54 protein-coding genes and 1 tRNA gene (2 of these 55 cut by a window edge) are annotated in these 57,671 nt (G+C 48.5%); 37 read left to right on the top strand and 18 right to left on the bottom strand.

The window, feature by feature from the left end; genetic code table 11:
* On the bottom strand, window positions 1-295 hold the start of the coding sequence (locus PHG53_00530; protein MDD5380112.1) for a glycine--tRNA ligase. Its footprint begins 1,184 nt before the window's first position; the window shows 295 of its 1,479 coding nt (coding positions 1-295); its start codon is at window positions 293-295; its stop codon lies beyond the left edge, outside the window.
* Window positions 296-387: 92 nt separating this feature from the next.
* On the opposite strand from PHG53_00530, the gene PHG53_00525 reads away from it, so the two are divergent.
* The gene (locus tag PHG53_00525) at window positions 388-1,617 is read left to right on the top strand and encodes an NAD(P)/FAD-dependent oxidoreductase (protein MDD5380111.1); all 1,230 of its coding nucleotides are present in this window, start codon (window positions 388-390) and stop codon (window positions 1,615-1,617) included.
* Window positions 1,618-1,620: 3 nt separating this feature from the next.
* On the opposite strand, the gene PHG53_00520 is transcribed toward PHG53_00525, so the two are convergent.
* On the bottom strand, window positions 1,621-1,920 hold the full coding sequence (locus PHG53_00520; protein ID MDD5380110.1) for a hypothetical protein: 300 nt from the start codon (window positions 1,918-1,920) through the stop codon (window positions 1,621-1,623).
* A 438-nt stretch (window positions 1,921-2,358) separates the two neighbouring features.
* On the opposite strand from PHG53_00520, the gene PHG53_00515 reads away from it, so the two are divergent.
* The gene (locus PHG53_00515) at window positions 2,359-4,608 is read left to right on the top strand and encodes a hypothetical protein (GenBank protein MDD5380109.1); all 2,250 of its coding nucleotides are present in this window, start codon (window positions 2,359-2,361) and stop codon (window positions 4,606-4,608) included.
* A gap of 45 nt (window positions 4,609-4,653) precedes the next feature.
* On the opposite strand, the gene PHG53_00510 is transcribed toward PHG53_00515, so the two are convergent.
* The 8 genes from PHG53_00510 to PHG53_00475 all read right to left on the bottom strand — a co-directional run bounded on the left by PHG53_00510 (window position 4,654) and on the right by PHG53_00475 (window position 12,587).
* The gene (locus tag PHG53_00510; protein MDD5380108.1) at window positions 4,654-4,875 is read right to left on the bottom strand and encodes a hypothetical protein; all 222 of its coding nucleotides are present in this window, start codon (window positions 4,873-4,875) and stop codon (window positions 4,654-4,656) included.
* A complete protein-coding gene (locus PHG53_00505) occupies window positions 4,850-5,095 on the bottom strand; it encodes a hypothetical protein (GenBank protein ID MDD5380107.1) in 246 nt (81 codons plus the stop codon). The genes PHG53_00510 and PHG53_00505 overlap by 26 nt, the downstream gene beginning before the upstream one ends.
* Window positions 5,096-5,113: 18 nt before the next feature.
* On the bottom strand, window positions 5,114-7,744 hold the full coding sequence (gene mutS, locus PHG53_00500) for a DNA mismatch repair protein MutS (GenBank protein ID MDD5380106.1): 2,631 nt from the start codon (window positions 7,742-7,744) through the stop codon (window positions 5,114-5,116).
* 9 nt (window positions 7,745-7,753) lie between these two features.
* Entirely contained in the window at window positions 7,754-8,920 is a 1,167-nt protein-coding gene (locus tag PHG53_00495; protein MDD5380105.1) for a 50S ribosome-binding GTPase, read from the bottom strand.
* 666 nt (window positions 8,921-9,586) lie between these two features.
* Window positions 9,587-10,372, bottom strand: coding sequence for a type III pantothenate kinase (locus PHG53_00490; GenBank protein MDD5380104.1), 786 nt, complete (start codon window positions 10,370-10,372; stop codon window positions 9,587-9,589).
* A gap of 6 nt (window positions 10,373-10,378) precedes the next feature.
* Window positions 10,379-11,383 (bottom strand): GTPase ObgE, encoded by a 1,005-nt coding sequence (gene obgE, locus PHG53_00485; GenBank protein MDD5380103.1) that lies wholly within the window; start codon window positions 11,381-11,383, stop codon window positions 10,379-10,381.
* Window positions 11,384-11,455: 72 nt separating this feature from the next.
* Window positions 11,456-11,689, bottom strand: coding sequence for a 50S ribosomal protein L27 (gene rpmA / locus PHG53_00480; GenBank protein MDD5380102.1), 234 nt, complete (start codon window positions 11,687-11,689; stop codon window positions 11,456-11,458).
* 121 nt (window positions 11,690-11,810) lie between these two features.
* The gene (locus PHG53_00475; GenBank protein MDD5380101.1) at window positions 11,811-12,587 is read right to left on the bottom strand and encodes a TlpA disulfide reductase family protein; all 777 of its coding nucleotides are present in this window, start codon (window positions 12,585-12,587) and stop codon (window positions 11,811-11,813) included.
* A gap of 319 nt (window positions 12,588-12,906) precedes the next feature.
* Between PHG53_00475 and PHG53_00470 the strand changes: the two genes are divergently transcribed.
* From PHG53_00470 to PHG53_00445, 6 genes are all read left to right on the top strand, one after another.
* Window positions 12,907-13,833: a PTS sugar transporter subunit IIA gene (locus tag PHG53_00470; protein MDD5380100.1), complete on the top strand. Its 927-nt coding sequence runs from the start codon at window positions 12,907-12,909 to the stop codon at window positions 13,831-13,833.
* A gap of 3 nt (window positions 13,834-13,836) precedes the next feature.
* Window positions 13,837-15,396 carry an SLC13 family permease gene (locus PHG53_00465; GenBank protein ID MDD5380099.1) on the top strand — a complete coding sequence of 520 codons (1,560 nt, stop codon included), beginning with the start codon at window positions 13,837-13,839 and terminating at the stop codon, window positions 15,394-15,396.
* 139 nt (window positions 15,397-15,535) lie between these two features.
* Complete coding sequence (gene rnpA / locus PHG53_00460; GenBank protein MDD5380098.1) at window positions 15,536-15,964, top strand: ribonuclease P protein component; 429 nt, start codon at window positions 15,536-15,538, stop codon at window positions 15,962-15,964.
* A gap of 54 nt (window positions 15,965-16,018) precedes the next feature.
* Window positions 16,019-16,279, top strand: coding sequence for a helix-turn-helix domain-containing protein (locus PHG53_00455; protein MDD5380097.1), 261 nt, complete (start codon window positions 16,019-16,021; stop codon window positions 16,277-16,279).
* The gene (locus PHG53_00450; protein ID MDD5380096.1) at window positions 16,276-17,160 is read left to right on the top strand and encodes an MlaD family protein; all 885 of its coding nucleotides are present in this window, start codon (window positions 16,276-16,278) and stop codon (window positions 17,158-17,160) included. Before PHG53_00455 ends, PHG53_00450 begins: the two co-directional genes overlap by 4 nt.
* 536 nt (window positions 17,161-17,696) lie before the next feature.
* Window positions 17,697-19,484 carry a hypothetical protein gene (locus tag PHG53_00445; protein ID MDD5380095.1) on the top strand — a complete coding sequence of 596 codons (1,788 nt, stop codon included), beginning with the start codon at window positions 17,697-17,699 and terminating at the stop codon, window positions 19,482-19,484.
* Window positions 19,485-19,617: 133 nt separating this feature from the next.
* Here the strand turns inward: PHG53_00445 and PHG53_00440 are convergent, their stop codons facing one another.
* A complete protein-coding gene (locus PHG53_00440; protein ID MDD5380094.1) occupies window positions 19,618-19,758 on the bottom strand; it encodes a hypothetical protein in 141 nt (46 codons plus the stop codon).
* Window positions 19,759-19,766: 8 nt separating this feature from the next.
* Window positions 19,767-19,840, bottom strand: a tRNA-Arg gene (locus PHG53_00435).
* 322 nt (window positions 19,841-20,162) lie between these two features.
* Here PHG53_00435 and PHG53_00430 point away from each other — a divergent pair.
* From PHG53_00430 to PHG53_00320, 23 genes are all read left to right on the top strand, one after another.
* The gene (locus PHG53_00430; GenBank protein ID MDD5380093.1) at window positions 20,163-20,735 is read left to right on the top strand and encodes a rubrerythrin family protein; all 573 of its coding nucleotides are present in this window, start codon (window positions 20,163-20,165) and stop codon (window positions 20,733-20,735) included.
* Between the two features lie 126 nt (window positions 20,736-20,861).
* On the top strand, window positions 20,862-21,380 hold the full coding sequence (gene tpx / locus PHG53_00425) for a thiol peroxidase (GenBank protein MDD5380092.1): 519 nt from the start codon (window positions 20,862-20,864) through the stop codon (window positions 21,378-21,380).
* Window positions 21,377-22,555, top strand: a complete 1,179-nt coding sequence (locus PHG53_00420) for an FprA family A-type flavoprotein (protein MDD5380091.1) — start codon at window positions 21,377-21,379, stop codon at window positions 22,553-22,555. The genes tpx and PHG53_00420 overlap by 4 nt, the downstream gene beginning before the upstream one ends.
* Before the next feature lie 27 nt (window positions 22,556-22,582).
* A complete protein-coding gene (locus PHG53_00415; protein MDD5380090.1) occupies window positions 22,583-22,957 on the top strand; it encodes a desulfoferrodoxin in 375 nt (124 codons plus the stop codon).
* A 5-nt stretch (window positions 22,958-22,962) separates the two neighbouring features.
* Entirely contained in the window at window positions 22,963-23,484 is a 522-nt protein-coding gene (locus PHG53_00410) for a ferritin (GenBank protein MDD5380089.1), read from the top strand.
* On the top strand, window positions 23,481-23,972 hold the full coding sequence (locus tag PHG53_00405) for a ferritin family protein (protein MDD5380088.1): 492 nt from the start codon (window positions 23,481-23,483) through the stop codon (window positions 23,970-23,972). Before PHG53_00410 ends, PHG53_00405 begins: the two co-directional genes overlap by 4 nt.
* Window positions 23,973-24,032: 60 nt before the next feature.
* Entirely contained in the window at window positions 24,033-24,740 is a 708-nt protein-coding gene (locus PHG53_00400; GenBank protein MDD5380087.1) for a flavin reductase, read from the top strand.
* 83 nt (window positions 24,741-24,823) lie between these two features.
* A complete protein-coding gene (gene zwf / locus PHG53_00395) occupies window positions 24,824-26,374 on the top strand; it encodes a glucose-6-phosphate dehydrogenase (GenBank protein MDD5380086.1) in 1,551 nt (516 codons plus the stop codon).
* A 27-nt stretch (window positions 26,375-26,401) separates the two neighbouring features.
* Complete coding sequence (locus tag PHG53_00390; GenBank protein MDD5380085.1) at window positions 26,402-26,884, top strand: ferritin family protein; 483 nt, start codon at window positions 26,402-26,404, stop codon at window positions 26,882-26,884.
* A 26-nt stretch (window positions 26,885-26,910) separates the two neighbouring features.
* Window positions 26,911-27,426 (top strand): superoxide dismutase [Ni], encoded by a 516-nt coding sequence (locus PHG53_00385; GenBank protein MDD5380084.1) that lies wholly within the window; start codon window positions 26,911-26,913, stop codon window positions 27,424-27,426.
* Window positions 27,427-27,451: 25 nt separating this feature from the next.
* On the top strand, window positions 27,452-29,164 hold the full coding sequence (locus PHG53_00380) for a 2-oxoacid:acceptor oxidoreductase subunit alpha (protein MDD5380083.1): 1,713 nt from the start codon (window positions 27,452-27,454) through the stop codon (window positions 29,162-29,164).
* An 8-nt stretch (window positions 29,165-29,172) separates the two neighbouring features.
* On the top strand, window positions 29,173-30,042 hold the full coding sequence (locus tag PHG53_00375) for a thiamine pyrophosphate-dependent enzyme (GenBank protein ID MDD5380082.1): 870 nt from the start codon (window positions 29,173-29,175) through the stop codon (window positions 30,040-30,042).
* 12 nt (window positions 30,043-30,054) lie between these two features.
* Complete coding sequence (locus tag PHG53_00370) at window positions 30,055-30,948, top strand: TIGR02757 family protein (GenBank protein MDD5380081.1); 894 nt, start codon at window positions 30,055-30,057, stop codon at window positions 30,946-30,948.
* A 76-nt stretch (window positions 30,949-31,024) separates the two neighbouring features.
* A complete protein-coding gene (locus tag PHG53_00365; protein ID MDD5380080.1) occupies window positions 31,025-32,299 on the top strand; it encodes a TolC family protein in 1,275 nt (424 codons plus the stop codon).
* The gene (locus tag PHG53_00360; GenBank protein MDD5380079.1) at window positions 32,299-33,798 is read left to right on the top strand and encodes an efflux RND transporter periplasmic adaptor subunit; all 1,500 of its coding nucleotides are present in this window, start codon (window positions 32,299-32,301) and stop codon (window positions 33,796-33,798) included. Before PHG53_00365 ends, PHG53_00360 begins: the two co-directional genes overlap by 1 nt.
* A gap of 33 nt (window positions 33,799-33,831) precedes the next feature.
* Window positions 33,832-34,182 carry a YHS domain-containing protein gene (locus tag PHG53_00355; protein ID MDD5380078.1) on the top strand — a complete coding sequence of 117 codons (351 nt, stop codon included), beginning with the start codon at window positions 33,832-33,834 and terminating at the stop codon, window positions 34,180-34,182.
* A gap of 59 nt (window positions 34,183-34,241) precedes the next feature.
* Complete coding sequence (locus PHG53_00350) at window positions 34,242-37,934, top strand: efflux RND transporter permease subunit (protein MDD5380077.1); 3,693 nt, start codon at window positions 34,242-34,244, stop codon at window positions 37,932-37,934.
* A gap of 15 nt (window positions 37,935-37,949) precedes the next feature.
* Window positions 37,950-38,396, top strand: a complete 447-nt coding sequence (locus PHG53_00345) for an arsenate reductase ArsC (protein ID MDD5380076.1) — start codon at window positions 37,950-37,952, stop codon at window positions 38,394-38,396.
* The gene (locus tag PHG53_00340; protein MDD5380075.1) at window positions 38,375-40,117 is read left to right on the top strand and encodes a hypothetical protein; all 1,743 of its coding nucleotides are present in this window, start codon (window positions 38,375-38,377) and stop codon (window positions 40,115-40,117) included. The genes PHG53_00345 and PHG53_00340 overlap by 22 nt, the downstream gene beginning before the upstream one ends.
* Window positions 40,118-40,264: 147 nt before the next feature.
* On the top strand, window positions 40,265-40,690 hold the full coding sequence (locus tag PHG53_00335) for an Rrf2 family transcriptional regulator (GenBank protein MDD5380074.1): 426 nt from the start codon (window positions 40,265-40,267) through the stop codon (window positions 40,688-40,690).
* Between the two features lie 21 nt (window positions 40,691-40,711).
* Window positions 40,712-41,077, top strand: a complete 366-nt coding sequence (locus tag PHG53_00330; protein ID MDD5380073.1) for a cupin domain-containing protein — start codon at window positions 40,712-40,714, stop codon at window positions 41,075-41,077.
* A gap of 99 nt (window positions 41,078-41,176) precedes the next feature.
* Window positions 41,177-42,460 (top strand): hydroxylamine reductase, encoded by a 1,284-nt coding sequence (gene hcp / locus PHG53_00325; protein MDD5380072.1) that lies wholly within the window; start codon window positions 41,177-41,179, stop codon window positions 42,458-42,460.
* A 372-nt stretch (window positions 42,461-42,832) separates the two neighbouring features.
* On the top strand, window positions 42,833-42,997 hold the full coding sequence (locus PHG53_00320) for a hypothetical protein (GenBank protein MDD5380071.1): 165 nt from the start codon (window positions 42,833-42,835) through the stop codon (window positions 42,995-42,997).
* A gap of 87 nt (window positions 42,998-43,084) precedes the next feature.
* Here the strand turns inward: PHG53_00320 and PHG53_00315 are convergent, their stop codons facing one another.
* Window positions 43,085-43,261: a hypothetical protein gene (locus PHG53_00315; GenBank protein MDD5380070.1), complete on the bottom strand. Its 177-nt coding sequence runs from the start codon at window positions 43,259-43,261 to the stop codon at window positions 43,085-43,087.
* A gap of 63 nt (window positions 43,262-43,324) precedes the next feature.
* Complete coding sequence (locus PHG53_00310) at window positions 43,325-43,741, bottom strand: hypothetical protein (protein MDD5380069.1); 417 nt, start codon at window positions 43,739-43,741, stop codon at window positions 43,325-43,327.
* A gap of 575 nt (window positions 43,742-44,316) precedes the next feature.
* On the opposite strand from PHG53_00310, the gene PHG53_00305 reads away from it, so the two are divergent.
* The 5 genes from PHG53_00305 to PHG53_00285 all read left to right on the top strand — a co-directional run bounded on the left by PHG53_00305 (window position 44,317) and on the right by PHG53_00285 (window position 50,449).
* Window positions 44,317-45,267: a ParB/RepB/Spo0J family partition protein gene (locus PHG53_00305; GenBank protein ID MDD5380068.1), complete on the top strand. Its 951-nt coding sequence runs from the start codon at window positions 44,317-44,319 to the stop codon at window positions 45,265-45,267.
* Window positions 45,268-45,401: 134 nt separating this feature from the next.
* Window positions 45,402-46,010: a hypothetical protein gene (locus tag PHG53_00300; GenBank protein ID MDD5380067.1), complete on the top strand. Its 609-nt coding sequence runs from the start codon at window positions 45,402-45,404 to the stop codon at window positions 46,008-46,010.
* Between the two features lie 2 nt (window positions 46,011-46,012).
* Entirely contained in the window at window positions 46,013-46,459 is a 447-nt protein-coding gene (dtd, locus tag PHG53_00295) for a D-aminoacyl-tRNA deacylase (protein MDD5380066.1), read from the top strand.
* Window positions 46,460-46,581: 122 nt separating this feature from the next.
* Window positions 46,582-47,619, top strand: coding sequence for a zinc dependent phospholipase C family protein (locus PHG53_00290; protein ID MDD5380065.1), 1,038 nt, complete (start codon window positions 46,582-46,584; stop codon window positions 47,617-47,619).
* Between the two features lie 22 nt (window positions 47,620-47,641).
* Window positions 47,642-50,449: a pitrilysin family protein gene (locus PHG53_00285; GenBank protein MDD5380064.1), complete on the top strand. Its 2,808-nt coding sequence runs from the start codon at window positions 47,642-47,644 to the stop codon at window positions 50,447-50,449.
* Between the two features lie 40 nt (window positions 50,450-50,489).
* Here PHG53_00285 and PHG53_00280 read toward each other — a convergent pair whose 3' ends face one another.
* Window positions 50,490-51,896 carry an MBL fold metallo-hydrolase gene (locus PHG53_00280; protein ID MDD5380063.1) on the bottom strand — a complete coding sequence of 469 codons (1,407 nt, stop codon included), beginning with the start codon at window positions 51,894-51,896 and terminating at the stop codon, window positions 50,490-50,492.
* Between the two features lie 208 nt (window positions 51,897-52,104).
* Here PHG53_00280 and PHG53_00275 point away from each other — a divergent pair, with 208 nt between their 5' ends.
* Complete coding sequence (locus tag PHG53_00275; GenBank protein ID MDD5380062.1) at window positions 52,105-53,349, top strand: hypothetical protein; 1,245 nt, start codon at window positions 52,105-52,107, stop codon at window positions 53,347-53,349.
* 20 nt (window positions 53,350-53,369) lie between these two features.
* Here PHG53_00275 and PHG53_00270 read toward each other — a convergent pair whose 3' ends face one another.
* The 3 genes in view from PHG53_00270 to PHG53_00260 are tightly spaced (at most 56 nt apart) and all read right to left on the bottom strand, a layout consistent with a single transcriptional unit that may run on beyond the window.
* Window positions 53,370-55,346, bottom strand: a complete 1,977-nt coding sequence (locus PHG53_00270) for a helicase C-terminal domain-containing protein (GenBank protein MDD5380061.1) — start codon at window positions 55,344-55,346, stop codon at window positions 53,370-53,372.
* 35 nt (window positions 55,347-55,381) lie between these two features.
* Complete coding sequence (locus tag PHG53_00265; protein MDD5380060.1) at window positions 55,382-56,998, bottom strand: hypothetical protein; 1,617 nt, start codon at window positions 56,996-56,998, stop codon at window positions 55,382-55,384.
* A gap of 56 nt (window positions 56,999-57,054) precedes the next feature.
* A protein-coding gene (locus PHG53_00260; GenBank protein MDD5380059.1) for an NAD(+)/NADH kinase crosses the window boundary here: on the bottom strand, window positions 57,055-57,671 show its 3' portion. 256 nt of this gene lie beyond the right edge of the window; the window shows 617 of its 873 coding nt (coding positions 257-873); its start codon lies off the right edge, out of view — the gene reads right to left on this strand; it ends in the stop codon at window positions 57,055-57,057.

The following is a 57,671-nucleotide window of genomic DNA, read 5'->3' as shown; positions in this document are numbered from 1 at the left end:
TCCTGACATTGCACTTTTTGCACTCCGCTATCAAATCCGCGAATTTGTCCGCGTGGCCGGACGCCTTCCATACCAATGGGTGCATCAGAATGCTGCAGTCCAGCCCCACAACGTCATCGCGCATCTGTACGACCGCCTTCCACCACGCTTTCTTGACGTTATTTTTCAGCTCAACACCTAACGGCCCGTAGTCGTAACAGCTTGCTAATCCGCCGTATATCTCGCTGGACTGAAATATAAAGCCCCGCCGTTTGCACAAAGATACGATATCATCGAGCTTGGTGATTTTAGCCATATTTTACTCTCCAAAAAATTTGATAGCGGCTATTATATATGTAAAATTCGCTCTTGTCTATGTTTACCGGCGATTGTCTAAGGAGATTCGGTTTGGAACGAACGAAAGTTTGCATAATCGGAGCAGGCCCCGCGGGCCTTATGGCTTCTATCCACTGTGCGCTTGGTAAGGTCGAAACCGCCGTCTTCGAAACCAATACCACCGCTGGCAGAAAACTCCTCCTGACCGGCGGCGGCAGATGCAATCTTACCCATACGGGCAGTCCCGATGAAATTGTCCGCTCCTTCGGCCCGAAAGGCAGATTTCTTAGTTACTGTTTGCATAAATTCCCGCCCGAACAGGTTCGGCAGTTCTTCCGCGAATTGGGCTTGGAAAGTATTGTCGAGAAAGATGGCTGTGTATTCCCTGTCACCAACCGCGCCGAAGATGTAAGAGATTGTTTGATAAAACGCGCAAAAGACCTCAACGTGCGCTTCTTTTTCGATAAACCCGTCAAAAATATAACACGGCAGGAGAATTCTTTTGAAATCCATACAAGCCGCGACAGTTTCCTCGCTGAGAAAGTTATTATCGCGACCGGCGGATTGTCTTTCCCTCAGACCGGCTCAACCGGCGATGGTTTCAGATTCGCAAAAGAGCTGGGGCACACAATCGTCGAACCCAAAGCGTCGCTCGTGCCGCTTGTAACTCGCGAAAATTGGCCTGCTTATGTTGCGGGGACAGCCATCGAAAACGTAAAAATCTCCGCTCGCATAAATAACAAAAAAATTACCACCGCAGGTGCGCTTGTTTTTACCGATGACGGCATAGGCGGCCTCGCGGCGTGGGATATGAGCCGTCACCTCACTGACTATTTGCCTGCACAAAAGCCGCTCGAAATTACAATCGACTTTACCCCGGCGATGAATGATGCCGAATTTGATGAATGCCTGCTCGGCCTGTTTGCGAAATACCCGAAACGAACCATTATAAACGTGTTATTCGATATTGTACCCAAGAGGCTGGCGGGTTTTCTTTGTCGGCGGGCGGAGATTGCGGAGACAACCGGCAGCCAGTTAAAAAAAGAGGATAGAAGAAAAATCACTCAACTATTGAAAAAGCTGCCGCTTTCAATCGTAAAAACCCGCCCGATTGCGGAGGCGATAATCACACGCGGCGGCGTAAGTACTTCTGAAATAGACAGTAAAACGATGGAGTCGAAGATTTGCCCCGGCTTGTTTTTCGCAGGCGAGAGTTTAGATGCCGATGGCCCCTGCGGCGGCTACAGTCTCCAGATGTGCTGGTCAACCGGTGCATTAGCCGGAGCCGCCGCCGCGATTTAGTCGTTAGCGGCTGATAATTATTTGGAGAAATCCACCGAAGCCGGTTTGCCGTGACAAGCCGCCGATAATAATGGTTTGCTGCTGCGGACGATAGTCTCGCCGACCCCAGGCCGGCTCGCAATAATTGTAACGGGCAGGGGTTCTATATGAACCACGTCCATAATCGTTGCGTTGAGCAACATTAAAACCCTGATGCCCGCCGCGGTTAATGTTTGCCTGCGCTTTAGGCCGTGCCAAAGCCGCATTCGACAATCCAATCACCAAACCTGCCGCTGCTATTAATATGTATCTTGACGTTTTCATTTTTTTACCCTTCCTTTCTTTACTTTTCAGCCGTTTTGTTCACCTGTTCAGACGCTCTCTACCGGCCTTTTATTGCAGACAAAGCTTAAAAAGTTATATCATAAAAATGGCGAGGTAAACTGCGCTGCATAAAGTTGGGCGATTTGGGGGGCACAAAACGCGCAAATTCGTGGTTGCAAAGTGCTAAAAAGTGAGAAAAATTGCGAAAAATGTACGCAAAAATACTGCAAATATACGGGGAAATGCGAAGAATTTAGACAAATCGCTGACGATATTTTGAAATAAACTGAACGACTATATGGAAATGGCTGGGGACAGGGACGGCCAAAAAATTCCACGTGTTTCTTCGATATTACAAGGGGATTTTTCTTGACTTTTGGGGGACGTTGTGGTAGGGGGTATAATGTTATACGAAAACCAATTTAGGAGGACACGAAAATGAGGACGTCGGCATTTTTCACGATTCTGTTAGGGAATATCGTTCTATTCATAGGTTCTGCAACGGCTGTGGAACGGCATGTTCCGAGCGTATATTCAACGATTCAGGAGGCAATCAATGCCTGCAGTAACGGCGATGTGGTAATTATTGCGCCGGGGACATATACAGGAGCCGGTAACCGCGATATCGACTTTTTGGGTAAGGCCATAACTGTTCGAAGTATTGACCCGAATGACCCGGATGTGGTCGCAGCAACGGTGATTGACTGCGAGGGCACAATAGGTCATCGCGGCTTTTATTTCCACAGCGGGGAGGATGGAGACAGCGTAGTTTCCGGCTTAACCATAAAGAGAGGAAAGATACGCGGCAGCCCCGGTACGGGCGGAGGCATCTACTGCAGCGGGTCATCTCCGACGATTAAGAACTGCATTATTACCAATAACACGGCGATTGGTTCAGGAGGGTCGGGGGACGGCTCAGACGGTGAGGGCGGCGGAGTGTATTGCACATCTGATAGCCATATGACTTTAATTAATTGTGATATCAGCGACAATACTGCCACAGGCGAAGCAGGCGAGGATAAAATATGCGGTATGAGCGGCTGCGAAGGGACATTAGGAGAAGGCGGAGATGGATACGGCGGGGGCATATTAATCAGTTGGGACAGCAGTATGACGATAGTTGACTGTGAAATTACCGGTAATTCAGCTAATGGCGGTCCTGGGGGAACGTTCTATGATCTTGGGGAAATAGTTGGCGGAGATAACGGCGGAACAGCAAACGGAGGGGGAATCTACTGCGGCGGCGGCTTATTGATACACGACTCTGTTATCGGTGAAAATAGAGCTGACGGCGGCAATGATGGATGGGACGAAAATTCGGGCAATGACGGCAGAGGCGGAGGTATTTATTGCGACAGCTCGTCTGCGATGATAAGGAATTGTATTATTAATAACAACGATGCAGCAGCAGTCGATAACGGATATGGCCATGGTGGAGTTGCCGGAGGAGGCATATTCTGCAGCTCAGCAGCAACTATCACAAACTGTACGATTATTTATAATACGGCCATTGACGGTGACGGCATAGCAGGAGTCGGAACTACGATAATTACAAACTGCATTGTGTGGGGCAATGGTGATGACGACCTTTACGGCTGCGCAGCGACGTATTCCTGTATTAGTGACACCGGCGACAGCGGAACAGGGGTAATCCACAGCGACCCGTGTTTTGTAACCGGGCCGGGCGGCGATTATTACCTGAGCCAGATTGAAGCCGGACAATCTTTTGACAGTCCCTGTGTGGATTCAGGAAGTGATACGGCTGAGAATTCAGGTCTGGGTGAATTTACAACCCGCACGGACGAAGCAGGCGACAGAGACATTGTGGATATGGGTTATCATTATCCGGCGAATTCAGCAGATTTAGACAGAGACGGCGATGTTGACTTTGTCGATTTTGCGATACTGGCCTCGCAATGGCTGGAAGCACCGGGCGAGCCATCGGCAGACATTGCACCGCCGGATGGTGATGGTATAGTGGATATGTGGGACCTTGATGCGCTCGCGGACAAATGGTTATTGGAGGCAATCGCACTCCCAGCTTCTCCTCCTATTTCCATCTGGAAATTTGACGAAGGCAGCGGGACAATAGCACACGATTCGTCTGGTGATAACGATGGGACATTAGTCAACGGCCCGACGTGGACAACAGGCCATATTAACAGCGCATTGAGTTTCGACGGGGTGGATGATTATGTTGACCTCGGAAACGACAGCAGTTTGAAACCGCCGCTGCCGGTAACTATTTCTGCCTGGATAAAGTTGGACACTCTTGAGGTACAGAATGGGATTCTGGCTCTGGATGCATCGTTTCCGACTTTATATGGCATTTTCTTTTACGTAGGACAAAATAATCAGTTGTATATTCATTACGGCGACGGCGGAGACGGCTCATCGCACAGAAGGAGCAAAGTTGGAACAACAGCGCTTTTAGCGGACAGGTGGTATCACGTGGCTGCTGTAGTGCGCGGTCCGACGGATATGGATTTATATATTGACGCCGTAAATGATGGTGGAGCCTACAGCGGCTCAGGAAGTGATCTGGCGTACTCCACCGGCAATTCATTGATAGGTGCTATTAATTTTTATTACGCAAATTGGTTCCACGGCATCATTGATAATGTTCGTGTTTATGACAGGGCATTAACTGCGGAAGAAATCGAACAGCTTTACGAGGAAGGATTATAAAGGAAGAATAACAATTTAAAGGGGATAAACAGCAGGTAACGCAAACTACAGGGCGTTCGATGTGATGTTGATGATTCTGCCTACGAGCTCGGAGTGACGCTGCTCGTCGTCGGCGATTTTTGCGAAGGTATCTTTAATTGTCTGGTCTTTTACATCGGGCGATTTTGTAATCCTGATGTAGAGGTCCCTGACGGTCAGCTCGAAGTCCTTCATCATCTCAAAATCGCCGATGATTTTCTCTTTATTCCGGTTTTTTATCTTGTCCATATTGTTTAACAAGCCCTGCGATTATTTTTCTGTGTCTTCGCGTATCTTCGATGAGGACGGTTAAGTATTCCTTTATTTTTTCGAAGGCATCCGGCCGGAGGTTCTTCGGCCAGTTCTTAGCGTCCATATAATCTTTGTAAACGCTGCCGGCGATTTCATCTTCCATATCGAGCGCAGTGGTGAGGAAATTAGCTAAGGTATCTTGTTTGTATTCGGCCATAATTACAGAATACGGGTTTTATTCGTTTTTGTCGATTTCGGTTTTTATCTGATTTAACAGATTAATTGCATCGATGGGAGTTAAGCTGTTCACATCTGTTGATGAGAGTTTATCTAAGACGCTCTTGTGCTTCTGAACGAAGATGATATCCTGCTGCGGTTTTTTTGTTTTGTGTTTAGCTAAATGTGAGCCGGCCGCTTCTTTAGTGAAAGTGTTTTCCAGTTCTTCGAGTATTTCTTTGCTTCGCTCGATGATAGATTTGGGTACGCCCGCTAATTTTGCGACGTGCAGCCCGTAGGATTTGTCGGTTCCGCCGGGGAGGATTTTGTGCAGGAAGACGACTTCGTCGGCCCATTCGCGGACGGCGACGTTGCAGTTTTTGACATTGGTAAACAGTTCGGCCAGTTCGGTGAGCTCGTGATAGTGCGTGGCGAAAAGCGTTCGGCATTTTATTTTGTTCGCGATGTGCTCGGTAATAGCCCAGGCCAGCGCCAAGCCGTCGTAGGTGCTTGTGCCGCGGCCGACCTCGTCGAGGATGACGAGGGATTTTCCGGTGGCGTTATTGATGATGTTCGCGGTTTCGGTCATCTCGACCATAAAGGTCGATCGGCCTCGAACAAGCTCATCGGAGGCGCCGACGCGGGTGAAGATTCTATCGACCAATCCGAGCTGGGCGTCTTTTGCGGGGATGAAGGAGCCGATTTGGGCCATAATGACCAGTAAGGCAGTCTGTCTTATGTAGGTGCTTTTGCCGGACATATTGGGGCCTGTGATGACTAAACAGTCGCCGGAGTCTCCGCCGATGGCGATATCATTGGGGACGAATTCTGAGCCGAGGATTTCGGCGAGGACGGGATGCTTACCCTCGTTTATGACAAGCTCGCCGCCGTCGGTTATTTTCGGCCTGATGTAATTTCGCCGAGCCGCTAAATAAGCAAGTGACGAGAGGCAATCGCACCGGGCGATGGTGTCGGCGAGGTTTTGCATGCGGGGTATGTATTGAGCGGACTGTGCGCGGACCTGCTCGAAGAGCTGGAGCTCCAGCTCTAATGCTTTTTCGTCTGCGCTTAGGACCTGCGTTTCGTATTTTTTCAATTCGTCGGTGATATAGCGTTCAGCGTTTTTGACGGTCTGCTTTCGGACGTAGTCTGATGGAACTCTGTCTGCAGCCGAGTGGTTTATTTCGATATAGTAGCCGAAGACCTGGTTGTAACCGATTTTCAAATTACTTATGCCGGTGCGTTCTGACTGCTGCTTTTGGTAATTCTGCAGCCAGCTTTGCCCGTCTTTCGAGATGGAGCGGAGGCGGTCAAGCTCCTCGTTGAAGCCTTTTTTGATTACGCCGCCGTCACGAAGATGCGAGGGACAGTTCGGCTCGATGGCGGAGGCGAGCAGGTCGGCAAGCTCATCCATACTGTCACATTTTTGGGCGAGCTGCAAAGCGAGGTCAGCTTTGAATTGCGTCAGAAGCTGCCGCAGGAGAGGGACCAGCCTTAATGTGGCTTCGAGGGCTATGAAGTCGCGTGGGATTGCGCGGCCGGTACTGATACGGGCAGCGATTCGCTCGGTATCGGCGATGCCTGCAAGCAGCTTGCGAATGTCTGCCAGCGAAGAGCCGGAATTGAGCATTTCCTCAATAGTGTCCTGCCGAAGGACGATTTCGCCGAGGTCGGAAAGAGGCATACACAGCCAGGTGCGGAACATTCTGCCGCCCATCGGTGTCAGTGTTTCGTCGAGGCAGTTCAGGAGAGTTCCTTTCGAGCTTTCGGTGCGAATGGTCCGCAGGATTTCCAGGCTTGCAAGAGAGGCCTGGTCGATTTGCAGGAAATTTCTGCGGTTGATTTTCTTCAGGCTCTGGATGTGGCTGAGGGTTGTCTTTTGTGTTTCGTTGAGGTATTCGATGATTGCGCCGGCGGCGGGGATGATTGGGCAGTCGTTGTCGCCGATGCCAAAGCCTTCGAGCGTGGCGGTGCCGAAATGTTTGAGTAGCCGTTTTTGTCCCTGATAAGGGTCGAAATACCATGCGGGACGTTCGGTTACGATTGCGCCGGTCATCTGGGCGATGTCAGCGGCAAGTTTTTTTGTTTCGGCTTCGAACAATTCGCCGCGACGGTCAGGCAGGAGACACTCCGCAGGGGACAGTCGCAGCAATTCGTCGAGCAGATTTTTTTCAGGCGTTTCCTGGGCGAAGAAGTGACCTGTTGAGATATCGACCCAGCTTATAGCAGCTTTGGAATTAGCTGTGAGGTTGACGGCGCAGAGAAAGTTATCTTCTTTGGCGTCGAGGAGGCAATCATCGGTGAGGGTACCGGGGGTTACGATTCGAACGATGTCACGCTTGACGACGCCCTTTGCGAGTTTGGGGTCTTCGACCTGCTCGCAGACGGCGACCCTGAAGCCGGCCTGCAGCATTTTTTTCAGATAGCCTTCGACGGCGTGATAGGGGACGCCCGCCAGCGGGACGGGGTTGTCGCCTTTGCTTCGGCTGGTCAGAGTCAGGCCGCAGACGCGCGAGCAGGTTTTGGCGTCTTCGTAGAAGGTTTCGTAAAAATCGCCCATGCGGAAAAAGAGGATGCAGTCCGGGAATTTTTGCTTGAACCGGACAAACTGCTTCATCGCAGGGGTCAGATTATCAGTTTCTGCGGTCATAGAAGCAGATTATACACTAAGCGGGGCGTTTAACAACTCTGTTATAATTGAAAGTGCGTGCTGTTCGGATTTGGCTTTTTGGAGCTGTTTTAAGAGGTTTTCCTGCCGGGCGGTGAAACAGACGGGGGTTTTCAAATTGAAATCGGTGACGCCGCAGATTATCTGGATTTTTTTGAGTAGATTTTCGGTTCCATTGCCGAATTTTGCGCTTATTTGCACAATATTTGCTAAATTTTTCGGCAATTTACCTGTATCGAAATTTGCGGGTAAGTCAGATTTATTCAGGACCGTCAGAATTCTTCTTTTGGCGATTTTATCAAGGAGCTTCTTGTCGAGTTGTTCTGCCGGCCGACTGTTATCCAGAACGAGTAAAACCAAATCAGCCTTATCTAAAAGCTCAACAGCTTTTTGCTGAGATGCTTTTTCAATAGTGTCGCCGAGAGTTTCGGTGAGACCTGCGGTGTCGATGAACTCAACGGAGAGCGGACCGATTAGGCACTGGGCGCTGACCCAGTCGCGGGTCGTGCCTGCAATATCGGTAACAATTGCCTTTTGTCTGCCGGCGAGGAAGTTGAGCAGTGTGCTTTTTCCGGTGTTCGGCGGACCTGATAAGACTGCCGTGCAGCCGAAGATAATCAATTTTGCAGTTGAGCTATCTTTGAGGATTTGTTCGGCGTTGGATTTAATTGTTTCGAGCGAGGTTGCATCCTGCCGCCACTTTTCTATCGTTTTGGTCAGACCTGCGCTATCCTGATTGACAATTATTTTGGTGCCTTGGATGGTTTTGGCCTGCAGCTGGGTAAGTTTGGCTTCGAGTGCAATCGTATTGGGATGATTTTCGGCGGAGAAATTTTTGGTCAGTAGCTGTTCGGCGGTAAGCAGTTCGACGCCATTACGTTGCAGCAATTGCATAATATCTGCAACAATGAGCGGATTACCGTGGCAGTTTATAGCAAATTGGCCGGGCGCTTCGCAGCCGATTACAACCTGGTCGATGGTTTCAGAGCCATCGCTGATTGTGCCGAGGAGGATTTTGCCGGGCTTGAAAGCGACTGGTTTTTTACCTATGGGGACGAATATCTTTTTTACGATGCTTTCGGACGAATCGCCAGCGAGCTGGATGACGGCTATTGCACCGGTTGCTTTGCCGGTTGTTACTGCAGCAAATGCGCTCATAGCCCCCTCCAAATCATGCAGGATAGTCTCCCGATACAAGTCGTAATTTACATAAAAGTTTCCACCATACCCATAGCAAGTGTTTGCCAGTGATTATAGCGGGGCCATTGATTATCCAGGAGATAGATGAATATATGAGACCAACTTTGACAGATAACCACAAATTTTCTGTGGGTGCAATTAACAGGTCTATAAGTGTAAATGTCAATGGTAAGAGTGAGACAATAAGTAAAATGATTCTTTTGACTTTAGTAAGATTTGATTGGAAGACCGAAAGGAAGCCAAAGAGGCCACCAGCTACACCTGAACAGATAATCATGGATATAAGGAAAATTGAACAGATAAAACGGAGTTCCAGTGTTCCGATTTGGGGATGCTCAGACACGGCCTTTAGTAGAGTGTTAATTGGAAAAGAAAACCATTGCAGACATAGAAGCAATATGATGAAGATTATGAAAATGTCGCTAATTTTCGTAATAGTTTTTTTGTGTTCTGCGTAAAATTTGCTTGGTTTCGGCGGTGGCGGGGTTTTACTCCAAAAATAATGGATTACAATAACAATGGATATTAGAGCTAACCAGAACCATATGTTGGAAAAAACTGTGGGTATTGTTAATGCTAACATGGTTATCTCTGTTTACTAAAATGGTACATAAGTCGGGCGGCTTACCCTTTTTCTTTTAAGTATTTTCGGTATGCCAGGACGATGCCTTTGACGGCGAGGTTTGGCACCCATGAATCGACAAACTCGCAGTCGTCCTTTATTGTTCCGGCGGCGGAGCCAGTAATTACGGTGTGCGGCCATTTCCCGACTTTTTCGGCGTAACGCCTGGTTACTTCCTGCAGGGTTGCGACGGCGGAGTAATATAATCCGCAGTTTATGGCCTCGGTTGTGTTTTTGCCGAAGGGCTCTTTCGGCCGGATGACGTTTACTTTCGGCAGCTGAGCGGTGTTTTCATTCAAGGCCTTTGCGCTGATTTCAAAACCCGGAAGGATAACGCCGCCTAGGAAAATACCTTTATCATCAACAAGGTCGATGGTAACGGCGGTTCCGAAGTCGGCGACGGCTACCGCGTCCCCGACGACGGCGTAAGCGGCGGCGGCGGCCACAATCCTGTCGGTGCCGACTTTGTCCGGCTCATCTACCCAAAGGGACATCGGCAAAGGAATGTCTTTGCCTATGACGAGTATTTTTTCGCCGAGATTATCTTCGACTATTTGGCCGATGAGCTTTGTCTGCGCGGGGTTTACACTGCTGACAACGATTACACCATTACGTTTTTTTTCTTTGGAGCTTTTGACTATTGGGATTTTTCCCCAGGCCGAGGTAAGAGTGTCTGTTAACTCTTTGCGTGATTTGCCCGGGACAGACTTAATAAACTGCTCTTCGTCCTTGAGGTAAAGGCCGATTGTGATATTCGTATTGCCGATATCTATTGCGATTAAGTTCATAAATAATTACTCAACTGGGGTTTTAGTTTCTCTGACCTTTTGCCACAGGATTTCGGTCAATTCTTTGACGCCTTGGCCTGTAACAGCCGAGATTGGATATATCGTTTTTCTTATCTTTTTCTTCAGTTCTTTTACTATTTTGCCGTCGGGGTCAAGGTCTATCTTATTAGCAACGATAACTTCCTGTTTTTCGGCCAGAGCTTTGCTGTACAGCTTCAGTTCTTTGCGAATGGCCTTATAGTTTTTCGCAGGTTCGGAGCCGTCTGTGGGCATTATATCAAGGATGTGGACAATTATTCGAGTTCTTTCGATGTGTTTTAAGAATTCGATTCCTAAGCCGGCTCCTTTATGAGAGCCCTCAATCAGGCCCGGGATGTCGGCTAAAACGAACCGGCGGTAGTCACTTAGTTCAACGATACCGAGCACCGGTTCAATAGTGGTGAACGGGTAATCAGCGATTTTCGGTCTTGCGGCGGAGCAGCGTGAAATAAGAGTGCTTTTTCCGGCATTAGGCAAGCCGACAGTTCCGACATCGGCGATGAGTTTCAATTCGAGCCGGAGATTTCTTTCCTGACCTTTTTCGCTCGGTTCGGCGTATCTTGGGGTTTGGTTAGTTGAGGTTGCGAAGGCCCTATTTCCTTTTCCGCCCTTTCCGCCGCGGCAGACGCAAACCTTCATTCCAATTTCGTTAAGGTCCTTGAGGGGCAGCTCCATCTCGGCATCGTAAATAAGCGTGCCAGGCGGGACCTGGATTATGAGGTCCTGGCCGTTTGCTCCGTGTTTGTTTGCGCCCGAGCCTTGCTGGCCGTTCTGTGCTCGCCAGTGATGTTTACCTGTGAAATCCATAAGAGTGTCGAGGTCATCGACGGCTTCGAAGTAAACGCTGCCGCCTTTTCCACCGTCGCCGCCGTCGGGTCCGCCTTTGGGGATATATTTTTCCCTGCGAAAGCTCACGCAGCCGTTGCCGCCGTCACCGGCTTTAACCCAGATTTGTGCCTTGTCGATAAACATATGTCATATCCTGATAACAAAAAAAGGATGGTAATTACACCATCCTTTTTTTTATCAGCCATTTTTTTCCCGTCAGTCGACGTGGACTTTTCGGCCCTGGAAACGCACGTGTCCGGCCGTTGTAGCAAACAATGTGTAGTCCTTGCCCATCTGTACATTCAGGCCGGGGGAAAATTTCGTCCCGCATTGCCTGACGATGATTGAGCCTGCCTTTGCAACCTGACCGCCGGACAGCTTTAGACCCCTGTACTGGGCGTTGCTGTCTCTGCCGTTTCTTGTAGAGCCTTGTCCTTTTTTATGTGCCATAGGTTACCGCCTTTAATTAATAAGGAATTTAACTTACAGAAACTACTATTCTAACCACGTTATTCGGCATTGTCCAGAAAAATTTTGAGGTTTTTTAAAAGCAGGCCCGGCCGTTTTACGGCTATTCAGCCTGCAATATGGCTTTGATTTCGCCCAACGATAACAGGCCTTCGGTAATCAGCTTTATTTTGCCTTCGGGGTCAATAAAGAAACTGCAGGGAATACTGGTCATGCGAGTGAAAAGAGGCGGCATTGCGGCAGCATCAGCGGAAAAGACGGTATAGTTAATTTTATTTTGTTCCGCGAAGCTTTTGACCTTTTCGGCCGTTTCCGGGGGATATGCGGTTTTATAAGAGATAGCCAGTATAGCGAGTTTGTCCTCGCTGACCTGGTTTCGCAAGGCGATTAGATGCGGTAATTCTATTCTGCAGGGGGGGCACCAGGTCGCCCAGACGTTAATTAAAACGTCTTTGCCGCGGTAATCGCTTAATTTATGTTGTTTACCGTTGATGTCGGTCAAGGTGAAGTCAGGCGCCTTTTGGCCAAACGAATGGGTGTAAACGGCTCCCCACGTCCTTGCCGCCATGATGACATCTCTTAGATTTGTTTTTGGAGCGGTATTCGGGCCTTCAATAATATCAGTTTTGGGCTTTGCCTGCGGCAGAGCTATGACATTATTGGGGCTGGCCTTCGATTCCGCTACGGCGGGCGAAGAGAGGCTTTCGACCGTTGGTGCAGATGACGAGGGTTTGTTATTATCTTCTGTTTGGGTTTGCTTGACCGCTTCTTCAGAGGCAGGTTGTTTTTTGCATCCCGGCAAAGCCGGCGTTACGGCTAATATTATTATGGAAATAACAAATACAAGCCGGGAACTTAACTGATTGTTCTTTTTTGACATTTTGCCGTTATCCTGGAAACTGGGATTTAATCCAAATAGTATATATTGTTTGTGCCCTAAATCAAAGCTAATCTTGCGGCATAAGCGGCGGAAATGATACTTTTTGACTCTACACTATAGACATGTTCGGCAAAAGGGTAATAGCATCGAGGTGTTTTTCTTGACTGCGAGTGTGTTCTATGATACAATCTTTTTTTTTATCTGAATGCAACTGATTGACAGGCGTGAGCCTGCCGTTTCCTGAGAACAGGAGTTTTGTTGAGCGGTTTTTTTATTGTTATATCGGCGTTTCACCGGAATATATGTAAGGGACAAATTTATGCCGAGAGGCAGTAACACCATTCAATTCTCATCACTTTTTGGGCCTGCCGAAGTTATATGCCAGACCGAGCTTACGGACCGGGACGCGATATTGCAGAAATTGCTGAATGTTCTGACACGCAAGCGAAAGATTGAAAATATTCAAGAGGTGTACAAGGCAATTCAAGAGCGCGAGAATGAGATACCGATGATTGTCGGGCCAGGGATTGCTATGCCGCACGCCCGTCTGCCGGAGATAGACAAAATTATCGTCGGTATCGCTACCTCCAAAAAAGGTGTAGTTTACGCCAAGGGCGTTAACAAGGCCGTAAAGCTCATCGTACTGATCATTTCGCCGAAGGCATCGCCCGCGGTGCATCTGCTGGCGGTAAGTTCTGTGGCAAAGATATGTCAGGACCCGGCAACAGCGGATATAGTAGCGGAGCTGCCGACGCCCGAAAAGGTTTGGGAGTTTTTCGACCGCGGCGGTGTTACACTCCCCGGTTATGTTCGTGCCTGTGACATTATGAAGCCGGTGAGAGTAAAATTGCATGAGTACGATACGCTTGAGAAAGCCATAACGTTGTTTGTGCGGCATGGGCTGCAAGATTTGCCGGTTGTTGATAAGGATAACAACCTCGTTGGTGTTGTAACGACATACGAACTGCTGCGTGTTTGCCTGCCGGACTATGTTCTGTGGATGGAAGACCTCACACCCATACTGAATTTTGAGTCATTTGCGGAAATCCTGCATAACGAAAGCAAAACGTGGCTGGCTGAAATTATGACAAATGAATATGCGACTGTGGACGCCGATGCGCCAGCGATTCAAGTAGCCAAGGAAATAACCAGTCGGAGGGTTAACCAAGCTTATGTAATGCGGGGCGAGAAACTTATCGGCGTGGTTTCATTGGGGGAGTTTTTGGGCAGGGTTCTTCGAGGATAGGATATGGCTGGTCTAAACCGGAAAAAAGATACACTTCATCTTATTGGCCGGGTATTTTTGCTGTTGGCTGTTACCGCCGGAGTCAGCTTGCTGACCATGTTTATCCACCTGGACCGGCAGCAGATTTTTGCCTCCTCGGTTTTTATTATGATTGTTATGGCGACTCTTTTGTTCTGGAAGTTCCGACTGGCCATTGCTTTTGTCGGTATTAGCGTCCTGATGGGTGCCGGGACGCTGGACTTGCCGACGTTTATTAAGAGTTGCCAGCTGGACGTGATTTTGTTTCTGGTCGGGATGATGGTAGTCGTTGGTGTGCTGAAAGAACTGGGCCTATTTACCTGGATTATCCAGGGCGTCATCAAAACCCGCCATATGACCGGCCCAATGTTTGTTGTCATTATCACTGTTTTGGCGGCGCTAATGAGCTGTGTTGTGGACGAGGTAACGTCTATTATATTTATTGCCACATTGATTTTCCAGGTCTGTGATACTGTGAAAGTGCGTTCCACGCCTTTCATAATCATCGCAGTGATGGCGACTAACATTGGCTCAACAGGCACGATGCTTGGCAATCCTGTCGGGATTCTCATTGGTCAAAACGCGGTTCCGCCTTTGGGTTTTCCGGATTTTATAAAGTGGTCATTTCCTATTATGCTGGTTACGCTTTCAGCGTCGATATGCCTATTATTGTGGTGGTTCCGTCGTGACATCCGGCATCTTTCCGAGCAGCTGGAGGTCCGGCGTAAAATGGGGCTGGGGCTCGGGCCGCTTGTTCAGGTGCCGTATAAGCGAGGTCTAGGCATTCTTCTGGGAATGGTCGGCTTTATCGCTTTGCACCGCCATCTTGAAAGCTATCTTGGGCTGGCCCCGAATACTATTCTGATTGTGGCACCGATATTGATTGCGGGGCTTCTCATGATTTGGCGGCACGAGCGGGCACGCCATTATATTGAAGCTGATGTGGAGTGGTGGACACTTATTTTCTTTATGATGTTGTTTGCGGTTGCCGGCGCCCTTGAGCACACGGGGGTAACGGAGGTAATGGCCGGTCATTTTCAGGCAGCCTTTGGCAACAGACCCTCGATTTTGACGCCGGTAATAATCGGAGTATCCGCACTTGGCTCGGCCTTCGTAGACAATGTCGTCTTTGTAGCGGCGTTTATTCCAATTGTGAATAAGCTTGGGTACACACCTCTAATATGGGCATTGCTTCAGGGGGCCTGCCTGGGTGGTAATGCTACGATGATTGGGTCAACGGCAAACATAGTGGTGTTGGGGATGGTGGAGAAGCGATATCGCACTCATGTTCACTTTTTTGAGTGGCTGAAGGCGGGAGTTGTAGTAGCAGTATTTTCATGCCTTATTGCCTGGGGCGGCTTAGCAGTGCTCTCTCCCTATATGCCCACCAGAGAGCAGCGGAGTCTCGAGGTCGTTGAGGAGATGAAGTACGATGGGATAGAACATATACCTGTTGCCATATCGCTGCAAAACAAAGAAGGTGCGGACATTCCGGAATCTCGTGCGATGCATCAGCAGCTCGGCGCAGAGGCCATTTCTAAATAACGGGAAGCCGACCAGCCAGGCGGCTATCCTTATCTAAATATGGGGGAAATTCACTATTTTCGGGTAATTATCCGGTTGATTACCCACCATATGCAGGATTATTGCCAGAGAAGCAAAAAGCCGATAATATACTTAATGAGTGATTAAGCAGTTGGCGATTTATGGTGAAATCTTGAAGCGGTTTTTCTTCTCGAAGAAACAGAGACTTGCCAGTAATAAGCAATTTGAAGCTGTATTGGCCCGCAAGGTTCGGGTCGCCAATGGATTGCTTGTACTGTATGCTGCAGAAAATGATTGTGGTTATCCGCGACTTGGTGTTTCTGTCGGCAAATCCTGCGGCGGTGCCATCGAGCGCAACCGGCTGAAACGGCTGCTGCGTGAGGCTTTTCGGCAAAGTCAGGATTGTATACCGCAGGGTTTTGATTATTTGTTAATGATTTCTCCGCAATTGTCGAAAAAATTAGGTAAATCGATAAACTCAAAGGAGACTTTGAAGCAGTTGAAATTCGAGCAGATAAAAGCTTCGTTTCTTGCTCTGGCAGCCGCCGCAGTTGTGAAAATCGGATAATTTGCGATTTTCACACCGGGGCAGAAGCGCTAAAAGCATATATGAGGACAATCTTTGAGCGAGAAAAGCAAATTAACGTCAGTAGGCGCTGCCGCAAAAAAAGCTGGTATTTCCCGGCAATCTTTGCAATATTACCTGATGGTAGCTTTGCTTGAGCCCACAGAGATTACGCCGACCGGCAGACGGCTGTTTGACGAAAAAGCAATAGAGCGCATTAAGCTGATAAAAAAACTCAACGATAGCGGCTATCCTCTGCGTGCCATAAGAGAATTGTTTCTGGAAGGCCGGACCGATTTGAAAGGGAGTAAAAAGTGAGTGATTATGAAACCGCACAAAGAAGGCGCAATATTGTCGTGGGCATTTTTGTGGTAGTGGCTATTTGCGCAATTGTATGGCTTATATTCATGTTTAACGATTTTCCCACAGTTGTCAGCAAACTCAGTTCGTTTCAGGTGTTTGTTCAGTTCCCGACAGCGCCGGGAGTAGTGAAAGATACCCCCGTCCGCTTTTGCGGCTATCCAATCGGCAGCGTGACAAAAGTTATGCCTCCACAGATACGCGAAGATTTGAATACCGGCCTGAAGTATCATCAAACGGTAGTTGTTCTTAGTATTAATAAAAAATACGCCAATATTCCATCCAACATTAAAGTGAAATTGATGACGCGCGGGTTGGGCAGCAGCTACATTGAGCTTGCGGTTGACCCTACTTTGCCTTTGGTGCAGCGTGACCCGAACCGGCCGGAAACAGCATATCTGGTCGATAAAATGCTGTTGCAGGGCTCGACAGGTATGACCAGCGAATTTTTCCCGGAAGAGAGCCAGAAAAAGCTGGACGAGCTGGCTAATAGCCTGACCGTTTTTATAAATAACGCCAACGAAATTGTCGGCGACAAGGCAAACAAAGAAAATATCAAGACGACCCTGGCCAATCTGTCAGTTGCAACGGAGGACCTTAAAAAGCTCCTTGCTTCCGGAGTAGGCACAAGTGAGGAGATAAATAAAACATCAGCGGAGTTACGCTTGATTTTAGAGAAGATAAACAGCGGACAGGGCACCACCGGCAAGTTAATAAATGACGCGCGGCTGTACGAAAAGCTGCTTGAAAACAGCGATGAGCTGGAAGTCCTGCTGAAGGACTTAAGAGAGATGGTGGCTGAGTACCGCAAAAAAGGAATCAAGGTCAAGTTGAAGTAAATCCGCCAGACGGAGTGACGGGTAAAATTGGGTTTGATTGGGTTCGTTTTTGATAGTTCACAGTTCGTTGTTCATAGTTCGTAGTTATTGTCATTACTGATGTTATAGCAATTTTTGGCATTTCGGAAATTGGGGTCGTTTTGCATAATTTGTTCATTTTGATTGATTGAATTTGAGCCACAAAGGCACAAAGGGACAAAGTAAAGTTTTTGGTTTTTCATAACGTAGCACCTCCTTTCTATAATAGGGCGGACTTGCGCGATTGATGCGAAAAATGAGCTCGTTGCTTGTCGCTCGGTTCTCGTAACTCGATGCAGGAAAAGGAGTAAAAAAATTCGGGGAAAAATGGATTTTGGTGTTTAGGTACCAACGGTTTTGATTGCGCTGCCTTAGGCCTGGCTTACGCCATTTTGATTGAAGATGTATTCTGCCAACTTTACCAAACTGGCCAGTTGCACTTAAACAGGCAATCGCTAAAATGGTGCAGCGAGAAATTAATTGGAAGAGAAAATCAAGCGAATGCCTGGACAAAAACTATGGCAGAAAAGGGCCAGAAAAATACAAAGTCGTCAAAAATAATTTCTTCTTCCAAATTGTTGCAACAGGTTGATAATAAGGAGAAATATGTTGATATTTTTTTGTTCTTCCTGCTGCTGGCGTTAGGCATTTATCACGCCGTCATCTACTGGGGTCACCAGGTTGTGCCGCATTTTGACTTCGAGTGCTTTGCATCGCAGGGTCGGGAGATTTTATCCTTTAAATTACCCGCCGATTACAAACGGGTGCCTTTAGTTGGAATACTGCAGGTATTACTGGGACACATAACCGGCGGGGAATACCCCGATTTTCACGGAGGTTGGCTGCTCAACTCAATAGCTCATACCTGGACCATCGTGTTATTGTGGCTGGCAGGACGAAAGATTATCGGCAGAACGGCGGTGTGGTTTGCAATCATAGCAATAATCAACCCGTTTGGGCTGCAGTTGCTGACCGAGGCCATTGCTGAGACTACACTGCTGTTTTTTATATGGGCCACGTTCTACCTTATATTCATAAGGTCAAAATGGGCGTATCTGCTCGCATCGCTTACAACGATGGTGCGATACGAAGGCGCAGCTCTTATACTCGGCGCCTTTGTTATGGATATGATTGACAGCAAAGATAAGAAACAACGCCTCACTGCCTTTGTTTATGCCGCTTTGGCATCTGCCCCTCTTGCCCTGTGGATGCTGGGAACAATGCTAAACTGGCAATCCGCAGGGCCTACCCACTACCTTAATATATTCAGCAAGGGGTACATATCTCAGTTTGTCGAAGGAGTAGAAAAAAGAACTGGTTTTGTCAAAAATGCCAACATATTGTGGAGGGTTGGGTTCTGTCCTCTGTTTCTGCCAATTCCGAACACGGCGAGCGCTCTCACTAAGGTCATTCTGAATTCAAATAAAATCCTTGTTTTTGTCAGTTTTCTGTTTGGCTCTGTATATGGACTGTATAAGCGACAGTGGAAGATTCTGGTTCTGCTGATATTCCTTTTGCCATATTTCTGGATTCATGCCAAATACCCATATCCCATGCCGAGATATTATGCGACCATTGTCGCAATTGTTATGCTGATATGCGTTTACGGATTATGCAGCTTCTGGAAGCTGGTTAAAGACAAATCACCGAAATGGGCGATAATTATATCTCAGGTTATCGTGTCAATTGCGGCTCTTCTCTGGGCCCTTATATTATTCAGCGAGCTTTCTAAGGCAAGGGTTTTAGAGATGAGCAGAGCCAACGTTTCTCTGCTTTATATCGCAATATTGGCGGTTTTTATTGTACTTATTGCAGAACATTTTGCTTATAAGAGTAAGCGGCTCACGAATTTTGCCATCCTGGCACTAATGATACTGATGATAACCTCAAGTCAGCTTGGTGTTGCTGTCATGGTAAGAGATATAGAATTTAAATACCTCCTCGACTGGTATAAAGATAACGCGAAAAAAGGCGAGAAAATCGTAACTACAGCCCCTTCTATTCTGCAGATTATGGCTCCGCAGTATAAGGATTGCTTTATTCATACGAATACCTTTGATGCAAATAACCCAACTGACTTTGCTGCCGAATGCTACGAAAGAAATATCACATACGTAGCATGGGACTCGAGGACAGGATTTACACCGACAGACCATTATTATAAATACTGGAAGATGACAAATGTCGCGCCGCTTGCTGCTGGAAAGGATATTGGGCCATATCAGTTCATCGCACAATTAAGAGGAAATCAAAGACAGTATATAAATTTATACCGCCTGCGATATCCCCCGCCGGAGGCAAAATAAGTATGGGGATTAAAACAGGCGAAAAGTAACACGGTGGTTATCTGCGACAATATGGCGGGATGGTTGATAGAGTAAGATTTTTGGGCAAGGAAAGAATTACGCCGGATTGAAGGGCAGACACGCAGGTCTGCCCCTAATACGCCCGACAGGAGTCGAACCAGTCGCTTATTATCGTTCGCTCCCCATAGGGGCTCTGCCCCTCTGGCCCGCCTTCGGCGGTCACCCCGACGACGCGGGAAAATCCTTTTCCCACACCCTTTGAGGTTCGAATCATGGCGCGACTACGCCCGACGGGATTCGAACCTGTGACCTTCGGTTTAGGAAACCGACGCTCTATCCAACTGAGCTACGGGCGCAACGTTATTCTCGATTTATTATTTACTATTTTAGAAGAAAAAACAAGAAATCAAAAATAATCAGTCATTTATCGGCAGAGGGGAAAATCCCGCCGAAAATGAAACAGCCCTTGACAAATAGGAGTAGTTACTATTTAATATCTTATATAGCAGGGGCAGAAATGGCTGAAAGCCCTCGCCGGCGAGAGAAGAGCCGGCGGGAATCTCTGCAAAGTGCAAAAGAACTATTGACTTTTATCGTAAGTCGTTTGACAATATCAAACGATGGGGTTAATTGTGAATTAATCGTGTCTGTTAGAATTTGAAGAAAGCGAGGGTTGTAATGGAGCTTAAAGGAAGTCAGACTGAGAAAAATCTATTGACCGCTTTTTCGGGCGAGTCTCAGGCGAGAAACCGCTATGCGTATTTTGCAAGCCAGGCCAAGAAAGAGGGCTACGAGCAGATTGCGGCTATTTTCGAAGAGACAGCCAACCAGGAAAAGGAGCACGCCAAGCGGGAGTTCAAGTTTCTAAAAGGCGGCGAAGTAGAAATTACCGCAGCGTTTCCGGCAGGAGTCATCGGCAGCACGCTTGAGAATTTAAAGGCGGCGGCGGCAGGCGAGCATTACGAAAATACCCAAATGTATCCGGACTTCGCCAAGACGGCGGACGAAGAGGGTTTTGGCGAAATCGCAGAAGTTTTCAGGAACATCGCGATTGCGGAAAAGCGTCACGAGGGCAGGTATGTTGCACTTGCCAAGAACATAACCGAGGGACGCGTATTTAAACGAGAAAAGCCAGTAAGGTGGGTTTGCAGAAACTGCGGTTATGTTCACGAAGGAAAAGAGCCGCCGGATGTTTGTCCTGCTTGTGCGCATCCGAAGGCGTATTCTGAGCTGGAAGCGGTTAATTATTAAACGGTATCGGTTTCTTAGTAAGAGCCATAAATGCCAATTCGAATTAATGCGGGATTATCGGTTGCCGTGCGCTATTTATGTGCTATCGCAGTCGCAATGCTGCTTATCGGCTGCAAGGAGAATTCTATGGAAGGACAAAAACGGACAGTAACGATGAAGGGCAAGCCGCTGACCCTGCTGGGTAATGAACTTAAGGTCGGTGACTCAGCGCCGGATTTCGAGGTCGTTGCCAATGATATGTCAGCGGTAAAGTTTTCGTCGTATCACGGCAAGGTATGTATCATTTGTTCGGTGCCGTCACTCGATACATCTGTTTGCGACGTTGAGACCCGAAGGTTCAACGAAGAAGCAGGTAAACTCGGCAGCGATGTCGCGGTGCTGACTATTAGTATGGATTTGCCGTTTGCCCAGAAACGATGGTGCGGCGCAGCAGGCGTGCAGAATGTTCAAACGCTCTCGGATTATCGCGAAGCGTCATTCGGCGATGCGTACGGCGTATTGATAAAGGAGCTGCGTCTGCTTGCCAGGGCGATATTTGTAGTGGACAAAAACGGCACCATTAAGTACATACAGATAGTCAATGAAGTAGCAAGCGAGCCGAACTACGAAGCGGTACTGGAAGCGGTAAAGTTATTGGAAAAATGATGCAGCTAAGGCCAAACATTTATTCGGTCGGGGCGATTGACTGGGACAGGCGGCTGTTTGACGAGCTTATCCCATTGCCGGACGGGACAAGTTATAACGCATATTTGATAAAGGGCAGTGAAAAAACAGCTCTTTTAGATACGGTTGACCCGACGAAGACTGACGTGCTTATAGAAAATCTCGTCAAAGCCGGGGCCGGCAAAATAGATTATGTCGTCGCCCACCACGGAGAGCAGGACCATTCCGGCGGCATACCTGAGGTATTGATGCTTTATCCCGAAGCGAAGGTGGTAACAAACCCAAAGTGCAAGGGAGAGCTTGTCGATTTGCTGCAAATCAGCGAGGATAAATTTATTACGGTCGATGACGGCCAAACTCTTTCGCTGGGCGACAAGACCCTGCAATTTATTTATATTCCGTGGGTACACTGGCCGGAGACGATGGGAACTTACCTTAAGGAAGACAGGATATTTTTCCCGTGCGATTTCTTCGGCTCACATCTGGCGACCAGCAGCTTGTTCGTCGAGGATGAGCGGCTTGTGTACGAGGCCGCCAAGCGATATTACGCCGAGATAATGATGCCTTTCAGGACTATTATAAGAAATAACCTTGAAAAAATAAAGGGCCTCCAGATAGAGATAATAGCTTCGAGTCACGGCCCCATCTATGACAAGCCGCAGTTTATCATCGATGCTTATAAAGACTGGGTAAGCGATAACGTCAAAAACGAAGTGGTTCTGCCGTATATATCAATGCATGGCAGCACAAGAAAAATGGTTGAGCATTTTGTTGACGCCCTGATAGAAAGAGGCATTACAGTAAAGCAATTCAATCTTACTGAAGCTGATATCGGCAAACTGGCAATATCGCTCGTCGATGCCGCTACAATCGTGCTCGGCTCTCCAACCGTCCTGACAGCAGCGCACCCGAAAGTCGCATACGCTGCGATTTTAGCGAATGCTCTCAGATCCAAGACAAAATTTGCTTCGGTTATCGGTTCTTTCGGATGGGGCGGCAAAATGGTTGAGCAAATCGCAGGATTAATTTCAAACCTCAAAGTAGAAATCCTTGAGCCGGTGATAGCGAAAGGTTATCCTAAAGACAGTGATTTTACAGCACTTGAAAAGCTTGCGGATGAAATATTAACAAAACACAAAGAGCTCGGAATCGTTTAGCACCAATTTAAGTTAAGGGGAAAGATTATGGCAAAGAAACTTGAAATTTACAAATGTAACATCTGCGGTAATATCGTCGAGGTGCTTCACGGCGGCGCCGGCGAACTGGTTTGCTGCGGCCAGCCGATGGAGAACCTTACTGCAAAGACCGCCGACCAGGGCAAGGAAAAACATGTGCCGGTAATTGAAAAAATCAGCGGCGGCTACAAGGTAAAAGTCGGAAGCGTCCCCCACCCAATGGAGGAGAAACATTATATCGAGTGGATTGAGCTGCTTGCGGACGGAAAGGCATACAGACAATTCCTGGAACCCGGGACGGCGCCTGAGGCCGTGTTTAATATTGAGGCCGATTCTGTAAGCGCAAGAGAGCATTGCAATGTTCACGGATTGTGGAGGTCGTAGCGAAAATGATAAGCAAGAGTATAGAAAAAGCTCTAAACGAGCAGATTAACGCAGAGATGTATTCGGCATACTTGTATTTGTCGATGGAGTCATATTTCAGGTCGCTGGATTTAAGCGGGTTCGCAAACTGGATGAGAGTACAGGTGCAGGAAGAGCTGATGCACGCGATGAAGATGTACGATTTCGTAGATGCCCGCGGCGGCAGGATTATATTGAAGGCCATAGCGGCCCCTCAGACCGAATGGAAATCACCATTGGCTGTTTTCGAAGCCACATACAAGCACGAGCAAAAAGTTACCGGGCTGATTAACGCCCTCGCGAGTCTTGCCATTAAGGAAAAAGACCACGCAACCCACACTTTCCTGCAGTGGTTTGTCAATGAACAGGTCGAAGAAGAGTCGTCGGCTGATAAAATAATTCAGCAGACTAAAATGATGAAAGACGCGCCCGGCGGGATGTTTATGCTCGACCGCGAATTAGGGCTGCGGGTCTTTACACCACCAGCAACGACAGGAGAAAAAGCATGAGTATTACTTTTAATGCCGATGAAATTTTCGAAATGGCGGAAAACCTCGAAAGAGATGCCGCCAGGTTTTACCATCAGGCGGCAAAAGGCGCTGCCGATAAGAAAACAAAACAGATGTTTCTTGACTTGGCCAACATGGAAGACCGGCATCTGGCGACTTTTCAGGAAATGAGGAAAGAACTCGGCGCCGGAGAGAAAGAAGAAACGGTTTTTGACCCCGATAATGAAGCTGCAATGTACCTGCAAACGATGGCCAGAGGACATGGATGGGAAGGCAAGAGGAGTCCAACGGGAAATCTTACCGGCAATGAAAAGATAGAAGACATACTTAAGATAGCTCTGGAGGCTGAGCGTAATTCGGTTGTCTTTTATTCCGGCTTAAAGGAATTGGTCCCGCCCAGGGCAGGAAGGGACAGGGTCGAGGCCATAATAAAAGAAGAGCTCGGTCACATTGCTATTTTGAATGAGCAGCTTGCTCTTTTGAATTAAGCAAAGAAGTTTTGTTCAACCTGATTGCGAGCAGTTAAGCAACCTAAGGAGAAGCAAGTGTTGGATTTAGAGTCGCTTTTCAAGCTAAATTATGGCATGTGCATAGTCAGCTCTAAGAAAGGAGACAGATTCAACGGCTGTATTGTGAATACCGTTTTTCAACTTACGCCTGAGCCGCCGATGATCGCTGCCAGCATAAACAGGCAGTGTTTAACCCACGAGTATATTACCGAAAGCAGGGTGTTTACAGTTTCTATTCTTTCCCAGAAAGCACCGATGCCTTTTATCGGCGGCTTCGGATTCAGGTCCGGCAGGGACATAGACAAATTCAAAGGTGTGAATTACAAGGCAGGCCTGACGGGCGTGCCGACAATTTTGGATAACACCGCAGCTTTTCTCGAAGCCGAGGTTACCGAAAGCATCGACGTTGTAACACATACGTTATTTATCGCAAAAATTACGGCCTGCGAAACGATAGATGAAAACGCGGAGCCTATGACATATAATTATTACCGCGATATAAAACACGGCAGAACGCCCAAAACGGCTGCGACATACGTTGAAGTAAAACCTAAGGTAAAGCTGCAAGAAGGAGGCAAAAATATGAAGAAATACAAATGTCTTGTGTGCGGATATATATATGACCCTGCCGCAGGCGACCCGGACAACGGTGTGGCGGCCGGTACTGCTTTCGAAGCTTTGCCGGGCGACTGGGTTTGTCCGGAATGCGGCGCCGGTAAAGATCAGTTTGAACCCGTTGAAGGTTAAATCCTGCTGTTGAAAAACACACGCCGGCCTGTTGCGGAACGGGTTTTGCCGCGGTTTACTCAGTGTATTAAGAGGCAGTTGTTATGAAAAAGATTCAGCCGTCATTAGACCGGCAGGATATTATTTGCGCCGAGACGCCTGCCCCGCCGAGCGCTATGGTCGTATTCGGCGCTTCCGGGGATTTGTCCCGCAGAAAACTGCTTGTAAGCATCTTTCAGCTTTTCGCACAGGATTTGCTCGATGAAAAGTTTTACCTTTTAGGCTGCGGCCGGAAAAAGCTTACAGATGAAGATTTCCGAAAGACCGCGCAGCAGGCGATACGGGAAACCCGCACTGATGCAGCAGCGAAGGATATTAATGCTTTTACAGAAAAGCTCTACTATGTGGATGGCGATTACGAAGACTCTGCGTTTTATGAAAACATCAAAGCCAGACTTATCAGCCTGAACAAAAAGCACAAAATCGACTGCTGTCATATCTTTTACCTTGCCGTCCCGCCGATTCTATACAGCCCCATAGTAGAGCATTTGGGCCTGTCGAATTTATCCTGCCGCCATCAGCCTGATTGCGAACAGCGGGCCAGATTAGTCGTTGAAAAGCCGTTCGGCAGAGATTTGCAAAGCTCGGCCGAGCTGAACGATAAAATCCGGCGATGTTTCGACGAGTCACAGATATACCGCATCGACCATTATCTCGGCAAAGAAACTGTTCAGAACATTTTGATGTTTCGCTTTGCAAATACTATTTTTGAGCCTGTGTGGAACTGCAATTATATTGACCACGTTCAGATTTCGATAGCCGAGTCGATGGGTGTCGAGCATCGCGGCAGCTATTATGATAAAGCCGGTACGCTTCGGGATATATTTCAAAACCATATGCTTCAAATGCTCGCTTTGGTTGCGATGGAGCCGCCGATTTCATTCGAGGCGGACTGCGTCCGTGATGAAAAGGTCAAGCTTTTACGTTCGATTCGCCCCTTTAATCCCGAGGGGCTGGATAGCTCGATTATCAGGGGTCAGTATGGCCCGGGGCTGATAAATGGCGCGCAGGTAGCCGGCTATCGGACTGAACTCGGCATAGACCCGCAATCAAAAACTGAAACTTTCGTTGCCGCGAAATTGTTTGTTGATAACCTGCGGTGGAACGGTGTCCCTTTTTACCTGCGAACCGGCAAAAGACTTGCTCATAAGAATACGGAGATTTCCGTCACTTTCAAAAAGGTGCCGCATTCGATGTTTGTTTCCGCGGGCATGGATGACATGCCTCCGAATGTTCTCGTCCTGCGGATACAACCGGAGGAAGGAATTTCTCTCCAGTTTCAGGCAAAACGGCCCGGCTCAAAGATTTGTATGAGCACGCTCAATATGAATTTTGATTATAAAAGCATTTTTCTCATCGATATGCCCGAGGCCTACCAGAGATTACTTCTTGATTGTATGGTCGGCGACCAAACCCTTTTTAACAGGTATGACAGCGTGGAGGAGGCGTGGCGATTATTGATGCCGATATTGCAGGCCCGGCAAAATGACGATTCGGCGCCCTACGAATATCCCGCCGGTGCCGAAAGCTTTCCTCAGGCCGATAAGCTTATCGAATCTGACGGCCGAAAGTGGAGAAAGCTGGCAGAAATTTAACTGGCGTTACCGCCAAAGGATGGAAATATGAACATTTTTGATTTCGCTATGGAGAAAGAAAAATACAGCGAGGATTACTATAGGCAGCTGGCAGCCGGGTCAAACAATAAGGGCCTTGAGACGGTATTTAATATGTTAGCTGATGAAGAGGCGAAGCATTACAAAATTGTTTCAGATATGAAAAAAGATATCTCGCCTGGTTTGGCAGAGACAAGGGTTTTGTCGAACGCCAAAGATGTTTTCGAACAAATGCGCGAATCTGCCCGGAGCTTCAATTTCAATATCAGCCAGGTCGAGCTTTACAGGAAAGCCCTAAAGATAGAGGAACAAAGCCAGGACTTTTATCTCGAGAAAGCTGACGAGGTGGAGGAGGCCCATAAAGAAATTTTTCTGAAATTGGCCGAGCAAGAGAAAAAGCATTATTTCCTTCTTGAGAACATAATCGATTTTGTATCGAGACCGCAAACGTGGCTGGAAAACGCCGAGTTTTACCACCTCGAAGAATATTAACGAAATCCATTTGAAAGAGGCCGAAAATGAGAACAGATATAAGGCGAAAGCTGATGGTTAGCATTTTGCTGCTCGCAGTGGCAGCGCCATTTGTATATTCGCATTGCCAGATACCCTGCGGTATCTATGATGACTCGGCGAGACTTGCCGCGATAGCGGAAAATATCACTACGATTGAAAAGGCAATGAAGTCGATAGAGGAGCTGTCGGCGCAGCAAAAGCCTAATATGAACCAGATTGTCCGGTGGGTAAACGTCAAGGATGAGCACGCCGGGGATATCGCACATATTGCCAGCTACTACTTTATGGCTCAGCGGATAAAGCCGGCCGAAAAAAGCGATGCTGCAGGTTACGAAAAATATATCAAGCAGCTTACGCTGCTGCACGAGATGATTATTTACTCGATGAAGTCCAAGCAGACAACAGATTTGGCCAATGTCAAAAAGCTCCGCTCGCTTCTGGCGGATTTCCGCAGCATATATCTGGGCAAATCAGTCTCCGGCGAGACCTCGCCAATAAGCGGGCAGGAACACAGTCATTAATATTTTTGAATAAGCAGGTGAAAGTATGGCAAGGGCAGACGATGTTTCGATAGTTTTGTGCGGCCAGGCGGGTATGGGCATACAAACCGTCGAAAGCATTCTGACGCGAATGCTGAAACTGGCCGGCTACAATGTCTTCGCAACCAAGGAATATATGTCACGAGTCCGAGGGGGCAACAACTCAACCCAAATACGCGTCAGCTCCGGGCCGGTATCGGCTTTTGTCAACCGTATAGACCTGCTCATCCCCTTAAACAAGGGGGCTGTCCAGCATCTTGGGGAAAGAATCTCTCAGGAAACGATAGTCCTTGCGGAAACCGAAGTCATCGGGGATGAGGCTGCGAGCGGGCGTTTCAGGTTCGTCGAAGCGCCGTTTACCAAAATCGCAACCGATATCGGCAACAAAGTTTACTCCAATGTTGTTGCGGCAGGGACGCTGGCAGGTTTGCTTGGGATGGAGATGAGCAATGTCTGCGACTATGTGAAACAATTCTTCTCTTCTAAGCCAGCTGACATTGTGCAAAGTAATGTTCGTGCAGCCGAAGCCGGTTTCCGGCTTTCCGGAGATTTGGCCGGCCGGGCGAAAATAAATTTTAATCTCAAGCCGGACGCAGCCGTTAAAAACCATGTACTTCTTGCCGGGGGCAGTGCTGTAGGTCTCGGGGCGATAGCGGGAGGTTGTAATTTTGTTTCGTCGTATCCGATGTCACCATCGACGTCTGTGCTTACCTTCCTTGCAAAGAACGGCGGCGACTTCGGCATAATCGTCGAGCAGGCAGAAGATGAAATCGCAGCGATAAATATGGCGATTGGCGCCTGGTATGCCGGCGCAAGGGCGATGGTTACAACATCCGGAGGCGGATTTGCACTGATGGTCGAAGGATTGAGCCTTGCGGGTATGCTCGAATCTCCTGTGGTTATTCATCTCGGGCAAAGACCCGGGCCTGCTACAGGCCTGCCGACGCGGACGGAGCAGGCCGACCTGGAGTTTGCACTGTATTCCGGACACGGTGAATTCCCGAGAATCCTGTTTGCGCCTGGGACGATTGAGCAGGCCTTTTATCTTACCGCGCGCGCCTTTAACCTTGCCGATAAGTATCAGGCGCCCGTTTTTGTTATGACCGACCAGTACTTCATGGATTCTTATTATAACACCGGCGGCTTTGATCTATCGAGCGTCAAGGTCGAAAAATACATTACCGAAACCGCCGCCGATTACAAAAGATACGAACTGACCGAAAATGGCATCTCGCCGAGAGGTGTTCCCTGTTTCGGGCAGGGCCTTGTGTGCGCGGACAGCGATGAGCACGATGCCGAGGGACACATCACCGAAGATTTGCAGCTTAGGACTAAAATGGTCGACAAACGGCTGCGCAAGCTCGAATCAATTAGAGCCGAAATAGTCGGGCCGGAACTCTATCCCAACCGTGAATACGATAACCTGGTCGTTTGCTGGGGCTCAACCTGCAATATTGTCAGAGAAGCGGTCGCGGCTCTTGGCAGAGAAGATACTTCGGTGCTGCACTACAGTCAGGTGTATCCTTTGCATCCGCAGACGGCAGAGTATCTATCCAAAGCCAAGAGAGTTGTCGTCGTCGAGGGCAATGCGACAGGACAATTTGCAAAGCTGATAAAATTGCACACTGGAATCGACATCAAGGACAAGATTTTGAAATACAGCGGCCTGAGCTTTGCTGTCGAAGAGGTAGCGGATGCGCTGAAGAATGTTCTGAAATGAGGTCTTTTATGGATGCACACACCTTTGACATGGGTGAAATTGACATCGCATGGTGTCCGGGCTGCGGCAATTACGGGATTCTCAATGTGCTCAAATACGCGCTGGCGGAGCTTAATATCGCGCCGGAGAATCTTGTAATGGTTTCGGGCATAGGTCAGGCGGCCAAAATCCCGCAATATTTCAGGACACATTTCTTCAACGGACTGCACGGCCGGGCGCTTTCGCCTGCCACCGCCATAAAGGCCGCCAACCCTTCTATGGCCATCATAGCCGAAAGCGGTGACGGCGATATGTATGGCGAAGGCGGCAATCATTTCATCCATACCATCAGGCGAAATCCTAACATAACCAACATCGTCCACAATAATATGGTTTATGGTCTGACAAAGGGACAGGCTTCTCCGACAAGCCAACTCGGCTTCAAGACGCCCGTCCAGGTCGCCGGCGTTTTTCTCGAACCATTCAACCCCCTCGCAGTCGCAATCGCCCTCGATGCGGGCTTTGTCGCAAGGGCATTCGTAGGCGACGTTGAGCAGACAAAAGAGATTCTCAAAAAAGCAATTACGCACAAAGGCTATGCTTTGGTAGATATATTTCAACCCTGCGTTACGTTCAACAAGCTGAACACATGGCAGTGGTTTAAGGAGCACACCTATTACCTTGAGGATTCTCACAATCCGCACGACCGTGCGACCGCTTTCAAAAGGGCCGTCGAAGGGGACAAGCTGCCGCTGGGCATATTCTATATTAATCCAAATAAAAGTACCTTCGAGGACAATGTGGGGGTATACCGTAAAGACAATCGACCGTTGTTTGAAAGAGAGCCGGATTTTGCCAAGCTGCAAAGTCTGATAGACAAATTCCGAGTTGCAGGATGACCGGGGAATTCTATGCCGACGATAACAAATACCACGAGTCAGCATCGAGCTGCCGCTGTAAAACGGGCGGAGAGCATAAAAGCTGTTCTTGATAAGCTGTATGTTAAGTATAACCATCGCGGGTTAATAAAACCTGACCCGCTGCAGTTTGTGTATCATTATTCCAGGCCGGCGGATATGGAAATCGCCGGACTTTTGGCTTCGTCTCTGGCTTATGGGCGGGTGAAGCAGATCGAAAAAAGTTTAAACGATTTATTCGGCCGAATGGGAGCAAGCCCTTATGGGTTTGTAATGAGTTTTGATAAAGCCGGGCGGAAAAAACTTAACAGCTTCAAACATCGTTTTACAACAGGGCAGGATATTTCAGATTTATTGTCGGTTTTGAAAAAGGTTTTGCGGCAAAAGGGCAGTATTGAGAAACATTTTTCATCGGGATATAACAAGGCCGACGAGAATATTTTGCCGGCGTTATCGAGATTTTGCGATTCGCTGTATGATATATATTCGGAGCAAACGGGGCGGAAGGTAAGCAGCGGAATGAAATATTTATTAGCCAGTCCCGTTAGAGGCAGCGCCTGCAAGAGATTGAACCTTTTCCTTCGCTGGATGGTTCGCGATGACGAGGTTGATGCGGGATTGTGGAAACATATCGATAAAGCTAAATTGGTTGTTCCGATAGATGTGCATATGGGCAGGTTGTGCAGGATACTGGGTTTTCACAACCGAAAAGTGATTTCCCTATCAACAGCGAGGGAAATAACGGAGCGTTTCGCTGAAATTGAGCCAACCGACCCCGTTAAATATGATTTTGCTCTCAGCAGGATTGGGATACTGGACAACTGCACGGGCCGGCGCCGCAGCGGCTGTGAGTGTTGCGAGCTGTTTAAGTTCTGCTTTCATAAATAATTGTACGTATTTTTATGGAGTTACTTCGGCGGTTTAGTAAAATGACAATCATATCAATTAATTTAAGGGGATAAATATGAAACAACAAGCTGTCATGGTTGTTGGTGTTATCATATTTATGTTTACGCCGAGCGTTCGGGGTTCACAGCCGCCAAGTGACGCGAGCAATTTAGTCAGACTTGAAGATTATCTGCAATATGCATCGCTTAATAACGCTAATTTAAAAGCCATGTTTGAAGAATGGAGGGCGGCTTTAGAGCAAATCCCGCAGACAAAGGCGCTTCCCGACCCGCAACTGCAATACGGCTATTATGCCCGACAATCGGAGATGCAGATGAACCAGATGGTAGGCGTGATGCAGATGTTTCCGTGGTTCGGCAAGATAGACGCCAGGACGGAAGTGGCAGCCAAGAGCGCCGAGGCGGCGCAGCAAAAGTACAGGGGAGCCCAGCTTACTTTATTCAAGGAAGTTAAGGAGGGATTTTACGAGTACGTTTATCTGGCCAAAGCAACAGAGATAGCAAAGGAGAACCTTGAACTGCTGAGGTATTTTGAGGAAGTGGCAAGGACAAAATATACGACTGCGGAGGCGGGACAGCCGGATATGATACGGGCACAGGTGGAACTGGCAAGAATGGAGTACGTTTTGAGCAGTCTGGAGCAGCTGCGAGAGCCGGTTGTGAGCAAACTGAGGTCTGCGTTAACTTTGCCGACAGATACAAATCTGCCGTGGCCTAAACAGGAGGAGTTCAAGGCGGTGCCGCTGGACTATGGGCGATTAGTGACTTTGCTTATTCAGAAAAATCCGGAGCTTGCGGGCTTGAATTTTGAGGCGATGGCCGCAAAGAGCAGAATCGAGCTTGCGAAGAAGAATTTTTATCCGGACATTGGTATCGGAGTCGAATGGACACAATTCGATAAGAGCGGCGGAAACAGCGGCCGAGACGCCGTGGCACTTGTGTTTCAGATGAACCTGCCTTTGTGGCGGGACAGCTACAGCGCAGGCCAGCGGCAGGCACAGGCAATGGCGGCGAGCATTGAGCATCAAAAAATTGACACAGAGAATACCCTGCTGGCCAAGGCGGCTCAGAGCTACTACGATTACAACGACAGTATCAGAAAGATTCACCTTTATAAGGACACGCTGATACCTAAGGGAGAGGAATTGCTACAGGCGTCGGAGACGGCGTACAAGGCAGGGACAATTGATTTTCTGAGCTTGTTAGATTCGCAGCGGTTACTGCTGGATTATTATCTCTCCTATCAGCGAGCTTTGGCTGATAATCGGCAGAAACTGGCAGGGCTTGAGATGTTAGCAGGTGCGGAACTTGAATCGGAAAGGACAAACTGATGGTCCTATTAAGCAAAAAATCAAGATGGTTGTTTTTACTTTTAATTGCGGTCTTTTTAGCGGGATATGCAATCTACGGGTCAAGACAGAGCGGGAAAGCAGAACCGGCTGCGGGTGGTATAGGTGCACAACAGCAGCAATGGTGGACTTGTGCGATGCATCCGCAGATTCACCAGCCGAAACCCGGCAAGTGTCCTATCTGCTTTATGGATTTGATACCTGTTGCTTCAAGTGGAGAAGATGTTGGAGCCAGACAGATAGTATTTTCTGAAGACGCCCTGAAGCTGATGGAGGTTCAGACGACGCCTGTGGAGCGGAAACTCGTTGAAGCCGAAGTGCGAATGGCAGGTAAGGTGGAATACGACGAAAGCCGGGTCAAGGAAATCACAGCGTGGGTGCCGGGAAGAATCGACCGGCTGTACGTGGACTTCACAGGGACATTGGTGCGCAAGGGCGACCATATGGTCTACTTTTACAGTCCGCAACTGCTAAGTGCCCAGGCCGAGCTTTTGCAGGCAGCCAAAGCGGCTCAGGAATCAGGGGGCGGTGCAACAGATCTAATGCGACGCTCGGGCATTGCGACACTTGAAGCGGCGAGAGAAAAACTCAGACTGCTGGGGCTGCAGAAGGAACAAATAGAGGAAATAGAAAAAACGGGTAAGCCGGTTGACCACTTGACCATTTACGCACCGATAGGCGGGATTGTAATCGCCAAGCACGCCAACGCAGGTGATTATGTGGAGACGGGGACAAAGATTTACACGATAGCGGACCTGTCGGAGGTATGGGTAAAGCTGGATGCGTATGAGTTGGATTTGGCGTGGCTGCGATACGGACAGCAGGTCGAGTTCACGACGGAGGCATACCCTGGCGAGATGTTCAAAGGAACAATCAGCTTTATCGACCCTGTTTTGAATCCTATGACAAGGACTGTGAAGCTTCGCGTCAATGTTGCTAATCCGGATGGGCGATTGAAACCGGAGATGTTTGTGCGAGCGGTCGTGCGGTCTAAGGTGGCCGGGGCGGGAAGGGTTATGGATGAGGATATGGCGGGCAAGTGGATTTGTCCGATGCATCCTTCGATTGTCAAGACAAGGCCAGGCAAGTGCGACATCTGTGGAATGGATTTGGTAACGACAGAGTCGCTGGGTTATGTTACTGCGGCAGAACCAAATGAGGCGCCGCTTGTGATACCAGCATCGGCACCGTTGATAACGGGGACACGGGCGGTTGTTTACGTTCGGCTGGCCGACAAAGAAAAGCCGACTTTTGAGAGCAGGGAGATTGTGTTGGGGTCCAGAGCGGGCGACTATTATCTGGTTAAAGAAGGATTGGCGGAGGGAGAAATGATAGTGACAAACGGCAATTTCAAGATAGATTCGGCTCTGCAGATACAGGCAAAGCCGAGTATGATGAACCCGCAGGGCGGTGCTGCGCCAATGGGCCATCAACACGGGGGTGACAAGATGGAACAGGGAATGAATATGCCAGGTATGTAATCAAAAAACTATAATCATTGAAAGGGTTAAAAAATGAAAACGAAAAGTTTGATGCTGTTAGCTTTAGTTCTCCTGACAGCAACGGTCATACTGGTCGGGTGCAAAAAGAAAGAAGAGCCGGCTCCGCCGCCAAAGGCGTCTGCGGTAGAAAAGATTGCCGATAAGGCGACCGCATCAGCAGAAGAGGCAAAGAAAACAGCCGAAACAACAGATGCTTCAACTGAACAGACAACTTGTCCAATAATGGACGGCAACAAAATCAACAAGAACGTCTTTGTCGAATACAAGGGCAAGAAGGTTTACTTTTGCTGCGCGGCCTGCAAGTCGGTGTTTGAAGCAGACCCGGAAAAGTATATATCGAAGCTGCCGCAGTTCAAAAAATAGCGGCAAATCTGTCAAAGGCAGATATACAACGTAGTTTTTTTCTCGGAGTGCATAACTAAATGGATGAGTTGAAAAGGCGACAACCTTCGTTTGTCGATAAAGTCATACGTTTTTGCCTTGAGAACAAGCTGGTAGTATGGCTGCTTATCCTATTCTTCGTTGGTTGGGGTATATATGTTGCGCCATTTGACTGGGAACTGCGGTTTTGGCCGAGGAATCCTGTCGCAGTGGATGCAATACCGGACATCGGCGAGAACCAGCAGATAGTTTTTACCGATTGGCCGGGAAGAAGCCCGCAGGACGTTCAGGATCAGATAACATATCCGCTGACGACGTCACTTTTGGGTGTGCCTGGGGTAAAGACGATTCGCTGCTTCTCGATGTTCGGCTTTTCGAGTATATACATTATTTTTAATGAGAAGGAGGACTTCTACTGGACGCGCAGTCGGGTGCTCGAGAAACTTAACTCGCTGCCTGCTGGAACGTTACCTGAAGGGGTGAAGCCGATGCTCGGGCCGGATGCGACGGCACTCGGACAGGTTTTCTGGTACACACTGGAGGGAAGGGACAAGGATGGTAAACCCACGGGAGGATGGGACCTTGATGAGCTTAGGAGCATACAGGACTGGAATGTGCGGTATGCGCTTCTAAGCGCAGAGGGTATCAGCGAGGTGGCTTCGGTCGGCGGGTTTGTTAAGGAGTATCAGATAGATGTTGACCCTGATGCAATGCGCGCCTTCAAAGTGGGGCTGGACGAAATTTTCACCGCTGTGCGTTCAAGCAACATAGACGTGGGCGCCAGGACTATAGAGATTAACAGGGCCGAATACGTTATACGCGGACTTGGTTTTATCAAGAACCTTGCTGACATTGAAAATACCGTTATAAAAGTAAACGATAATGTCCCAATTTACGTTAAGAATGTTGCGCACGTCTCATACGGGCCGGAACTTCGGCGAGGTGCGCTGGATAAAGGCGGCGCAGAGGCGGTTGGCGGCGTAGTGGTCGTGCGATATGGCTACAACCCTCTTGAGGCCATCAAGAACGTTAAGAAGAAGATAGACGAAATTTCGCCGGGCCTGCCGGGCAAAACACTGGCGGACGGAACCGTATCGAAGGTTGCGATTGTGCCGTTTTACGACAGGACGGGACTGATTTACGAGACGTTGGGGACGCTTGAGACGGCCATTACTGAGGAAATCCTTATTACGATACTTGTCGTTGTTGTTATGGTGATGCATCTTCGCAGCTCTGTTTTGATAAGCGGCCTATTGCCATTGGCAGTGCTGATATGCTTTATCGCGATGAAGACATTTCACGTGGATGCCAACATCGTTGCATTATCAGGAATTGCGATAGCCATCGGCACGATGGTGGATATGGGGATAATCATCTGCGAGAACATACTCAATCACCTGAACGAATGCAGTCCGGAGGATAACAGGCTTGAAGCGGTGTATAACGCGGCCAGCGAGGTGGGCAGCGCCATATTGACCGCAGTATCGACAACTGTTGTAAGTTTTCTGCCGGTGTTCACTATGACAGGGGCGGAAGGAAAACTGTTTAAGCCGCTTGCTTGGACAAAAACATTTTGTCTTATCGCATCGATAATAGTGGCGTTGACGATAATCCCTCCGGCGGCACACGTTTTGTTTACAAGAGGAGCCAGCTTAAAAAAAGCAGGCAGGAAGATATTAGGCATAGTTTTGCTCGGTTGTGGTATTGCGACGTGGATACTGTTCGCGTGGTGGGCGGCGATGATTGTTATTGCCATTGGCGCGTATCACCTGTTGCACGAACGGCTGGGAGAAAAAACAACTGGATGGGGTCCGAAGGCGGCCAATATCGCTGCGATGGTTTTTGTCGGGATAATTCTGACGAGGCACTGGCTGCCTTTGGGAGTGGATAAGGGGGTTGTGAAGAACTTCGTGTTTGTAATTATGCTTATAGGGGGATTGCTCCTCTTCTTCAAAGTTTTCCAGAACCAGTATCCGAAAATCTTGGGATGGTGTCTGCGACACAAACTACTGTTTTTATCTGCACCGGCTTTGATTATCGTGCTGGGCAGCCTTGTTTGGTCAAGACTCGGTAAAGAATTTATGCCGCCTTTGGACGAAGGTTCATTTTTGTATATGCCCACGACGATGCCGCACGCCTCGATTGGAGAAGCGCTTGATATTGTGGCCAAACAGGATGAGGCATTTCAGTCGATACCGGAGGTCGATTTGGTTGTAGGCAAAATCGGCAGGGCCGAAACTGCTTTGGACCCTGCGCCGGTTTCGATGATTGAGACGGTAATAAATTACAAGTCGGAGTACATCCTGGATAAAGACGGCAGGCGGGTGCGCTTCAAATACGACAAAAAGGCGAGGGATTTTAAGCATGATGCAGAGGGTAATCTGATACCGGACGAGAACGGCAGACCTTATCGTCAGTGGCGTAAGCATATCAAAAGCCCGGATGATATATGGGATGAGATTGTAAAAGCAGGTCAGATTCCAGGGACAACGTCGGCACCGAAGCTCCAGCCGATAGCAGCGAGGGTGGTTATGCTGCAAAGCGGAATGCGTGCGCCAATGGGGGTGAAGGTCAAGGGGCCGGACCTGAAAACAATTGAGAAGTTCGGGTTTGAGATTGAACGGCTCCTGAAGGAGGTGCCCAGCATCGAAGCGCCGGCTGTGATAGCCGACCGCGTCGTAGGGACACCATATCTGGAGATTGACCTCGACCGCCAGGCGATTGCAAGATACGGCATAAGTATTCAGCTGGTGCAGGACATGATTGAGGTGGCCGTAGGCGGAAGACGCATCACCACGACAGTCGAAGGCAGGGAGCGATACCCCGTGCGAGTTCGGTATATGCGGGAGCTGCGAGACCAGATCGAAACGTTGGGCAGAATTTTGGTGCCGACGATGGGCGAAGCACAAATACCGCTTATGCAACTTGCGAATGTTCGGTATGTGCCGGGGCCGCAGATGATAAAAAGCGAAGATACGTTTTTGACAAGCTATATTCTGTTCGACAAAAAGCCCACGTTCGCGGAAGTGGACGTCGTTGAGCAGTGTCAAAAATTCCTCAAAGATAAAATTGCCTCAGGCGAGCTGGTTGTGCCGCAGGGCGTAAGCTATGCGTTTGCAGGAAGTTACGAAAGCCAGATAAGGGCGCAGAGGACGCTGACCGTGGTGGTGCCGCTGGCCCTGTTTGTCATATTTATGATTTTATACCTGCAGTTCAGGTCGGTAATCACGACGTTTATGGTCTTTTCCGGCATTATCGTGGCGTGGGGCGGAGGGTTTCTGATGATATGGGCGTATGCGCAGCCGTGGTTTTTGGATTTCAGCGTCTTCGGTGTAAATATGCGTGAGCTTTTCCAAATGCATCCGATAAATTTGAGCGTTGCTATATGGGTGGGATTTCTGGCTTTATTTGGAATTGCTTCTGATGACGGCGTGGTTATGTGCACTTACCTTGAGCAGTCTTTTGGAAAACTCAAGCCTTCTAACCGCCAGGAAGTCCACGAGGCCGTGATAAAAGGAGGAACTCGCCGAATTCGGCCGTGCCTGATGACGACGGCTACAACGATATTGGCGCTTTTGCCTGTGTTAACAAGTATCGGACGAGGTAGTGACATTATGGTGCCGATGGCCATACCCTCTTTCGGCGGAATGACCATTGAGATACTGACGATGCTGATTGTGCCGGTTCTTTACTGTTGGCGGGAAGAGAATAAAATTCGCAGGATGGAAAGGTAGTTTCAAAGCCGCGGGATGGGTGAAGATAAGAGTAAAATAAAAGTATTATTTCTTTGCACAGGCAATTCCTGTCGCAGCCAGATTGCCGAGGGCTGGGCCATACACTTAAAAGGTGACGTTATCGATGCATATTCGGCAGGGATTCGCCCGCTCGGCGTCAGCTCCAGGGCGATAAAGGTTATGGCTGAGGTCGGCGTTGATATATCAAACCACAATTCAAAACATATGGATGAATTTAAGGGAATCGATTTTGATTACGTAGTGACATTATGCGACAATGTTTCCGAAAGCTGTCCTGTATTTACAGGCAAAGCAAAAGTTATTCATAAACCTTTTGAAGACCCGTATCTTTCGACATTGGACGAGGAAAATGTTATAAAGGCATTTCGTAAGGTCAGGGACCAGATAAGGGTCTTTGTGGAAGAAATGCCGGGAAATCTATGCAAGGAAGACGCAAAATGAATCCGCAGCAGTTGGAAAAATACACTTCAGCAATAACGCTCTCGGATATGGAAATCTTTGTTTTTCCTGAGCTGATGTACAGTCTGGTGCTGGCTGACATTATGAGCCCGGTTATCTGGAAGTGGCGAGAACTGGATTGCTTCAAAAAGCTCGAAGGCAAAAGCAGCTACAGAAAATTGATGCGCCTCAGGCAATTTATAATGGATGAGTTCGATTTCAACCTCGACCTCGAAACCTGGGGACTTACCAATAAAGACAGAGAGATTAAGCGGTTCGAGGACTTTATACCTCCGGATGTAATAGCTGAAAGCAACGCTCTTTTCGGCTATCACGGCGACAGCTATTATTTCGACGTTGATATCCGCAAACATTTCGGCCTGGATAAATACGACAGCGATGTTATTCCTTACTGGAAGACTGAAACCGTAGAGGCGATGAACGCCTTCCGCCTTAAAGAAGGTTACAAAACCGCTGCAGGCGAATGTGTGTCCCTTGCCGCGCTTTACGTTGCCGCGGCATTTGTTGTCTGCGGGATTCCTCTGGAAGATATTTATATGATACTCACGCCACTGCATTCGCAGAATTTCATCGATTTGCAGGACGGCATCCTGACTAATAACAGGAGACTGGTTACGAAGACAATGTGGTTTAACGGCACCGCCATATCTAATAAAGCGCAGCGGGCGTTACGCAATGAAAACGTAACAATTGTCGCCCACCCTTCCGGCCATGTGCACTGCTTATATAAAGATGCCACGATAGATAAACAGCTTTATCAGGATTTCACCAAGAAGCTCGGTTCGTATCTTTCAGTGGAATTGACGCTCGAGGTCTTTGCAAGTTTTTTAAGAAGCCGTCATGAATACCAGAAATTCTTTCAGCTTTGCCGCGACTGTCACAGCAAGCCGAATTTTTTAAAGGCCGAGGCCCTTTTTAATTACGAGCATGACAGCGATTATAAAATCGCCTGCAAAACTCACGACAAATTGCTGGCGGAGGTCTCGGATGATGATTTCTTCTCTTATGAACTGCCCGGCAGAATCCGCTGCGATAAGATTGAGGAGTTTCTGCAAAAACAAAAGCCTGACCTGAGAAACTCTGTAGACAAAACAGCGTTAAGAAGTTTGATTGAGCCGGTTTTACCTGATGCGCAGAAGTTTGTCGATGAACTGGCAGATTTTATCCGCATCGAGGCAAAGCTTCCCACTTCGGACAAAAATTTCATACCCGCAGAACCAATTAAAATTCCGGTAGAGTACACCAGAGAACAGATAATTGATTATCTTCGGCAAATCCGTCTCAGTAATACAACAGCAGACATTGCTTTCTATGCTTATCGTGATATGGAAACCTGCGACTGGATACCTTTTATCAAGGCGGCGGTGGAACGTAATCCGGTTTCTATCCAATTGTCGGATTCTATGTCGCTTGAGCAGGTTGTTGGCTGGCTTAACCAGATGGGCAGTGATTCAATTTATGACGGCAAACGACTTGCCCAGCCAGACGAAGTGGCGAACTATAAAACCGGCGACGGTCTGGAGAAGGCCTTCTTATTGGCCAGCGTAATCAGGCAGAGAAATCCTGCTCAAAATATCGAGATAATTTCAGATAAAAATGGGGTGGTTTTGAAAGGGCCGGACCAATACCGTTTCGTATCCGCTAAGGCTCTTTCAAAGCAGGTTTCAATCTCAGCCGATGGTATTATCACGATAAAAGGCTGAATATAAAGCAGGGGAAAACCCAAATATTAAGCCAAAAACGCGGTTTTTCTCAAAAATCTTCAAAAAAGTATATTTTCCCTTGCACAAACCCACAAATAGGACTATATTAGTCTTAGATGAGACGATGATTATTGAAGGGCTATAAAAATGGATGTGCTACGAAGAAATACTGATTACGCGTTGCGTATAATGGTAAGTCTTGCGAAACGTTTTAACGGAGAATTTATTTCGGCTCGGCAATTGGCTGAAGACGGGCATTTTTCATATCAGCTCGGCTGCAAAATCCTGCAGAGGCTTCACAAGGCAGGATTAGTTAAAAGCGACATGGGCCCCAAAGGCGGCTTTGCCCTGAACAAAGAACCATCGGCGATAAGCCTAATGGAAATCATAAACGTTCTCCAGGGCGGGCTTCGATTAAACAGATGCCTATTTGGCGGCAAGGGTTGCGAATTCGAGGCCGAATGCGAGATAAATACAAAGCTGACTTGTCTTCAGTTGTATATAGAAGGTTATCTCAGCGGAATTACCCTTACTGAAATACTGCGGAGCCGAACTAAAACAAAGGTAGCGTAACGCGAAATTGAAAGGATTAGAATGAGTATCGAGAAAAAGGATGCGGCAGTGCTGGATGTTTGCTTCGGAAGAAATCAGGAGCTGGTTTCTTTGATAAAGTATTCGGATGATTCGGTAGTCAGCAAAACGATAGTGGATACGCCGGCCGGGACTATTACTCTTTTTGCTTTCGATAAGGGGCAGAAATTAAGCGAACATACTGCTCCTTACAATGCAGTTGTTCAGGTTATTGAAGGAACGGCCAGGTTAATGATAGGGGGCAGGGATGTGACTGTTCCAGCGGGTCACGTTATTATAATGCCGGCCAATGTGCCGCATGCTGTTAACGCCGAGGAAAGATTTAAAATGCTGCTGACGATGATTAGAACACAGCCGAAAGCAGTTTAAACCAGATATTCTCCCGGGCAAATGGGGTTCGGGAGATATTTTTTAATTAGGGATAAATTTAATCAACTTTTGACTTATAAAAAGTAGAAGGAGAAAATTATGTTTTGCTATCAGTGTGAACAGACGGCAGGCGGAATCGGCTGCACGAAAGTCGGAGTTTGCGGAAAAAACGAAGACATTCAATCTCTGCAGGATACGCTTATATTTGGCTTAAAGGGCATAGCGGCCTATGCGTATCACGCCCGCGAGCTTGGGCAAAAAGACGAACAGGTGGATGCTTTTATGCACGAGGCGATGTTCGCGACCTTGACGAACGTTGATTTTGACTTGAACCGCCATCTCGAACTGGTGCTAAAAGCAGGCGAGATGAATCTCCGTGCTATGGAAATGCTCAATAACGCCCATACATCGAGATTCGGCAATCCAACGCCGGCGACTGTCGCACGGGGCACAAAGGCTGGGCCGGGAATTGTTGTTACAGGCCATGATTTGCTCGACCTTTATGAATTACTCAAGCAGACCGAAGGCAAAGGCATTAACGTTTATACTCACGGCGAGATGCTTCCTGCGCATGGCTATCCGGAATTGAGAAAGTTTAAGCACCTTGCCGGCAATTACGGCACAGCATGGCAGAACCAGAGGACGGAATTCGATAATTTCAGCGGCGCAATACTGGTAACAACCAACTGCGTTATGATTCCAAAAGACAGCTATAAAGACAGGATGTTTACCTGCGGCATAGCGGGAGTGGCTGGCGTTAAACATATTAATAATCGGGACTTCAGCGAGGTTATAAAGAAGGCGATGTCTCAGCCGAAGCTGCCGGAAAATCAGCAGGGGACGCTCAGCACCGGATTTCATTATACCGCTGTGCTCGGTATCGCAGACAAGGTTATAAAGGCGGTAAAGGACGGTAAGATTCGGCATTTCTTCTTTATCGGCGGGTGCGACGGGGCAAAGCCGGGGAGAAATTACTTTACGGAATTTGCGGAGAAAGTGCCAAAAGACTGCGTTATATTGACAGCAGCGTGCGGGAAGTATCGGCTGAACGATAAGGATTATGGGGACATAGACGGGATACCGAGGCTGATTGATACGGGGCAGTGCAATGACTGTTACAGTGCGGTTAAAATAGCGCTGGCACTGGCGGATGCGTTCGGGTGCGGGGTCAATGATTTGCCGCTGTCGCTGGTGGTGTCGTGGTATGAGCAGAAGGCGGTGGCGATACTGTTAACCCTTTTGTATCTTGGAGTTAAGAACATAAAGCTCGGCCCCTCTTTGCCGGCGTTTGTCAGCCCGGGTGTATTAAAAATACTGGTAGAAAAGTACAATATCAGCCCGATTGGAAACGTTGATGAGGATTTGGCGGCGATGTTAAAATAATTAAAATGGGCAGTTTGGGTAAGGTAAAAAGTGGTAAAAAATGCTAAAAATGCGCACTAAAATGCTGTAAATGTACGGAAAAGTGCTGTGAATGTACGCAAAAATGCTGCAAAGTGAGACAAAAAGTAGATTAGGTAGATGGGGTGATGAGTAGATGAGAAGAAGAGGAATTTTTTGGTGCAGGCTGCCGAAGTTAACAGGGTTTTTTTAGATATAGGCGTTGAAGTTTGCGGGTTGAGCGGTGGTGACATCGTGAAGTATATTAGTATATGCGTATATACTAATGTTGCGATTTGATAATCCGGTATTTAAGCGTTGGGGATGAGAATTTCAGTATATGGCAATGCCATATAGCGCCGGTAGTCATAGAAGATGTTAAGGCGGCAGGCTTTTGCGGCGGGTTTTGAGGGGCGATCCAGTATATGGCAATGCCCCATAGCGCTGATAATCATGATAGATTTAGACGAGGCGGGGTTTTGGTATGCGACAATGCCATACAGCATCTATGCCATTAGTGGGTTTTCGATGGCTGTATGATTTCACTATATGGCAATACCACATAGCGCGAATAAGCAGGGAGTTTATGAGGGGGTGCGGGGAAAGTATGCCGGAGTAAGATATTCACTATATGGCAATGCCATATAGCGGCAATGGTTGCGGAGGGTTTTTAGAGGGCGGTAGTTGAGGTACTGTTTCTTCGGGGGGGGTGGTTTGCCATAAGGTGTAACCAACGGCAAGCGCCGCCAAGGTCAAAAGTGCAATTGCTGTTATTTTCAGCCGGGGGATATTCATAATTTTCATCAGCCTTTCCTAATTAAGGATTACTCTCTTATCTTCGCTCCTTAACTATTATTTTTTATTACTTCATTCTTTCAAAAATTCCCACTTCCTACGTTTCTCTTCAATATCTCTATAACCCCATTTATCAAAAACTTCTTTGGGAACATATATCACGATTTTGTTTGGGTCAAAAGTAATGCTGTATTCACATTCGGTATATGGAAGCACTTTGCCGCTACGGGTTCCATGTAGAATAGGACAGGAGTATATATTCGATTTTTCCGGTAAAAAACCTGCTTTAACCATCTCCTCCAAACTATTTGGCAACCTGCCAAACTGGTAATTATATTTCCCGATAGCTTGAAAAAAGGCACCTCTATTATTCCAAAAAGTTTCATCCCAGAGTATGCTTGGCTTTAGTAGGCAATTCCAGAATAAAAAGGAAACCACAACTATACCGATAACTATTTTTACTGGCCACCCAATCTTCTTAAATTTCATATTTCTAAAATCCATTGATACTGGGGACAGTTGTTTTTATCCTGCCGTAATTCTTCTTTTTCCTTGTCCCTCAATTCTACCCAAACTGTGTTCTTTCACAACGCCAAATTTCCCGCGTACGTTTTAACCTTTAAATTATTTATTAGGTGTATTTCCAACTAACTCTTGCGATTTCTGCGCGCTTTTTTGTGCGCTAAAAGCTGCCCCCCTTTTTGCGTCCTTGTTCCACGTGGAACATTCCGCCGGCTGTTGCCAAGCCCACCCGGCCAATCTCAACAAGCAAGCCGGGGCAGCAACCGCCCTGCCAAGTCTTGAGCAGCACTTGTTCCACCCTGCATCATATAGCTTTAGCGGGGCAGAGAACGGAGCTGAAAAACCAGGCTGGGTGTTCTTTTTTAACGCAAAACGCTGCCTTCTGCACCCTGTCATTGTTTCACGTGAAACATTTTTTTAAAAAACAGCTTTTAAGACTGCAGAATTTTCAGCGAAAAATCCGAAGTAATATTTGAGGTTGCATTAAAAAGGTGTAACGAAAAGACTGATTCTTGCATATTAGTTACGAAGGAGTGTTGTGTATGAACGACAAGAAGAAGGAAAAACCAAGGCATCTCGGCAGGGGGCTGGCATCTCTTTTGGGTCCTATAACAATAAGCCCGGACGAGGCACCCCAAGCCTTGCCCGCCCCTGCACTGGTTGCTAACTTTCCGCCAGACAAGGAGTTGCGCGATTCGCTGAAGGAAATCAGCGTCGATGTTATATCGCCCAATCCTTATCAGCCGCGAACGGTATGGGACCAGCAGGAGCTTACGGATTTGACCGAATCCATTAAGGCCAACGGCGTAATTCAGCCGATTATCGTCCGCCCCGCCGGGACCGGTTTTGAGCTGATTGCCGGCGAGCGCCGGCTCCGGGCGGCCCAATCCGCTCACCTGGCAACAATACCTGCCATAGTGCGGGAAGCGAGCGATGAGCAGATGCTTGAGTGGTCGCTAATTGAGAACATACACCGTGCCAACCTTAGTCCTATCGAGCGCGCGAAGGCCTACCAAAACTATCTGAATGCCTTCTCTCTAACGCAGGCCGAGGCCGCCGAACGGCTCGGCGAAAACCGCTCTGTCATTGCTAACTACCTGCGCCTGCTGGACTTACCGGAGGAAATCAAGCAAATGTTAGCCGAGGGACAGTTGACTATGGGGCATGCCAGAGCGATGCTTGCACTACCTACCGATGAGCTTCGCCGAAAGCTCGCTAACCGGGCGATGGCAGGCCGGCTGAGCGTCCGCGAGGTTGAAAGACTTGTGCAAAAATATCTTGCCGGAACCGGCCAGGCCAAAATCACCGCACGCTCCAAGGCGGCCCATATCATGGAGTTGGAGAGCGAACTAAGCAGGCAGCTGGGCACGAAGGTGGCCATTGAAACCCGCAAAAACGGACAGAGGGGTAAAATAGTTATCGAATTTTACTCTCTGGACGAATTTGATAGAATTACGGAAAAGATTGGTTTTGCCTCTATGGAGCAAGTTTAGCAAACAAATTTCGATGATTTTAATGCACGAACTGAACCAGTTTATCGTATAATTGAATATCCGTAAAAAAAACGGCTGAATTAGGATTGTTGATTAATTTTGATTAACGTTATTAACATTTTGGAGGACATATCGTGAAAACTTTAGTTATTTCAATATCGGTTTTGCTGATAGTATCATTCAGTATCATCCCCGCCTTCGGCCAGACGGAGGAACAGTCGGCCCAGCCCAAAGAAGCCCCGATGAAAGAACCGGAAATCAAAAAGACTACCGACGCCAACAAAGTTACTGCAACAGCAGCCGATAAAAGCAAGGCTGCGGATGTGAACGAGATTGCCGACCCAAATGCCGTTAGGACTGAGATTGCGAAATATTCGGGATTAGACAAGGCACTGGAAAAGATAAACAAAAAAAGCAATGATGAGATAAAAGAGTGGACCAAGGGCAAGCTTGATGAAAGACTGGATCTGGTATTAGCCGTGAGAAAACAAATCGCAGAGGAGTTTAATTTTCTGAAAGAGCTCGCTGTTAAAGAAGGGGCCGTAAAAACAGCGGCGGCAATCGACGGGATATTATTAGACAGGCAGGAACGGCTTAAGGACGTTACAGAAGAACTGGAAAAGGAAAGCAGAAGATTTCGCGTCCGAGAGGAGAAAAGAAGAGAGCTGCAGGAGCGCAGCGGCGGACGCAGGGAATCTCCCGACAGAACCAGAAGAGAGCCACGAACCCGCGATAGGGATTAGCCGTGCGAGCGGTTGTGCAGCGAGTTTTGCAGAGCGTGGTCGAGGTTAACGGTCAAACGGTCGGCCAAATCGGCGAAGGTTTACTCGTGTATCTTAGCGTCGGCAGAGGGGACAGCGCAGCCGATGCCGAGTTTATGGCTGAGAAGTTAGTGAACCTTCGTATCTTTGCCGACGATGCAGGCAAGATGAATCGAAGCGTACTCGATACCGGGGGAGCCATTCTTTTGGTTAGCAATTTTACCCTTCACGGAGACTGCCGAAAAGGCCGCCGTCCCAGCTTCGACGGCGCAGCGGAGCCGGATTTGGCCAAGGAACTTTACGAGAAAGCAGGCGAGCTAATCGCCAAACAAGGGGTGGGTGTTGAAAAGGGCGCCTTTGGCGGGCACATGCACATAAGCAGCGTCAATGACGGGCCGGCAACCTTTTTGCTATATAGCGGAGATGCATAAGTCACAAGAGCTTAAGAGCACGATAATAACATTTCAATTTACAACTTAGTATTTGCGATTTAGAATTGCATTGCTGCGACAGCTGCGCCCATAAACAAGAGACAATTTAAAGGAGAGCGAGAATGCCTGCGAGTATAGCACATATGCTAATAGCGCATAAGGGGCTAAAGCAGCTCCAAGAGAGTAAAGATAAAGATGAAGCCGTCTTCGCCAAGAAGTTAGATGAAAAGACCGGGAAAGAAAGGTTGCAGGCGTATATGAACTTAGGCAGCCTCGGTCCCGACCTTTACTATTTCGAGAACCTCGCCAAAGGTCTGACCGGGATGGTCGCAGACGGTTATGTTTCAGCGGAGGGGGTAACGCCGTGGTCGTATCACCTGCATTCGAGCAAGCCAAACGAATTTGTTTTGAAGCTGATTCAGATTATATTCAGCGACGCCGAACGCGAGGGCAAGAAGGCGATTTTCGATGTCGACAGCTGGCGCAAGATAGCATACATCGCGGGGCATCTGAGTCATATAGCTGCAGACCAGATAATCCATCCCCTGGTTAATCAGATAGCGGGGCCTTATTACACGGACGGAAAGCACAGAGAGCTGCACAGGGAGGCTGAGGTTTATCAGGATTATTTTCTTTATCAGGAAGTGTATAGTTCGGAGGACAAGACCGCGCCAACGTACCGATTTTTCGAGCAGGACTTTCAAAACTGGCCTGATTGTGTAGTCGGGCTGAAAAATACGGAGGACTGGTTCAGGTATTTCCTGCAGCGAGGGTTTATAGAAACTTACGGTGTCGGGCCGGACGAGGACACGATAGAAAATTCTGTTGACGGCGTTCTGGCAAGTCTGTGGTTTGCGAAACAAATGGGGCCTTATAAGAAAGCAGACAAGGAATACAAAAAACAGGGAGCAAACAGCCCAAGATTCCAGGAATACGTCGGCGTGCCTAAATACCTGGAGTACTATGGCGAAGCCGTGGAGTTAACGAAAGTATATATGAGTGCACTATATAAGGTGTATCGGCTGCTGACGGACGGGAAAAGCTTTGACGAGAAAAAGAAGAAGCGGTTTTGTGAAGTTGTCAGCGGAGCAGACCTTTCGTGTCCATTAGAGGAGGATATTCTCAAAAAGGCAAAAACGGAACTGGCGATAGGGATTTAAAACCAACAAGAAAGATATAGAAATGAATTTCAAGAAAACCAAGTATTTATTTGCGGTCCTGGCGGTATCGCTGGTTTTTTGGGCGGCGGAGTGCCATGGAAAAACAACACGACCCGAAACAGGGAAATTCGATTATAGACGCATTAAACTTGCAAACGGGCTGGAGGTTATAACGCTGGAGGATTTTTCGTGCCCGATAGTTGCGGTGCAGATATGGTATCACGTCGGGTCGAAAGACGAGCAGCCGGGACGGCACGGCTTTGCACATATGTTCGAGCATATGATGTTCCGCGGGACGGACAAACTCGGGCCAACGGACCATTTTGCCTATATCCATCGTGTTGGAGGAACAACGAACGGCAATACCGGATTCGACAGGACGGTATATCATCAGACGCTTCCGGCAAAACAGCTCGAGCTGGCGCTGTGGCTGGAGGCGGAGCGAATGACGTTTCTGAAGATTGACCAGGAGTCGTTCGATACTGAGCGCAAGGTGGTCGAGGAAGAACGGCGAATGGATTTAAACCAGCCATACGGGACGATATACGAGAAGCTGCTGGCGGAGATTTTTAAGGTCCATCCGTATAGCTGGCCTCCGATAGGAAACATACCTGACCTTCGGGCGGCATCAGTGCAGGAACTGCGGGATTTCTGGAAGAAATATTATGTTCCGAACAATGCGACGCTGATTATTGTCGGAGCGGTAAAACACAAGGATGCACAAAAATTGGCAAAACGCTATTTCGGTTGGATACCGCGATACGATGAGCCGCCGCGTGTCACGGTCAAAGAGCCGGAGCCGACGGAGAAGCGAACGGTCACGCTGAAGGAAGAGAACGCACCTGCACCTGCCACAGGGGTGGTGTATCGGACGGTACCGGTCTGCGATAAAAACAGTGTCGCTGTTGATCTCCTGGCGGAGATTTTAGGGGGAGGCAAGAGCAGCAGATTATACCGTGAGCTGGTGGCGGAAAAACAATTAGCGGTCGGCGCACAAGCTGTGTCGTGGTCGCTGAAACAAGACGGTTTGTTCGGGGCTGGAGCAGCGATGACGCCGTTCAGCGGAGACGCAAACAACGTTCTTGAGATTATCGAGAGGCACATTTCCAAGCTGCGGAACGAAGCGGTGAGCGAACGTGAGATGATGAAGGCAAGAAACCAGATGCTGCGGGGGCTGGTGACGGAAAACCTTGAAATTGAAAGCAAGGCGAATATGCTGGGCAATGCGGCGGTGGAATACGGCGATGTTTCACAAGTCAACCGATGGATAGATGATATACGAAAAGTAACTGCAGCGGACATTCAGCGGACTGCAAACGAATATTTAACAGACAAAAGGGCTCTGGAAGTTAAGGTTGACCGAAACCTGCCCGGTGCAGTGAGCGGTATGCTCGGAATCGCTAAAGAGGAAGAAGGGGTAATTACAGCAGAGCCGGAGAAGGTCTCGCCGAAGCCGGGCCGGGGAGAACTAACTCGCCCAAAAAACTGGTCAAAGGAAGCTCCGGTGGCGAAGGTCGCGGCAGCAAAGCTAACGCCGAAATACAGCAGCAAAAAATTAAAGAACGGCCTGAAGGTGCTCGTAGTGCCGAATCATGAGGTGCCGTTTGTGAGTATTCAGCTCGGGCTTTTACCGGGAGCTTGGACGGAGAGTAAGCCGGGGACAGCGGCGATGACAATGCAGATGCTTGTCAAGGGAACGAGCAAGCACAGTGAGGGCGAACTGGCAGATGAGCTGGAGACATACGCAATCAGCCTTTCTGGGGGATGTGATATGGACACGGGCACGGTAAACGCCAGCTGTCTGACAGAGTATACCGGGCGGACGATGGGACTGCTCGGCGAAGTAGTGCTGACGCCGAGCTTTCCTGAAGAGGAATTTGAGAAGCTGAGAAAGCAGGTCCTTACGACGTTAGCGGTTTCATCGGCGGAGCCGGAGTACGTGGCTGACAGGGAATTCCGGCGGAAACTATACGGTGAACATCCGTACTCGCGGACGGCTACGGGCGAGGTTGAGGATGTTAATGCGCTGGCGATTGAAGATTTGAAGCAGTGGTGGAGCAAGTTTGCAAGGCCTGATACGGCGGTGCTGATATTTTCGGGAGATATTGAGGCAAAAGAGGCATTTGAATTGGCGAAGAAAACTTTCGGAGACTGGAAGGCGACCGGCGAACGCCCGAATATAAAAATATCTTCGCCGACGGCAGCGGCAGAGACGCATATATATTTAGTGGACATGCCTGGGAGCACACAAAGCCAGATTCGCGTCGGTCAGCGCGGTATTACGCGGCACGATGACGGATATTTTGTAAGCCGAATAGTGAGCAGTTATTTCGGATGGGGTTTTGACAGCCGGCTTAACGAGAGTATTCGCGTAGCGAAAGGATTGACTTATGGCGTCTGGGGCAGCTATATAGCTAATCGCTTTGCGGGAGAATTCGAGGTCGGCACCTTCAGCAAGACAGAATCAACGGCGGAGGCGGTCCGAGCGGTCCTCGAAGAGATAAATCGGCTGAAAACCGAGGGTCCGAGCGATGATGAGCTTGAGAACAACCGGTCATATATACTCGGCAGCTTTGTGAGGGGCCGTGAGACACCGCAACAGATTGCGGGCGACCTGTGGCTGATTGAATCGCAGGGGCTTGGCCAGGATTATCTTGAAAGACTGCTTCGCGGGATTACGAAAGCCAAACGGGCGGATTGTGAGCATCTGGTGCGAGAAACGATAGAGCCTGGTAAGCTGGTAATAGTCGTTGCCGGAGAGGCGGGAAAACTTAAAGAGGGGCTGGAAAAGATTGCGCCGGTCACCGTTGTAAAGAAAGAATCTTTGTAGATTTCCTCTGGATTCCCGCTTTCGCGGGAATGACAAAGAGTTATTCAAGGACGACTTCATCCCGGTAAGCGGGGACAGAGACATCCCAGCCGGTTTGTTCTCTAAGGTAAGTACCGAAATTAGATGCGCTTTCGGTTTCGCCGTGGACGATAAAAACTTTTCGAGGGGGAGTTTTCAGGCCTTTCAGCCAGGTGAGAAGCTCGGACCTGTCAGCATGCGCCGAGAAGCCATGTATCCGGACGATGTTGGCTTTGACCTCGCGCTGCTCGCCGAGTATTCGGACTTTTTCCGCGCCATCGACGATTTGTCTTCCGAGGGTCCCGACTGCCTGATATCCGACGAACATTATTGTATTTTCGGGTTTAGAGATATTATTGACGAGGTGGTATTTTATTCTGCCGCCGGTGCACATACCGGAGCCGGCTATAATCATAACGGTTCCTTTTATATTATTAATTGCCTTTGACTCCTCAGCTTTTCCGGCCAGTTCGAGGTTCGGCAGATTAAAAGGCGATTTTTTGTTTCTAATAAATTCGGCCATTTTCTCATCAAACAGCTCGGGATGGCTTTGAAAAACTTTTGTAATCTTAGAAGCCATCGGGCTATCGAGGAAGATTTTCAGAGGTGATATTGTTTTTTCGAGCAGCAGCTCGTTTATGTAATATAAAACCTCCTGCGAGCGTTCAAGGGCAAAGCTGGGGACAACGATGTTACCACCGGCTTTTTTTGTCGAGTTTATTATGTCACCCATTTTTTTCTTCACGTCGCTTGTTCGCTCGTGGATTCTGTCGCCGTAAGTCGATTCGATGAGGACATAATCGGCGGCGTCGAAAACGGTTGGGTCGCATACTATCGGCCTGTCGGGCCTGCCGATATCGCCGGAAAATAAAATAATCCTTTCCTGGCCGTCCCAGCGGACTTTGGCCCTTATTATCGAAGAGCCGAGGACGTGGCCGGCATCATAGAAAGTGGCTTCTACGCCATCGCCAAGCGGTACAGCTTTTCTGTATTCGACCGGCGAGAAGAGGGGGAAACAGGCCTCGGCATCCTCGGCAGTATAAAGAGGGGCCTCAGGATAGGGGCCTTTTCTGCCCTGCTTAGCGTGTCTTTTGCGTTTATGCGCAGCGTCTTCTTCCTGTATCTTGGCTGAATCCAAAAGAATAATCTTCGCAAGTTCGGCGGTGGCGGAGTTGCAATAAATCCTGCCTTTGAAACCTTCTTTAACTAATTTCGGCAACAGGCCGCAATGGTCGAGATGGGCGTGGGTCAAAAGGACGGCGTTGATGCTATCAGGAGGTATGATAAATGGAGCCCAGTTTCTTTCTCTGAAGTGTCGTTCCTGATAAAGGCCGCAGTCTATAAGAATTCTGGCGCCATTTGCTTCGAGCATGTGCCGCGAACCGGTAACGTTCTGAGCAGCGCCGAGAAACTTTAATTTTATCTGCATATTTTACCTCACTGTGATAAACATCAGCTTTAAGAAAGTAATTTTACAACATAGCGGGGACGAAATCAAGTGACAAAACCACAGCCGCCTTGCAACAATTGCGATTTTCTCTTGACATTCCAACCAGATATTGTTTATCATTATGAAACACTATTCATTGTCTTGCCGGCAGTTCGCCCGGCGGAATGATGCAGAAGGAGGAGAAATTATGAAGAGCAGAGAGGCATCTTTTTTTCCCACAGTGGTGATTCTTTTTAGCCTTAGCAGTTTTTCTTTTGGGTATCATCAAGTCATAGACCTCGGAACCTTAGGCGGCGATGACAGTGAGGCATACTCCATCAATGACAGGGGCCAGATTGCGGGCAAGGCCTGGGTCAGTTCCGACTGCGTACGTCCCTGTCTTTTTGATTCAACAGGCGGCGGTGATAATTTAGACCTCGGAACGCTCGGCAGCAGCGGCTATTGGAGTCTCGCTTTTTCCGTCAACAACAACGGCCAGATTGTTGGACAAGCAGAAGACAGTTCTGGTTCTATCCGCGCCTGCCTTTTTGACTCTACAGGTGGAGGGGCTAATACAGACCTCGCATTGGGCGGCAATTACAGTGTAGCCTTTTCCATCAATGATAGCGGGCAGATCGTCGGGCAAGCAAAAAACCCTTCTGGCTCCACTCGTGCCTATCTTTTTGATTCTACAGGCGGAGGGGCTAATACAGACCTCGGCACCATCGGCGGCAATTCGAGTGCCGCTTCTTCTATCAATAACAGCGGTCAGATTGTTGGTTCTGCCGCAAATAGTTCCGGCTATTACCGTGCCTGTCTTTTTGACTCCACCGGCGATGCCAATAATAATATCAATCTCGGAACACTCAATGGTTACGAGCACAGTCAGGCCTACTCCATCAATGAGAAAGGCCAAATTGCAGGCTGGGCCTATGACGGTTACGGGAATGGGCGAGCCTGTCTTTTTGACCCCAATGGCAGCGGGAATAATAAAGACCTCGGAACCTTAGGCGGCGATTGGAGTGAGGCCCGGTCCATCAACGACAGCAACCAGATTGCAGGGTGGGCTAATGACAGTTCCGGCGGTGCCCGTGCCTGTATTTTTGACCCACTCGGCGGAAGCAGCAATATAGACTTAAACACACTAATAGACCCATGCTCCGGCTGGACATTATTTTACGCAACAGGTATAAACAATAACGGGTGGGTCACAGGTTGCGGGGTTAACCCCGATGGATACTGGCATGGGTATCTGCTTGTGCCCGAGGACGATATGGTGCTGGTCAATATGGAGGCATTTGCCCGTTTTGCAGCGCAATGGCTCAGTGCGGATTGTGCCACTGCCGACTACTGCAAATGTGCCGATTTTGATTTTGACGGTAACGTGGATATCGAGGACCTGGGCTGGCTTGCCGCTCACTGGCTTTGTGATATACCATCGACCTGTGATTAATGCTAAAGCAATACACGCTACTAGCAATGAGTCACAATTTCCATCTTACAGGTTGGGATTGCGTTGAGGAATTCTTGGCCGTAACGTTTATTTATTATTCGGCTATCGAGGACAGCAACGATTCCTGTATCTGTTTTGCTTCGAATAAGCCGGCCGAAGCCCTGCTTGAATTTGAGAATCGCAGAAGGCAACTGATAATCATTAAAAGGGTTGCCTCCCTGCTGCTTTATCTGTTCGAGCCGACCGGCAATTAACGGCTGGTCGGGGACGGCAAAGGGGAGGCGAACGATAATGACATTGCTAAGCGCCTGGCCGGGGACATCAACGCCCTGCCAGAAACTGTCGGTGCCAAAAAGAACCGCATTGTCCTCAGACTTAAACAGCTTCAAAAGAGATGTCCTGTCAAATTCCGCACCCTGCTGGAGCAGGCGGATACCATTTTCGGCAAGTGTTTCAGCGCATTTTTGAGCCACTGCATCGAGCATTTCGTAACTGGTAAAAAGGACGAAGGCCCTGCCTTGTGTTCTGCATACATAACTGCTGATGACGCCAGCCGCAGAATCAATAAAAGCGGGGTCGTTTGGGGCGGGAAGGTCTTTTTCGATATAAAGGGTGACCTGTTTGGCGTAATCGAAAGGCGAGCCGAGTTTAAGCGTTTTACAGTTATCCAGACCAATGCGGCCGGTGAAGAATTCAAACCCCGTCTTTTCATCCGAGGCTGAACCACAGCTCAAGGTTGCGCTGGTCAGTACGACCGATTCATACTTATCAAACAAACAGCTTTTCACATTAGGTCCGACATTGAGCGGCGCACTTCTCAAGCGAGTAGCAGCACCGGCAGTGAAAGACGGCTCAACCCAATAAATGAAATCATCCTGCTGCCGGCTCAAGAATGAATCCAAATCCTGAACCAGAGCCGAGCAGCGGTCGATTAGCCGCGTAATCTCGAATTTTTCATCAACGTCTTTGCAAATCTTGGCCAGAGCAGTCAATTCAGCGTGCAGATTTTTCAAATGTCCAGTGAGATTGTCATCGACAAAATTTTTGTAACATCTTCCCGAAGTCTCATCCTTTGACTGCTGGTACCATTTGTTGACCCGGCTGAAGAATTTTCGCGATTCCCCGGATACAAGAGCGACTATATCAACGGCTTTGTGTGCATCCATATAGGCCAGAAGTCCTCTGTGTGTCCTCGGATTATAAATGGCGTCGAGGAGGAATTTGACTGTGAAATTACTGATATTTATCCCGAAATGGTCCTCGGCGACATGCTCGACATTGTGGGCCTCATCGATAATAACGTACCTGTAATCCGGCAAAATCGATGCACCCTGCGCTTTGAGCACAAGGTCGCTAAACATCAGGGCGTGATTTGCCACAATAATATCGGCATTGTCCAATTGGCGCCTCGCCCGCCAGTAGAAACACCGGCCGAAGTGGGGACATTTTCTGCCCCGGCAGTTACCGTGCTCGCTCTTGACGGCATCCCAAATATGATTTTTCGGTAAAATCGGAATATCGCTGAGGGAGCCGTCTTTTGTCTGGCTCGCCCATTGATTTATAACCGCAAGCGTTGAGCCTAGACAATCGAACATTGTCGCCTGCCTGCGCATTGCAAACTCAAGTCGGCGTTTGCAAAGATAATTGCCTCTGCCCTTTGCCAGAACAGCGGTAAACGCCTGCGGCAAAGCCTCTGCAAGGAAGGGAATGTCTTTATTGATTAGCTGCTCCTGAAGGGTAATAGTAAAAGTGCTGATGAGCACTTTTGTTTTTTGCCTGTGGGCCAGCTCTATTGCAGGAGTAAGATATGCGAAGCTCTTTCCTATGCCTGTTCCCGCCTCTGCAGCCAGATGCCTGCGGTCCGCAAAGGCGTCTTTAATAGCACGGGCCATCTGCACCTGCTGAGGCCGAAACTCGTATCCGCTGAACGACCGCGCGATTAAACCATCGGCGGACAAAACCCCCTCGATATTCAAAGTTGTGTCAGCTTTTATCATTAACAATATATAAAAACGGAAGACAGAAAACGGCTTTACTCTTTCGATGCATCACTTATCACGTCTTGCCCAGCAGGTAACGAAGGTTGTGCCGCAGCCGGTTCGGTTATACGCAGCAAGCCACCCTCGCCTGCCGCCGGGCTCGGACTCTCTTCGATAGCTTGTTTAAGAGCGAGCACCACGGAGGAATCGGGCATTTTTTCATAAGCCGCGTCAATGGCTTCCTTGGCCGGCACGGGTCTACCCATCTGGTAATAAACGTAGGCAAGTAAAAACTGCAGTTCAGGAGCATCGGTTCTCGTGAGCCATTCTTCGACATCGACCACACGCGTCTCGAGTTTGTCCCTGTCCCCTACCATAGCCACAATGTCTATCTTAAACCGCGCATACCCCGGGAAAATCCGCAGGGCCCTGGAAAGGAACAGGGCGCTGCTCATATACTCGCCCGCGGCAAAAAGGGCGTGGCTCTTTCCGGCATAGGCAAGGGGGTCGTCCGGCTTGTAAAGCGATGCGAGAGTGTAGGCATCCGCAGCGCGATAGTATCTGCCCTGCTTGAGATATATTTCTGCCGCCCGCATATTCTGATTGAATTTGTCCTCTGAAAATGAGGCAAAAGTTTCATAAGGGCCAAAAGCAGCTTTGATCCCGGAAGCGGGCAAATTAACTTCAGCGAGCCTCTCAGCCTGAAAACCCTTCCCGGTTTGCTCACCGGCTGATTTTTCGCCCTCTTCAGCGTCCTTTTGAGGCTGTGGTGTCACAAGTGCCAAGTTGATTTTTGTCTGCAAGCTATCAATCTGCTGCTGCATCTGGTCGTAGACATTAAGCGGCGTATTCATATCTGTGCCAAACGGCACCTGGGCAACTGCCTCACCGGCCTGTCCCGGTATCCCAAACGGCTGGTTGACCTCACCCGGCTTTCTCACAACAGGGAGTAATAAAGAGCCCTCCATGCCGGGCATACCTGTCCTAAGTTCGCCTGCTTTATAGCTTTCCTGTCTTAGTTCCGGATTATATAGTCCCGTCTTGGGTTGATATCCCGGTTGGGTCAATCTTCCCGGCGAGTATTTGGCGATTTCGGATGAAATTATTTTCTGCATTTCTTCCGGCGTCATCGACATCGGCCGCCAGCGGGCCAGAGATGTCGCAGATGCAGCATCGAGTACACTGTCGCGGCGCACCGGCAAGGTCCCGCTTAAATAAGACTGAGCAGAATAAGCGTCAATATTTGCGGCCGATACCCTTCCCTGAGCATAGTAGCGCGGTATCGTAGATGATACTGTCTGGGTCGGCGAATAATATGGTCTATACCTTGGGCCGTAACCAGAGTAACTATTGTAACCGCCGAAACTCTCCGAGCCGGCTGAATCCCTCAAAAACGAATCAAGCGAAGACGAAGGAAGCGTAACTCCAAAATCGGTTGGCGCTGAATACGGCACAATTCCTCGAAAATACGCCGGACCTCTGATATTTCCGGTAATCAGCAGGTTTCCGCTTCCGACAGCTGTGCCGGGAGAGCGAACAAGGCCTTCACGTCTTAGGCTCGGCGGGACTGTGGCAGGATTAATATTATAGCCTCCAGCCGCCCAGCTAATTTCTGAAAAAGCGGTGAAAAACAACAAACCAACAATAATATATGCCGCTGTTCTTTTCATAATATTAAACACCATTCACCTCAGAACTATGTTCATAATTAAACAATCACTAATTATTACAAAATAGGATTCTTCTTATACTTCGGCTTTTCCGCCCAGCTGAGCTTGGTCGCCAAAGTATCCCACTGTGTCCTAAGAGGATTATTCACTACGAGAAAATCGCCTTTATTCCTTTCAATTTTCACCACGTCATCGATTGACAATTTTGAGGAAATCTGGCCATCGACAGAAACCGTAGTACCTTCATTGACGCTGACTCCAAAGACCTCTACTTTGCTGTCGGCGTTGATAACAACCGGTCTGAAGCTAAACGAATGCGGACAAATAGGCGTAACCACCATTGCCTGCATATTTGCAGAAAGTATCGGCCCTGCCGCCGAGAGATTATAAGCTGTCGAGCCGGTGGGCGTAGAAATTATAAGGCCGTCGCTTACCAATCCGTCTATGGCGAGCTGGCCGTCGACCGACATCTTCAACTCAATCATTCTGAAAGGAGGACCCGCTGTGATAAAAACATCATTGATGGCCGCCGAGGAGAATTTTTCCCTGCCGCCGCTGAAAATCCTGCATCTGAGCATCATACGCTTTTCTATGCGCAGCTTTCGTGATATCAACGAAGGGAAAAATTCCTTAAGCTCTCCGAGGCTGAATTCTGTCAGAAAGCCGAGCTTGC

The sequence above is a fragment of the Phycisphaerae bacterium genome, from assembly GCA_028714855.1.
GTDB lineage: Bacteria > Planctomycetota > Phycisphaerae > Sedimentisphaerales > Anaerobacaceae > CAIYOL01.
Note: the sequence above shows the minus strand (reverse complement) of the source record. Positions and strands in the feature narration are given on the sequence as shown.

What these genes read in the sequence shown, in the direction of transcription:
- PHG53_00430 (MDD5380093.1), top strand. Translation starts at nt 20,163, where the DNA reads ATGGAGCTTAAAGGAAGTCAGACTGAGAAAAATCTATTGACCGCTTTT.
- PHG53_00365 (MDD5380080.1), top strand. Translation starts at nt 31,025, where the DNA reads ATGAAACAACAAGCTGTCATGGTTGTTGGTGTTATCATATTTATGTTT.
- PHG53_00520 (MDD5380110.1), bottom strand. Translation starts at nt 1,920, where the DNA reads ATGAAAACGTCAAGATACATATTAATAGCAGCGGCAGGTTTGGTGATT.
- PHG53_00375 (MDD5380082.1), top strand. Translation starts at nt 29,173, where the DNA reads ATGGATGCACACACCTTTGACATGGGTGAAATTGACATCGCATGGTGT.
- PHG53_00355 (MDD5380078.1), top strand. Translation starts at nt 33,832, where the DNA reads ATGAAAACGAAAAGTTTGATGCTGTTAGCTTTAGTTCTCCTGACAGCA.
- mutS (MDD5380106.1), bottom strand. Translation starts at nt 7,744, where the DNA reads ATGACCGCAGAAACTGATAATCTGACCCCTGCGATGAAGCAGTTTGTC.
- PHG53_00420 (MDD5380091.1), top strand. Translation starts at nt 21,377, where the DNA reads ATGATGCAGCTAAGGCCAAACATTTATTCGGTCGGGGCGATTGACTGG.
- PHG53_00465 (MDD5380099.1), top strand. Translation starts at nt 13,837, where the DNA reads ATGGCTGGTCTAAACCGGAAAAAAGATACACTTCATCTTATTGGCCGG.
- PHG53_00390 (MDD5380085.1), top strand. Translation starts at nt 26,402, where the DNA reads ATGAACATTTTTGATTTCGCTATGGAGAAAGAAAAATACAGCGAGGAT.
- PHG53_00415 (MDD5380090.1), top strand. Translation starts at nt 22,583, where the DNA reads ATGGCAAAGAAACTTGAAATTTACAAATGTAACATCTGCGGTAATATC.
- PHG53_00290 (MDD5380065.1), top strand. Translation starts at nt 46,582, where the DNA reads ATGCCTGCGAGTATAGCACATATGCTAATAGCGCATAAGGGGCTAAAG.
- obgE (MDD5380103.1), bottom strand. Translation starts at nt 11,383, where the DNA reads ATGTTTATCGACAAGGCACAAATCTGGGTTAAAGCCGGTGACGGCGGC.
- PHG53_00475 (MDD5380101.1), bottom strand. Translation starts at nt 12,587, where the DNA reads ATGTCAAAAAAGAACAATCAGTTAAGTTCCCGGCTTGTATTTGTTATT.
- PHG53_00470 (MDD5380100.1), top strand. Translation starts at nt 12,907, where the DNA reads ATGCCGAGAGGCAGTAACACCATTCAATTCTCATCACTTTTTGGGCCT.
- PHG53_00515 (MDD5380109.1), top strand. Translation starts at nt 2,359, where the DNA reads ATGAGGACGTCGGCATTTTTCACGATTCTGTTAGGGAATATCGTTCTA.
- PHG53_00370 (MDD5380081.1), top strand. Translation starts at nt 30,055, where the DNA reads ATGCCGACGATAACAAATACCACGAGTCAGCATCGAGCTGCCGCTGTA.
- PHG53_00345 (MDD5380076.1), top strand. Translation starts at nt 37,950, where the DNA reads ATGGGTGAAGATAAGAGTAAAATAAAAGTATTATTTCTTTGCACAGGC.
- hcp (MDD5380072.1), top strand. Translation starts at nt 41,177, where the DNA reads ATGTTTTGCTATCAGTGTGAACAGACGGCAGGCGGAATCGGCTGCACG.
- PHG53_00275 (MDD5380062.1), top strand. Translation starts at nt 52,105, where the DNA reads ATGAAGAGCAGAGAGGCATCTTTTTTTCCCACAGTGGTGATTCTTTTT.
- zwf (MDD5380086.1), top strand. Translation starts at nt 24,824, where the DNA reads ATGAAAAAGATTCAGCCGTCATTAGACCGGCAGGATATTATTTGCGCC.
- PHG53_00350 (MDD5380077.1), top strand. Translation starts at nt 34,242, where the DNA reads ATGGATGAGTTGAAAAGGCGACAACCTTCGTTTGTCGATAAAGTCATA.
- PHG53_00265 (MDD5380060.1), bottom strand. Translation starts at nt 56,998, where the DNA reads ATGAAAAGAACAGCGGCATATATTATTGTTGGTTTGTTGTTTTTCACC.
- PHG53_00335 (MDD5380074.1), top strand. Translation starts at nt 40,265, where the DNA reads ATGGATGTGCTACGAAGAAATACTGATTACGCGTTGCGTATAATGGTA.
- PHG53_00270 (MDD5380061.1), bottom strand. Translation starts at nt 55,346, where the DNA reads ATGATAAAAGCTGACACAACTTTGAATATCGAGGGGGTTTTGTCCGCC.
- PHG53_00490 (MDD5380104.1), bottom strand. Translation starts at nt 10,372, where the DNA reads ATGAACTTAATCGCAATAGATATCGGCAATACGAATATCACAATCGGC.
- PHG53_00405 (MDD5380088.1), top strand. Translation starts at nt 23,481, where the DNA reads ATGAGTATTACTTTTAATGCCGATGAAATTTTCGAAATGGCGGAAAAC.
- PHG53_00305 (MDD5380068.1), top strand. Translation starts at nt 44,317, where the DNA reads ATGAACGACAAGAAGAAGGAAAAACCAAGGCATCTCGGCAGGGGGCTG.
- PHG53_00385 (MDD5380084.1), top strand. Translation starts at nt 26,911, where the DNA reads ATGAGAACAGATATAAGGCGAAAGCTGATGGTTAGCATTTTGCTGCTC.
- PHG53_00285 (MDD5380064.1), top strand. Translation starts at nt 47,642, where the DNA reads ATGAATTTCAAGAAAACCAAGTATTTATTTGCGGTCCTGGCGGTATCG.
- PHG53_00320 (MDD5380071.1), top strand. Translation starts at nt 42,833, where the DNA reads ATGTTAAGGCGGCAGGCTTTTGCGGCGGGTTTTGAGGGGCGATCCAGT.
- PHG53_00310 (MDD5380069.1), bottom strand. Translation starts at nt 43,741, where the DNA reads ATGAAATTTAAGAAGATTGGGTGGCCAGTAAAAATAGTTATCGGTATA.
- tpx (MDD5380092.1), top strand. Translation starts at nt 20,862, where the DNA reads ATGGAAGGACAAAAACGGACAGTAACGATGAAGGGCAAGCCGCTGACC.
- rpmA (MDD5380102.1), bottom strand. Translation starts at nt 11,689, where the DNA reads ATGGCACATAAAAAAGGACAAGGCTCTACAAGAAACGGCAGAGACAGC.
- PHG53_00510 (MDD5380108.1), bottom strand. Translation starts at nt 4,875, where the DNA reads ATGGACAAGATAAAAAACCGGAATAAAGAGAAAATCATCGGCGATTTT.
- PHG53_00505 (MDD5380107.1), bottom strand. Translation starts at nt 5,095, where the DNA reads ATGGCCGAATACAAACAAGATACCTTAGCTAATTTCCTCACCACTGCG.
- PHG53_00360 (MDD5380079.1), top strand. Translation starts at nt 32,299, where the DNA reads ATGGTCCTATTAAGCAAAAAATCAAGATGGTTGTTTTTACTTTTAATT.
- PHG53_00445 (MDD5380095.1), top strand. Translation starts at nt 17,697, where the DNA reads ATGGCAGAAAAGGGCCAGAAAAATACAAAGTCGTCAAAAATAATTTCT.
- PHG53_00330 (MDD5380073.1), top strand. Translation starts at nt 40,712, where the DNA reads ATGAGTATCGAGAAAAAGGATGCGGCAGTGCTGGATGTTTGCTTCGGA.
- PHG53_00410 (MDD5380089.1), top strand. Translation starts at nt 22,963, where the DNA reads ATGATAAGCAAGAGTATAGAAAAAGCTCTAAACGAGCAGATTAACGCA.
- PHG53_00315 (MDD5380070.1), bottom strand. Translation starts at nt 43,261, where the DNA reads ATGAAAATTATGAATATCCCCCGGCTGAAAATAACAGCAATTGCACTT.
- PHG53_00280 (MDD5380063.1), bottom strand. Translation starts at nt 51,896, where the DNA reads ATGCAGATAAAATTAAAGTTTCTCGGCGCTGCTCAGAACGTTACCGGT.
- PHG53_00340 (MDD5380075.1), top strand. Translation starts at nt 38,375, where the DNA reads ATGCAAGGAAGACGCAAAATGAATCCGCAGCAGTTGGAAAAATACACT.
- PHG53_00380 (MDD5380083.1), top strand. Translation starts at nt 27,452, where the DNA reads ATGGCAAGGGCAGACGATGTTTCGATAGTTTTGTGCGGCCAGGCGGGT.
- PHG53_00495 (MDD5380105.1), bottom strand. Translation starts at nt 8,920, where the DNA reads ATGAGCGCATTTGCTGCAGTAACAACCGGCAAAGCAACCGGTGCAATA.
- PHG53_00440 (MDD5380094.1), bottom strand. Translation starts at nt 19,758, where the DNA reads ATGATTCGAACCTCAAAGGGTGTGGGAAAAGGATTTTCCCGCGTCGTC.